Here is a 57,671-nt window from a genome sequence, read left to right as displayed (position 1 = left end):
CGGCCTCAGGCCAGGCGTTGAAGAAGTCGCCGTGCATCGTGAAGCCCTTACCCGAGGCCAGCCGGAAGTTCGCCGGGTTGCCGCTCACCGGGTACCGCAGGACCTGGCGGAGCTTGGGCACCGGGACCGGGTGCGTCGACGGGCAGGTGCCGTTGACCGGGTAGGCCATGTGGCTCTTGTGGTCGGCCGAGTCCAGGTCACGGCCGTTCCAGCACTGCGGGAAGTCCAGGTAGGACTCCAGCATGGTGCCGGACGGGCAGGTGACGAAGTCCTTGCCGGGGTTCACCTCGCCCGCGTGCAGGCACGACCAGCGGGAGATGGTGGTGGCGTCCGGCGCGGTGGCCTTGGCGTTGCCGGCCACGATCCGCAGGCCGAAGGGGATCGGCTGCGTCCGCGCGAGGGTCGCGGCGTCGACGCCCTCGCCCAGGTAGTAGAACGTGGTGATGACCGGTTCCACCGGGACGTCGTTGTTGTAGAAGGTCGGCACCCAGTAGGCCGACTTGTCGATGGCGGGGTTGCAGTTGCTGTTGGCGTTGGTCAGGCTGCCCACGGTGCTGCTGGCGTTGGTCGTGGTGCTGCCGAAGAAGCTGTGCATGTGGGACGCGCCGGGCAGGCCCGGGTAGATGATCGGGTCGTCGGGCAGGCGGTGGCTGAACGGGCAGTCCGCGAGGAACTCGGCGACGTGCACGATGGGACCGGAGGGGGGTGCCGGCGGCGCGGCGCCACCGGTGCCGAACACCTGGAACTCGAAGAGCGAGACGCCCCACTGGGTGGCGCGCTTGGTGCTCTGCAGCCGCACGTAGCGGCCGGTGCCGGAGACGGCGTGGGTCTGGTTGCCGCCGGTGGAGCCGGTCACCGTCTTGATCGTCGTCCAGGCGCTGCCGTTGGCGGAGGTCTGGAGCGTGAAGTCGGTGGCGTAGGCGTTCTCCCACTTCAGCACGATCTGGCTGATCGTGGCGGAGGCGCCGAGGTCGACCTGCAGCCACTGCGGGTCGGCGAAGGCGCTGCCCCAGCGGGTGCCGTCGTTGCCGTCGACGGCCGAGGAGGCGGGGGTCCCGGCGTTCTCGTTCGAGGACGAGGTGGCGGTGTGGCCCTGGGACAGCAGGGAGTCGGCGCTGGCGGGGGACGCGGCGGTCACGATGGACCCGCCGAGCAACGCCACCAGGGCGCCGATCATCATGGCCACGCGTGGGCGTAGTCGCCGGACACGGGGTGGGGGGATGGCCCGATCCATTGGGGGGTCTCCTTCGGTGGAGGGCCCGGTACGGCCGGGGAGTGGCCGTACCGGGCCCGTGCGGCTACTGGTAGACGCGGACGTAGTCCACGAGCAAGCGCTTCGGGAATCCGGTGGACGCGTCCGGCGGACCGGGCCAGTCACCGCCGACGGCGAGGTTCAGGATCAGGTAGAAGGGGTGGTCGTAGACCCATGGGCCGCGCGTGGCCTCGACCTGCGCCTTGTCCAGGGTGAAGACGGTGCGGCCGTCCAGGGTGTAGACGATGCCCTTGCTGTCCCAGGTCATGGCCCAGATGTGGAAGTCGTCGGAGAAGTCCGCGCCACTGGTCAGCGTGTAGGGCGAGCCGATGCCGCCGCCGCCGTTGTAGGCCGGCGCGTGGATCGTGGAGTAGGCCGTCTTGACGTCCTTGCCGAGGATCTCCATGATGTCGACCTCGCCGTTGTACGGCCACGGCCGCCCGGTGAGGAAGTCGGCGCCCATCATCCAGAACGCCGGCCACAGGCCGTTGCCCTTGGGCACCTTGATCCGGGCCTCGACGCGCCCGTAGGTGAAGCTGAACTTGGTGCCGGTGTTGATCCGGCCCGAGGTGTACTGGCACGGCCCGCCCGGGCAGGCCGAGCCCGCCGTGGTCTCCTTGCGTGCCTCGATCACCAGGTTGCCGCCGCCGTCGGTGGAGGCGTTGTTGTTGGGGGTGTAGTACTGCAGCTCGGCGTTCTGGCCGGTGCCGGAGTCGGCGACCCACTTGGACGCGTCGGGCTTGACGCCGGCGCCGGTGTTGAACTCGTCGCTCCAGACCAGCTGCGGGGGGTTGCGGGGGTCGGCGGGCAGGGCCGGCGGGGTGATGGGGGCGCCGCCGGTGCCCCAGACCTGGAACTCCCACAGCGAGTACCCGTAGATCGAGGATCGCTGGGTGCCGTACATGCGCACATAGCGGCCGGTGCCATTGACCGTGAGGGTCTGCTTGAACCCGGTGCCGGTGGTGGTGGAGTAGATCGGCGTCCAGTTCGCCGCGTCGGGCGAGGTCTGGATCTGGAAGGACTTCGCGTACGCCGGGTCCCACTGCAGGATCACCTTGTGGATCTGCGCGGTCGCTCCCAGGTCCACGTAGATCCAGCCCGGATCCACCCATCCGTTCGTCGAACTCGTCGCCCACCGGCTGGCGGGGTCGCGGTCGAACGCCCTGGCCGGGGTGCACTGGAAGCAGTTGCCGTCGTTCTGGGAGGTGGAGGCCACCCCGGGCTTGTTGTACGACAGGAGCTTGTCGGCACCCGGGTCGGTCGGCGGGTCCGTCGGCGGGTCGGTCGGCGGCGTGCCGCCCACGGTGCCGTAGACCTGGAACTCCCACAGCGAGTAGCCGTACTGGGTGGACCGCTGCGTGCCGTACACGCGCACGTAGCGGCCGGACCCGGTGACGGCGAGGGTCTGGTTGCCCCCGGTGCCCGTCGTGGTGGTGTAGATCGGGGTCCAGGCGCTGGCGTCGGACGAGGTCTGGATCTGGAAGGCCCGGCCGTAGGCCGCCTCCCAGTTCAGCACGACCTGGCTGATGGTGGCGGTGGCGCCCAGGTCGACCTGGATCCACTGGGGGTCACTGAAGCCGCTGGACCAGCGGGTGCCGGCGTTGCCGTCGACGGCCGCCGAGGCGGGGAAGGCGGCGTTCTCCGACGACGAGGCCGTCGCCGGCTTGCCCTGGGACAACAGGGCGTCGGCCGCCATCGCGGGCACGACCGTCAGACACGAAGTGATAAGGGCGACCACCACGGCGACGTACAACGCCAGGCGGTTGCGAGGAGGGCATGGGGACGGCAGCATCGCGTCTCCTGAGGATGGGGGGTGCGCACAATCTGCGGGCTCCGGGGAGCGCTCTCTCAACGAGAGAGTGCTCTCGCTCGACAAGACCTGTCAAGGCCCTAATTAACCGGACGGAAACGCAATGCACACGATGCGGCAACCGGGGGTGCGGTCGAGGGAGCGGTCCCTGAAGATCCGAATGTCCCGAAACCATGCCACCTGAGCTGTGACTTCCTGAAAATCCTCCAGGGAGCGGTTTCTCGGCCGCGTCTAGATCAATCGGCCAGAGCGGCGGCTAAAAGATCTTCGGATCTCCGCGGCGCGCGAGCGGCGGCGTGGCGCCCGTAACCGGGGAGCGTGTTCTTCAAGATTTTCTCGGCCGCACGCGTCACGGGCGCGTGGCCGGCGGGCCGCGATCGGTCTCCCGCGGCGGCCCAGGTGGCTCAGGCGGGCGTGGGGCCGAGTGGCCGGGCGCGTGGGCCACGGCCGCGGCGGCCCTGGGCCGTGGAGGAGAACGGCGCGCCCGGAGGTGGCGGGGCGCGCTTCCTCCTGGTCTGTCATGCCCGGGGATCGGGGATCCACACCGGGGCGGGCGCGCGCGGCACGTCCCGCGGGCGGGCGGCGGATTCCCGGGAAAAGCGCGAAAATCCAGGCGTCACCGGCCCGAATGCGAGCGATTCCCGGCACCGGAAGGCCCGCAGAGGGTTTTGCTATCGGACGACCGGCCCGATGAACCGTGAATTCCCGATATAGGTACGCGTATCGGTCAAAGCACCCATTTCACCCGTAATAGGAAGGGGTCACGAGTCGTCTTCGGCGGAAGGGCCGGGGTCGAGGGGGTGGCAGGAGGTGAGCTCCCAGTGGCTGATGGCCGGATCGGTCAGCGCCGCGGTCACCGTGGCCTGGATCTGGTCGCTCGTCGTGTCGTCAGCGGTGTCGACCCGGATGACGATGTCTTTACTGGCCCGCATGAGGTCTTTATGCCATTTTTCGGGCAAAAGTGCCAATATGCGAATGCCGTCGATCGGCGAATTGGCCGACCGCTGAGACGTGTCGGCACGGTGCATCGTCAGCTCGACCAGCATCGTCACGTCCTCATTCAGTCCCAGGTGATGCCCAGGGTCCTCGTGGCGCAGCCGCCCTTACCGATGGTACCGGAGTCGGCGGGGAAGACGATCGCGATGGGCGGATCGGTGCGGACGGCCGAGTTCATCATTTCTCTTTCCCATTTCGCAAAGGCCGGATTTCTCACCGCGCAAAGGACGTCGCGGGATTCACGGCCGCTTACCAGGCGGATCGGCGGAGGCGGGGCTCAGGCGAACAGGCCCTCGGCCCATCGCTGCCAGCCCTGCTCGACGTCCATCAGATCGACCTCGTCGGAGAACAGGTGGTGGGCCACCACCACCGTGTCGCCTGCCCCCTCGGTGAACCGGTACAGCCCCTCGCCGGTGCGCACCCCGAGAAAGCCGGGCGCCACGTAGTCGGCGACCCCCTCGATCGGGCCCATCCCCTCCGGGGTCAGCCGGACCCGGTCCCCCTGCACGACCTCGCCGGTGACGCCCAGGCCCGTCAGGACCGTCGGCCACACTCCGCCGGGACCGGCGGAACCGGGCCGCGCCCCGGACACGACCAGCGCGAACCGGCCGGGGAAGTGCGTCAGATACTGGTCCAACGTGTGCAGGTACATGTCCCAGCCTCGGTGCAACGCGTCCATCCCGGCCTCCCAGCCTCATTCGGCGCCTCGCGCCGCTCGCTCTCCGGGGTCTCGGATCCGGCCGCCGGACCGGTCACCTCGACCATGGCTCAACGGTCTCACCGAACAATTTATTTGTCAAGACTACTAAAGTCTTCGGAGGGAGGGCATGCGTGAGCGCCGCCCGGCCGGTGGGGCGCGGCGGGGCGGGCTCGCGGGTGACCAGGGACGATCGAGCCGCGGCCGGGCGGGGCTGCGGGTGATCAGGACGGCCGCGGGGCGGCGGATCGTCAGGGCGGCTAGGCGGACTCGCGGATGATCAGTTCGGTGGGCAGCACCACGGGGTCGGCGGGCCCGCCCTCCAGCAGGCGGAGCAGCAGCCGCACCATGGCCGCCGCCTGCTCGCGGAAGGGCTGGCGGATCGTCGTCAGCGGCGGGTCGGAGTAGCGGGCCGCCTCGATGTCGTCGAACCCCACCACCGCCACGTCCTCGGGCACCCGCCGGCCCGCCTGCCGCAGGGCCTGCAAAGCCCCGATGGCCATCAGGTCGTTGGCGACGAAGACGGCGTCGAGCCCGGGGTCGTCCTCCAGGAGCTGGCGCATGGCGATCGCCCCTGACTCGCGGGTGAAGTCGCCGATGGCGACGATCGAGCGCCGGTCGGAGCCCTGCAGGACCGAGCGGTACCCGGCCAGCCGGTCCTGGCCGCCGATCATGTCGGGCGGCCCGGCGATGGTGGCGATCCGCCGCCGCCCCCGGTCGAGCAGGTGGCGCACGGCGTCCTCGGCGCCGCCGACGTTGTCGTTGTCGACGTAGGGCAGGTTGATGTTGACGGCGGGGCGGCCGTAGGAGACGACGGGCACGCGCATGCGCGTGATCGCGGCGGGCAGCGGGTCGGCGCCGTGCATCGAGATCAGCATGACGCCGTCGACGTGCCCGCCGGTCAGGTAGCGCTCCACGCGGGCGTGGCTCGTCGGGGTGCCGGCGAGCATCAGTATGACCTGCTTGTCGGCGGCCTCCAGCTCCGCGCTGGCGGAGCGGATGACCGTCGAGAACATCGGGTCGTCGGAGAAGACGCGGGTCGGCGGTTCCGAGACGACCAGGGCGATCGAGTCGGTCCGCTGGGTGACCAGGCTCCGCGCCGCGAGGTTCGGCACGTAGCCCATCTCGTCGACCGCGCGCATGACGGCGTCGCGGATCTCCGGGGTGACGGTCGTCCCCCCGTTGACGACCCGGGAGACCGTGGCGCGGGAGACTCCCGCCCGCGCCGCCACGGCCTCGAGAGTCGGTCGTCTCATACCACTGTCCTCCACGATGATGGATTATGCCGACTCTCTGATGACGAGCCGGTGGGGCATGATGACCGGGTGGCCGGGCTCGCCCTCGAACAGGCCGAGCAGCAGCCTGGCCGTGGCCGCGGCCTGGTCCTCCATGGGGCTGTGGACGGTGGTCAGCGGCGGGGCGGTGTAGAGGGCGGCCTCGATGTCGTCGAAGCCCACCACCGCCACGTCCTCGGGCACCCTGCGGCCCGCCTCGCGCAGGGCGCGCAGGGCTCCGACGGCCATCAGGTCGTTCGCCGCGAACACCGCGTCCAGCGCCGGGTCGTCGTCCAGGAGCTGGCGCATGCACTCGGCGCCGGAGATCCGGGTGAAGTCCCCGATCGCCACGATCGACCGGCGGCCGGTGTCCCGCAGGGTCTCGCGGTAGCCCGCGAGCCGGTCCTGCGAGGCCACCATGTCCAGCGGCCCGGTGATCGTGGCGATCCGGCGCCGCCCCCGGGCCAGCAGGTGGCGCACCGCCACGCGGGCGCCGCCCACGTTGTCGTTGTCCACGTACGGCACCCCGGCGGCGACCCGGCCCAGCGACACCATCGGCACGCCCATGCGGGCCAGCGACGCGGGCAGCGGGTCGGCGCCGTGCATCGAGACGAGCATGACCCCGGCCACGTGCCCGGCCGCGACGAACTGCTCCACCCGGAGCTGGCTCTCCGGCGAGCCGGCGAGCATGAGGGTGACCTGCTTGCCCGCCGCCTCCAGCTCCCGGCTGACCGTGCGGACCACGGCGGAGAACATCGGGTCGTCGGAGACCAGCCCCTTGGGCGGGTCCGAGACGATCACGGCCACCGCGCTGGTGCGCTGGGTCGCGAGACTGCGGGCCGCGCCGTTGGGCACGTATCCGAGCTCCCGCACGGCCTGGATCACCAGGTCGCGGATCTCCGGGGTGACCGTGGTCTCCCCGTTGACCACCCGGGAGACGCTCGACTTCGACACCCCGGCCCGGGCGGCGACCGCCTCCAGGGTGGGCCGTTTCATGCCAGCCCATTCTCCTTGATGACTCCGGCGTACCACTTGCCGCTGTCCTTGAGCAGCCGCCGCTGGCTGGCGAAGTCGACGTGGACGATGCCGAACCTGCGGTGGTACCCCTCGGCCCACTCGAAGTTGTCCAGGAACGACCACACGAGGTAGCCGCGCAGGTCGGCGCCCCCCTCGATGGCGGCGTGCACCGCGCGCAGGTGGGAGTCCAGGTAGGCGGTGCGGTCGGTGTCGTGGACGTGCTCGCCCGTCTCCTCCCTGGTCACGACGTCGTCGAAGGCGGCGCCGTTCTCGGTGACCATCAGGCCGACCTCGGGGTAGTCGTTGGACAGCCGCAGCAGCAGGCGGGACAGCCCGGTGGGGACGATCGGCCACTCCATGACGGTCTTCGGCACGTCGATGCCGGCGAACCGGATGTTCTCGGTCCCGGGCCAGGCGGGGACGGCCGCCTCCCCCGGGCTCGCCTCGACGACGCACGGGTTGTAGTAGTTGATCCCGATGACGTCGGTCGGCTGGTGGATCTCCCGCAGGTCGTCGTCGTGGATGTGCCCGAGGCCCGCGTGCCGCTCGACGATCTCCAGCACCTCGGCGGGGTAGGTCCCGCGCAGCACCGGGTCGAGGATCTGCCGGTTGAGCAGGCAGTCGACGCGGTTCACCGCCTCGGCGTCGGCCTCGGAGGGCTCGGCGGCCGGGTCGTGCGCCTGGGCCGGGGTGAGCACCGGTGAGGAGTTGATGACCAGCATGATCTCCTCGGCGCCCGCCTCGCGCAGGACCTGGGTCGCCAGGCCGTGCCCGAGCACGAAGTGGTGCGAGGCGATCAGCGCGGACGCGGGGTCCTGGCGGCCCGGGGCGTGCACGCCGGAGCCGTACCCGAGGAAGGCCTGGACCCAGGGCTCGTTCAGCGTGGTCCAGTGCCGCACCCGGTCGCCCAGGCGGGCGTGCACGGCCCCCGCGTACTCGGCCAGCCGGTAGGCGGTGTCCCTGGCGGTCCACCCGCCGCGGTCCTCCAGCGTCTGGGGCAGGTCCCAGTGGTACAGGGTGACGTACGGCGTGATGCCGGCGCCGGCGAGCTCGTCCACGAGGCGGTCGTAGAAGTCGAGGCCCCGGGGGTTGATCGGCCCGGTGCCGTCCGGCTGCACGCGCGGCCAGGAGACCGAGAAGCGGTAGGCGCCGAGGCCCAGCTCCGTCATCAGCCGGACGTCGTCGGCGTAACGGTAGTAGTGGTCGCAGGCCACGTCGCCGGTGTGCCCGGACGCGACCTTGCCGGGCGTGCGGGAGAAGGTGTCCCAGACCGAGGGGCCACGGCCGTCGTCCCTGGCCGCCCCCTCGATCTGGTAGGACGCCGTCGCGGCGCCCCAGATGAAGCCTTCGGGGAAGACCGCACGTCCCTCCGTCAGATATGAAGGCAGGGTCCCCCGAGTGGTGACGGTCATGGTCATCCCTTCACAGCTCCTTGCATGATTCCTCCGATGACCTGCTTGCCGAGCAGGGCGAACACGATGACCAGCGGCAGCGTACCCAGTGCGGTGCCGGCCAGGCTGAGCGCGTAGTCGCTGACGTAACCCGCCGCCAGTGTGGACAGCGCGACCTGCACGGTCGGGTTCTCCGGTGTCAGCACGACCAGCGGCCAGAAGTAGTCGTTCCAGGCCGCCATGAAGGTCAGCATGCCGAGAACGGCCGCCGCGGGGCGCGCGACCGGGAGGACCACGTGCCAGAACAGGCCCCAGGTGGTGCACCCGTCGACCCGGCCGGCCTCCAGCAGTTCGGTCGGCAGCGCCCGCGACAGGTACTGCGTCATGAAGAACACGCCGAAGGCGTTGGTGAGCGCCGGGACGACCAGGGCGTACAGCGAGCCGGTCCACTCCAGCTTCACCATCAGCAGGTACAGCGGGATGATGCCGAGCTGGGTCGGCACCATCATGGTCGCCACGGTGACCACCAGCAGGATCTTGCCGCCGCGGAAGCGCAGCTTGGCGAAGGCGAACCCGGCCAGCGTCGAGAAGAACATCACCGAGATCGCGATCGCCCCGGACACCAGCACGGAGTTCAGCAGGGCGAGGGCGAACGGGACGGTGTCGAAGACGCGGGCGATGTTGGCGAACAGGTTGCCGCCCGGGATGAGCGGAGGCGGCACGTCGGCCAGCGCGGAGTTGTCGCGGGAGGCGACCACCACGCTGTAGTAGAGCGGGAGCGCCGAGAAGAACGCCACCGCCATCAGGGTGAGGTAGGTGAGCGTGCGCGCCGTGCTCGTGCCACCGCGGGGGGTCATGACAGCCCTCCTCGCGAGCGGCGGGTGAGCAGGTAGTTGATGCCCGCGATCACGACGATGAAGATGAACATCATCCAGGAGACCGCCGACGCGTAGCCGAAGTCCAGCTTGGTGAAGTACTCGTAGATGAACAGGGAGAGCGTCTGGTACTGCCGGTCGGGGCCGCCGGTGATGCTGTAGATGCCGAACAGCAGCGGCTCGGCCAGGACCTGCATCGCGCCGATCGTGGAGGTGATCACGACGAAGATGATCGTGGGCCGGATCATCGGGATGGTGATCTTCCGGAGCTGGGTCATGCCGCTCGCCCCGTCGATGGTGGCGGCCTCGTACAGCTCACGCGGGACGGCCTGCATCGCGGCCAGGAAGATCAGCGCGTTGTAGCCCGTCCACCGCCACATGATCATGACCGAGATCGCGATGTGGGAGGTGGCGGTCCCGGCGTTCCAGTCGATCGGGGAGACGCCGAACCAGGAGAGCATCCAGTTGATCATGCCGTAGTCGCGGCCGAAGAGCTGGCTGAAGATGACGACGACCGCGACCACGCTGGTCACGTTCGGCAGCAGCAGCGTGACGCGGAACAGCGTCTGGGCCTTCAGCGGCCGGTTCAGCAGGTGCGCCAGCCAGATGGCCAGCAGGAGCTGCGGCACGGTCGACAGCACGCCGATGGACAGCGTGTTGAAGGTGGCGTTCCAGAAGTAGTCGTCCGACAGCAGCGCGACGAAGTTGTCGAGGCCGACGAACTTGTGCACGTCGGACAGCAGGGTCCAGTCATGCAGGCTGACCCAGGCCGTGTAGGCCAGCGGGAACAGGCCGAAGGCGCAGAAGAGCAGGAAGAACGGGGCGACGTAGGCGTAGGGCGAGGCCTTGACGTCGAGCCGGTGCACCAGCAGGCGCCGGTGCACCCCAGGGCTGGGACGCACCGGCGGATGTGGCGGGATCACCGCCAGGTCGCCTGGGGCACGGGTGGCCATGACAGCTCCTTTCGGCAAGCCATCGGGTCGGGCGGGCGGGCCGCCGGGATCCGGCCCGCCCCCGCCGCGTGTCGCGGAGGGGCGGGCCGCCCGGTCGGGCCCGCCGGCCGGCGGATCCGGCAGGGTGCGTGGCCGGCCCGGGGTACGGGCCGGCCACCCCACAGGGGCTACTTGATCCTTTCGAGGTCCTTGAGCGCCTGCGCCCAGGACTCGTCCGGCGTCTGCTTGCCCTGCTCGATGCGCTGGAGGGCGTTGCCGAAGGTCGTCAGGACGTCGCCCGCCTTGGGTCCGACGTGCTGCGGCTTGAGCGCCTTGGCGGCGTCGGTGAAGATCTTGCCGGTCGGCGCGTCACTGAAGAACGGGTTGGTGAACCCAGTGATGGTCGGGTCGTCGTAGAGCGCCGGGATGGAGGGAAGCGCGCCCGCGTCGGTGAACAGCTTGAGCTGGGTGTCCTTGTTGGTCAGCAGGTCGATGAGCTCGGCCGCCTCCTTGGGGTGCTTGCCCTGCTTGGGGGCCATCAGGTGGGTGCCACCCTGGTTGCCGCCGCCACCGCCGGGAACCGCGGCCACGTCCCACTTGCCCGAGGTGGTGGGCGCGGCGTCCTTGATGCTGCCGGTCTTCCAGGACGGGCAGATGATCGTGGCGAAGGAGCCCTTGGTCAGGCCGGTGTTCCACGGCGGGCTGAACGCGGCCAGCTTGGCGGACTCGTCGGCCTGGATCATCTGGGCCGACAGGTCGAAGGCCTTCTTCACGTCGGGGTTGGTGCCCGCGACGAGGGTGTTCTGGTCGTCGTAGAACCCGACGGGGGCCTGGTCGACGATGGCCCGGAAGTTCTCACCGGGGCCGTCGAACCACTTGGCGCCCTTCACGCCGGCGGCGATGAACTTCTTGCCCGCCTCCAGGTAGGCCTCCCAGGTCGGCCAGAGCTGGGACACCTCCGCGCGGTCGGTGGGCAGGCCCGCCTTCTTGAACAGGTCGGTGCGGTAGCACATCGCGAGCCCGCCCACGTCGGTGCCGAGACCGAGAAGCTTGCTGCCGTCGGCCGACAGGCCCTGCTTCCACTTCCAGTCGAGGTAGTCCGCCTGGCGCTTGCCCAGGCCGTAGTCGTTGAGGTTGTAGAACTTGTCGGGCAGCGGGGTGAAGGTGGCGATGTACCCCGCCTCGACGGCCTCGACGTCGGCAGCCCCCGCCCCGGTGGCGAGCTGCGTGGTGAGGTTCTTGTGGTGGTCGTTGAACTGCGCCCGGCGCTCGACGATCTCGACGTTCGGGTGCGTCTTCTTGAATTCCTCGTACAACGGCGCGAAGTGGAAGTCGCTGAACAGCGCGACGGTCAGCTTGATCTTCTCGGCCGGCTGGGTGGCGCCTGACGAGGCACCGGTACCCGTGCTGCCGCCGCTGCCGCAGGCGGTGACGCCAACGGCCAGTACGACGGCGAGCAACGGGGTGACCATCCCGGGGCGAAGCTTGCTCATAGACCCTCCCTGGGGGGCTATTAACGATCATGGAGGGAGCGCTCCCTGAGAAGGGTCATTCCGTTTCCTCCCTCGTGTCAACGGGTTCGCGGGTAACGATCGTCGTGACCTGACCGCCGGATCCGGTCCCCCTCGGGGGAGCGCTCTCCGATTTCCCTCGGCGTTCGCACAGCTCAGCGGGGGGAACAGCGCGTTCCGAGAACGCTTTGAGAGCGCTCTCAGCACCGCATCAATGGTTGCGGAAGGATGTGCGCAACGTTTCCTCCGAGTTAATTAGGCCCTTGACAGTTCCTTACAGGAAAGCGCACGCTCGGTCTCCGGGAGCGCTCCCCGACCCCCCATGCCTCACGAGGAGACGCCGTGAGTCCTTCCCGCAGCCCGAGCGGATTTCGCTTGGGGTTGCTCGTCGCCGCCGCGATCATCCTGATCACGTCCTGCTTCGCGCTCGTCCCCGCCATGGCGGCCGACTCCCTGCTGTCGCAGGGGAGACAGGTGACGGTCTCCTCGTCGGAGAACGCGGCCTTCGGCGGCGGTAACGCCGTGGACGGCAACGCCGGCTCCCGGTGGGCCAGCGCGTTCGCCGATCCGCAATGGATCCAGGTCGACCTCGGCGCGTCCGCCGCCGTCAGCCGCGTGGTGCTCTCCTGGGAGGCGGCCTACGGCCGGGCCTTCCAGATCCAGACCTCCGCCGACGGCGCGAACTGGACCCCGGTCTACTCCACGACCACCGGCACCGGCGGCACACAGGACCTCGCGGTGACCGGCACCGGCCGCTATGTGCGCATGTACGGCACCCAGCGGGCCACGGCGTACGGCTTCTCGCTGTGGGAGTTCCAGGTCTACGGCTCGACCGGGACCGCGCCCGGCTGCGACACGGCCAACGCCGCGCTGGGACGGCCCGCGACCGCCTCCTCCACCGAGAACGCCGCCTTCCCCGCCGCCAACGCGGTCGACGGCAACGCGGGCACCCGGTGGGCCAGCGCGTCCGGCGACCCGCAATGGATCCAGATCGACCTCGGCTCGGTCAAGCGCGTCTGCGGGGTGACCCTCATCTGGGAGGCCGCCTACGCGAGGTCCTTCCAGATCCAGACCTCCACGGACGCGAACTCCTTCACCACGATCTACTCCACGACCACCGGCACCGGCGGCACGCAGGACATCACGGTCGACGGGACCGGCCGGTACGTCCGGGTCTACGCGACGCAGCGGGCCACCCCGTACGGCGACTCGCTGTTCGAGGTGATCGTCCACACCGGCGTCCCCGCGACCCCGACCCCGCCGGTCACCCCCACCGGCGACCCGGTGCCGCCCGACCCGGGCCTCGACCGGCTGCTGTCGTACGGCAAGCCCGGTGTGGCGTCGAGTTCCCAGAGTGACGGTAATTGTTTTGAGTGCACTCCGGCGCGGGCGTTCGATCGTGATCTGGCGAGCCGGTGGGCGACGAGTTCGACGACGGGGTGGGTGGATCCGGGCTGGATCTACGTGGACCTGGGAGCGACCGCGCAGATCCACAAGGTGATCCTGCAGTGGGACCCGGCGTACGCGAAGTCCTTCCAGATCCAGACCTCGCCCGATGCGGCGAACTGGACGCCGATCTACTCCACCACCACCGGCACCGGGTTCAAGCAGACCCTCACGGTCAATGGCACCGGCCGCTATGTGCGCATGTACGGTACCCAGCGATCCTCGATCTACGGGTACTCGCTGTGGGAGTTCCAGGTCTGGGGCACCGGCGGCGCCCCCATCACCCCGCCGGCCCTGCCCGCCGACCCCCGCAACCCCCCGCAGCTGGTCTGGAGCGACGAGTTCAACACCGGCGCCGGCACCAAGCCCGACGCGTCCAAGTGGCGGGCGGAGACCGGGCCCGGTGTCAACAACGAACTGCAGTACTACACCGACAACGCCAACGCGACCACCGACGGGGCGGGCAACCTGGTGATGGAGGCCCGCAAGGAGACCACCGCGGGCTCGGCCTGCCCGGGCGGGCCCTGCCAGTACACCTCGTCCCGCATCAACACCTACGGCAAGTTCAATTTCACCTACGGCCGCGTCGAGGCCCGGATCAAGGTGTCCGGGACCAAGGGACTGTGGCCGGCGTTCTGGCTGCTCGGCGCCGACTTCTTCGACCAGGGCCGGCCGTGGCCCTACGTCGGCGAGATCGACATCATGGAGCACCTGGGCCGCGAACCGCAGACCGTGTACTCCACCATCCACGCCCCGGCGTACTTCGGCGGCGGCGGCTTCGGCTCGCCGTACTCCATCGCCGGTGACTTCGCGAGCGACTTCCACGTCTTCGCCGTCGACTGGAACAGCCAGGGCATGAGGTTCACCGTCGACGGCGCCACCATCCACACCGTCGACCGGGCGTCGCTGGAGACGACGCGCGGGCCGTGGGTGTTCGACCACCCGTTCTTCATCATCCTCAACAACGCCGTGGGCGGTGACTGGCCGGGCCCGCCCGACGCCACCACGGTCTTCCCGCAGAAGATGCTCGTCGACTACGTCCGCGTCTACCAGTGAGCGCCGGGGTCCCGCCACGGCGGGGCCCCGGTCACCCCCCACCCCCTGGATGCCGCCCATGTTCCCGAAGGTCCCCCGATGGATCGCCGCCGCCTCCGTGGCGCTGGTCCTGCTCCTCCAACCCCTGCCGGCGCTCGCGGCGCCGGTCGACCCCGCCCAGTTCCAGCAGGTCACCCTCGCCAAGGGCGTCGCCGAAGTGGGCGAACCCATGTCGATGGCGGTGCTGCCCGACCGCACCGTCGTGCACACCGCACGCGACGGCACGGTCCGCGTGACCGACGCCGCCGGCAACACCAAGGTCTCCGGCAAGCTCGCCGTCTACTTCAACGACGAAGAGGGCCTGCAAGGTGTGGGCGTCGACCCCGGCTTCGCCACCAACCGGTTCATCTACCTGTACTACGCCCCGACGCTCAGCACCCCGCCGAACGGCGCGCCGCTGGACGGGACCGCGGCCGACTTCGCCCGGTACGACGGGGTCAACCGGCTGTCGCGTTTCAAGCTGAACACCGACAACACCCTCGACCTGGCCGGTGAGAAGACCGTCCTCGAGGTCAAGACCAGCCGGGGCTTCTGCTGCCACGTCGGCGGCGACATCGACTTCGACGCCGCGGGCAACCTCTACCTGACCACCGGCGACGACAGCGAGCCCGGCTTCAACGACGGCTACGCCCCGCTGGACGACCGGCCGACCCGCAACCCGGCCCTGGACGCGCAGCGCGGAGCGGCCAACACCAACGACCTGCGCGGCAAGGTGCTGCGGATCAAGGTCAACGCCGACGGCTCGTACTCGATCCCCTCGGGCAACATGTTCGCCCCGGGCACGGCCGGCACCCGGCCGGAGATCTACGCCATGGGCTTCCGCAACCCGTTCCGCATGAGCGTCGACAAGGCGACCGGCGCGGTCTACCTCGGCGACTACGGTCCCGACGCGGGCGCGTCGAGCGCGCGCGGCCCGGGCGGGCAGGTGGAGTTCGACCGGATCACCAGCCCGGGGTTCTACGGCTGGCCGTACTGCACCGGCAACAACACCACCGCCGAGACCTACGCGCACTACGACTACGCGACCGGCGCCATCGGCGCGAAGTACGACTGCGCGGGCGGGCCGACCAACACCTCCCGCAACAACACCGGCCTGGCCAAGCTGCCGCCGGCCAGGGCCGCGTGGATCACCTACGACGGCTGCAACCTGGTGCCGGAGTTCGGCTGCGGCGCCGAGTCGCCGATGGGCGGCACGGTGTACCACTACAACACCGCGCTGAGCTCGCCGATCAAGTTCCCGCAGTCCCTGGACGGCCACTTCTTCGCCGGTGAGCTGCAGCGCCAGTGGATCAAGGACATCGTCGTCAACGCCGACGGCAGCCACGGGGCGATCAACCCGTTCCCGTGGACGGGCAAGCTGGTGATGGACACCGCCTTCGGGCCCGACGGCGCGCTGTACGTGCTGGACTACGGCACCGGGTGGTTCAACGGCAACGCCGACTCCGCCCTGTACCGAATCGAGTACATCGGCAACGGCACCGGCGGGCACGCGCCCCTGGCCACCGCGACCGCCAACCCCGTCACCGGGCGGGCGCCGCTGGCGGTGACGTTCTCCTCGGCCGGCTCCTCCGACCCCGACGGGGACGCCATCACGTTCTCCTGGGCGTTCGGCGACGGCGGCACCTCGACGGCGGCCAACCCCAGCCACACCTACACCGCCAACGGCACCTACGTCGCGACGCTGACCGTGCGCGACAGCACGGGACTGACCGCGACGGCCAACGCCACCATCACCGTGGGCAACACCGCGCCGGCGGTGAGCATCCAGGCGCCGCTGAACGGCCAGGTCTTCGCCTTCGGCGACACGGTCCCCTACAGGATCACCGCGACCGACCCCGAGGACACGACGATCGACTGCTCACGCGTCAAGATGACCTACATCCTGGGCCATGACGACCACGGGCACCCGCTCGCCACCGCGAACGGCTGCACCGGCTCGATCCAGACCCCGCTCAACGGCGACCACGACGGGGCCGCCAACCTGTTCGGCGTCTGGGACGCGCAGTACACCGACGCGGGCGGCCTCACGACGCACGCCCAGGTCGTCACCCAGCCGAAGAACCGGCAGGCCGAGCACTTCACCACCTCACAAGGGGTCGCGCTGTTCGACAAGGCGACCGCGCACGGCGCCAAGACCGTGGGCAACATCGAGAACGGCGACTGGATCTCCTTCGACCCGTACGTGCTGAACGGCATCTCGACGTTCGGCGCCCGGGTCAGCTCCGGCGGCGTCGGCGGGTCCATCCAGGTCAGGGCGGGCTCCCCCACCGGCACGCTCATCGGCACCGCGACCGTCCCGGTGACCGGCGGCTGGGAGACGTTCACCGACGTCTCGGCGTCGCTGTCGGGGGCCCCGGCGGGCACCACCAAGCTCTACCTGGTGTTCACCGGCGGCGCCGGCTCGCTGTTCGACCTCGACGACTTCACCCTCGGCGGCGGGACCACCCAGCCTCCCGCGGGCCTGTTGTCGGCGGGCAAACCGGTCACCGCCTCTTCCGCCGAGAACGCGGGCACCCCCGCCTCCGCGGTCACCGACGGCAATGCCGGAACCCGATGGTCCTCCGCCTTCGCCGACCCCCAGTGGATCACCATCGACCTCGGCGCCAACCGCTCGGTCAACCGGGTCAAGCTCACCTGGGAAGCCGCCTACGGCAAGGCCTACCGCATCGAGACCTCCACCAACAACACCACCTGGACCGCCGCCAGCACCGTCACCGCGTCCGACGGCGCCATCGACGACCTCACCTTCACCGCCACAACAGCACGCTACGTCCGCATGTACGGCACCCAACGCGCCACCGGCTACGGATACTCCCTCTGGGAGATGGAGGTTTACGGTGTCTAAAATCATCACCATGATCCTTACGGGGTTGATCATGGCCGTCATCGCGGTCGGGGCGCCCATGGCCATGGCCGCCGACCCGGCCTACAAGGTGCTCGTGTTCTCCAAGACCGCCGGGTTCCGGCACGACTCCATCCCGGCCGGCATCGCCGCCGTCCGCGACCTCGGCACCGCCAACGGGTTCACCGTCGACGCCACGGAGGACGCCACCGCGTTCACCACGGCCAACCTGGCCAACTACAAGGTCGTCATCTTCCTGAGCACGACCGGCGACGTGCTCAACGCCGCGCAGCAGACGGCGTTCGAGTCCTACATCGCCGCGGGCGGCGGGTACGTCGGCGTGCACGCGGCGGCCGACACCGAGTACGACTGGCCCTACTACGGCGGGCTGGTCGGGGCGTGGTTCGCCTCCCACCCGGCCATCCAGCAGGTCACCGTGCGGGTCGACGACACCACCCACCCCTCGACCGCGCACCTTCCCGCCGCGTGGGTGCGGACCGACGAGCTGTACAACTACCGCACCAACCCGCGCGAGGTCGCGCACGTGCTGGCCAGGCTCGACGAGTCGACCTACACCGGCGGGTCGATGGGCGCCGACCACCCCATCGCGTGGTGCCACCCGTACCAGGGCGGACGCGCCTGGTACACCGGGCTCGGCCACACGCAGGAGTCGTACGCCGAGCCGGCGTTCCGCGCGCACCTGCTCGGCGGGATCCGCTGGGCGGCCGGCGTCGCCGCCGGTGACTGCACGGCGCCGCCGCCCTCGAACGCGACCCAGGCGGAGAGCTTCTCCTCCCAGGCCGGCGTCCAGATCGTCGACAAGGCCAGCGCCAAGGGCGGCAAGGCCGTCGGGTACGTCGAGAACGGCGACTGGCTGGGCTTCTCCTCCACCGACGTCACCGGGGCCACCGGCTTCTCGGCGCGCATCGCGTCGGCGGGGACCGGCGGCACCATCCAGGTGCGGGCCGGCTCGGCCACCGGCACACTGCTCGGCTCGGTCGCCGCACCGGCCACCGGCGGGTGGGAGAACTGGCAGACCGTGACCACCACCCTGACCGGGACGGGCACCGGGCCGCTGTTCCTGGTGTTCACCGGCGGGGCGGGCTCGCTGTTCGACATCGACGAGTTCACCCTGACCAAGGGCACCGTCACCCCGACGCCCACCCCCACCCCCACCCCGACCATCACTCCCACGACGGGCCTGCTGTCGGCCGGTAAGCCGGCGACCGCCTCCTCCGTCGAGAACGCGGGCACCCCCGCCTCCGCGGTCACCGACGGCAACGCCGGAACCCGATGGTCCTCCGCCTTCGCCGACCCCCAATGGATCACCATCGACCTCGGCGCCAACCGCTCGGTCAACCGGGTCAAACTCACCTGGGAAGCCGCCTACGGCAAGGCCTACCGCATCGAAACCTCCACCAACAACACCACCTGGACCGCCGCCAGCACCGTCACCGCATCCGACGGCGGCACCGACGACCTCACCTTCACCGCCACAACAGCACGCTACGTCCGCATGTACGGCACCCAACGCGCCACCGGCTACGGATACTCCCTCTGGGAGATGGAGGTCTACGGCACCTGACCCGGCCCTGACCCGGATCCGATCCGATCCGGCCCGAACCTGACCTGATCCGTATTCCACCCGCGAGACAAGACGCGCCCCCGGCGGCCGGCCATCGGCCACCGGGGGCGCGTCCTTTCGATGGTGGAGTGTGGCCGGGCGCGTGGAATGGAAGGTTAGACGAACGGCCTTGGCGGGCATTTCGGTAAATCACTGCACCTGTGAGAGATGGGATGTTCTCCAATGAAGGCGGCAGTTCTCCTGGCAGGCCTGTTGACCGCGCTCGCCGGAGCCCCGGCGTCCGCGTCCGCCGAGGCGGGCCCCCGAACCGAGGCGTCCACGGCCACGTCCTCCACGACCTCGTCCTCCTCGACCACGGCCACATTCCCCGCGTCCGCTTCCGTGCCCGCGTCCGCTTCCGCGTCCGTGCCCGCTTCCGCGTCCGTGCCCGCTTCCGCTTCCGCGAAGAAGCCGGCCTATCCCGACGAGTTCTCCCTTCCGGACGGGTTCCAGCCGGAGGGGATCGCCATCGGACCGGGCCCGGCCGCGTACTTCGGGTCGCGCGCGACCGGCGCCATCTACCGGGCGGACCTGCGCACCGGCCAGGGCAAGATCATCAGTCCCGGGCCTGGCACCCCCTCGCTCGGCCTCAAGGTCGACGCGCGCGGCCGGTTGTTCGTCGCCGGCGGCACCGGCGGCGACGCCCGCGTGGTCGACACCCGAACCGGGAAGGTGCTCGCGAGCTACCGGCTCGCCACCGGCACCTCGTTCGTCAACGACGTCGTGCTCACCCGCGACGCGGCGTACTTCACCGACTCGGCCAACCCCGTGCTGTACAAGCTGCCGTTCGGGCGGCACGGCAAGCTGCCGGACCAGGCGGTCTCCGTGCCGCTGAGCGGTGACATCGTCTACACCACGGGCAACAACGCCAACGGCATCGCCCCCACGCCCGACCACAAGGCCCTGCTCGTCGTCCAGTCCAACACCGGCAAGCTGTTCCGCGTCGACCCGTCGACCGGGAAGGCCACCCTGGTGGACCTCGGCACCGAATCCCTGGTCAACGGGGACGGCCTGCTGCTGCAGGGCCGCGTCCTGCACGTCGTGCAGAACCGCCTGAACACCGTGACCTCCCTCTCCCTGGACCGCCACGCCACGTCCGGGAAGGTGGTCCGCAAGCTGGCGGACGGGCGCTTCGACGTCCCCACCACGATCGCCCCCTTCCGCGACCGCCTCTACCTCCCCAACGCCCGCTTCACCACACCCCCCACCCCCACGACCCCGTACAACGTGGTGGCCGTCGAGCGCGACTGACCGTCCTCCGGATCGGCGACGTGAAGAACGCGCCCCCAGGCCCACGTGGGTTCACTTAAGGCGGGTGAGGAGGGTTTCGGCGGTGCGGCGGCCGGAGACCAGGGCGCCCTGGATGGAGCCGGTGTCGCGGTGGTCGCCGCAGACGTAGCGGCCGGGGGCGAACTCGACCGGGCGGCGGAGCGGCATCGGCGGCGGCATCGCCGGGAGGGCCGCCTCGATCGGGTAGGTCGCGATGTGCTCCCAGGAGGAGGTGTCGCCGTAGATCTGGGTGAGGCGTTCACGCACGCGCGGCTCGTCCAGGTCACCGGCGACGCCGAGGACCGAGGTGGAGATCAGGGCCCGGCCGTCCGTGGCGTAGTCGGGGGCGGCCTCGGTGAGGACGATCGTGCCGGTGATGGCGCCCCCGGGGTCGACGATCTGCGTGGGCTCGCCGAGCGGTGATCTCGGGGCCGCGTGGTAGAAGGTGGTCGTGGCGCGCATCTCGGGCACCTTCAGGCCGGGGAGCAACCTGGCGGCGGTGGCCGGGTCGGTGGCCACCACGACGGCGGCGGCACCGATCTCGCGGCCGTCCCGGAGCGTCACGCCGTCCTCGGTGACGGCCGCCACCGGCGTCCCGAGGGAGACCGTGCGCTCGGGGAGCCTGGCGGCGAGCTGGGCGGGGATCCGGTACATGCCGAGCGCGGGCAGGCCGATCGTGCCTCTGGCGAACGAGCGCCAGAACAGGTGGAAGACGCGGCTGGAGGTCGACAGCTCCCGTTCCAGCAGCACGCCGGACAGGAAGGGGCGCAGGAGCGTGTCGATCATCTCGTCGGAGATGCCCCAATGGCGCAGCTCGGCGGCCGTCGTGCGCTCGGTCCCGCCGCGCACCGCCGAGGCGGGCAGCAGCAGGTCGCGGCCGGTCATCGCCGCGAGCGCGCCCTTGTCGGAGAGCGAGCCGACCTGGGCCAGCAGGGCGCTGAGGGCGTGCGCCGGGTGCCGCCACGGGAGCATCACGCGCTCGCGCCGGCCGTCGCGGAAGACCAGCAGCCCCGAGCCGAGCGGGCGCAGGTCCAGCGCGCCGATGTCGAGGACCCGGGCGGCCTCGGGGTAGGCGGTGTTGAAGACCTGGAACCCGCGGTCGAGGAGGAAGCCGGCGACCACGTCGGTGCGCACCCGGCCGCCCACGGCGTCGCCCGCCTCCAGCACGCGGACGGGGACCCCGGCCGCGCTCAGCCGCACGGCGCAGGCCAGGCCGGCGAGCCCGGCACCGGCGATCACCACTGTCTCGGGCATGGGCCCACCCTCCCCCGCTCACCGCCCGCGGCCGGCGGCCCGTACGGTCACGACATTGTCTTCGGCGGGACGACCGCTTTTGGACGCACCCCGTCGCCTCGGACGCACCCCCGCCGCCTTGGCCGCCCCCTTTGCCTCGGACACCCCCTTCGCCTCGGACACCCCCTTTGCCCTGGCCCCCCTTCGCCTTGGCCGCCCGGCTTGGCGCGGATTCGGTCACCCACCGCGTTCAGAACGTCGTCGAGGAGTCGGTGATGGCCACGCTGCGGATCTGGTCGGGCGTCAGGCCCTTCACCAGTCGCAGGTCAGCGCCACCCAGGTTCGCACCGACCAGGTCCGCGCCTCTCAGATCCGCGCCGCTCAGGTTCGCACTGACCAGGTCCGCGCGGTTCAGGTTCGCACCGACCAGGTTCGCGCCGCTCAGCTTCACGTAGCGCAGGTTCGCGTAGCCCAGGTCCGCGCCGACCAGGTCCGCGCCGTTCAGTTTCATGCCCCACAGGTTCGCGCCTCCGAGGTCCGCGCCCCGGATGCGGATGTTCTTCAGGTCGAATCCGAAGTCACGGTCGAGCCGGTCTCGGCTGATGACGGTGAGAGCGGCCTGGATGTCGGTGGCGGGTGTGGCGGGCATGGCGGCCTCGGGTTTCGGGTCGTGTTCGCGGATGAACGCGGCCAGGACGTCGCCGATGGTCTGGTGGTCGCGGGGGGAGTCCTGGGCGAGGCGTTCGAGGGCGTAGATGCCGCCCAGCCGGATGTCCACGGACGTGCGGGACCCGAGTTGTTCGACGGCTTTTGTGTAGCGGTCGGTGAGTTGTCCTTGCTCGGTGGTGCGCTGGGCCTCGCGGGAGGCGTCCAGGCTCTGGGCGGTGTACCAGAGGCCTTGGGCGGTGAACACGACGCCGCCGATGACGACCAGCCCGGTGGCGGCCTGGATCAGGGTGTGCCTGGCGGCGTTCACGGCCTCGACGCGTTCGGTGGCGGTCATCTGCCGGCGTTCGGCGGCGGTGAGCGGCTCACGTTCGCCGGCCAGGCGACGGGCGGCGGGTCCGATCAGGACGGCGATCCCCAGGCTGGAGACCACGGCCATCGCGGTGCCGCCCAAGGCCCAGCGGGCCCAGTCCGGAACGTCCAGCACCATCGCCGCGCAGACCAGGGCCACGTTCACCGCGACCGCGATGAGCAGCCAGACCAACCGGCGCAATCGCCGCCGGCCGCCGGTCCGGCGAGGCGGGGCAGGGCTGGCTGGGGCGGGACTGGGTGGAGCGGGACTGGGTGGGGCCGCGAGCCGGGCGGTACGACGGGCCTTGGCCGCTGCCGCCGCTGCGATGACCGCGCGTGCGGGCAGGCGCGGGGATTTGCTGATCATGCCCCAATTGCTAGCATCCGCACCGGTCCGCGCGTCGCGCTTTGTCCTGCCACGAGGTCCAGCGGGTGCCCCCATTCGTCGAACGACCCGTCGCGTGCCGGTTCCTGTCCCTCGGCGGCCATCCCCTTCAGCGGTCCAGCACGGCGCGGCGAAGTTCACCGTGGAGACCTGGTCCATAAGAATCCTGTGACCCGCGGGTAACCTCGCCTGACTCGTGAATCAGGTCCCAGTCGAGGTGCCGGAGAAGTTCGTTGCCGTCTTACCCGCCGACGACCATCAGAAATCCTTTCAAATCCATCCATATCGCTCGCGACCACGAAGCCTAAACAGAATGTAATTCTGGTTGAGTGGCCCTCGAACCTGAGCGGAAAGGACTTCCTCTGGAGGTAACGGTCGGCAGATATTGCGCGAGCCGATGGTTCTCCTCCCGACATGTCACGATGTGGAGGTGTATGCCGGACAGGTATTGATTTATATCTTGCGGCAGGATGCCCGGACAGGGAGACTCTCGGTAAGTCGATGACCTCGCAGGGTGGCGACGGTAATACGGCCGCTGTCCAATCGGGCTCACGGACGTGGACGCTTGGCCTATGCGGAAGATTTTTATCCAGCGGGAGGGGCGCATATGCGACGATTCGCCACAATCGGCCTTACCTGCGGCCTTGTGATGATATTCACGACAACGCCCATCAAAGTAGCTATGGCACGTACCGAAGTGACGGCCGGTACAAGCCAGATCGACACGCAGGTCTCCGATGAACGGCACTCGGCCGGTTGGGTTCCCACTCAGAAGCAACTCAGAGCGGCACTGCTCAGGACCTCGGACCTGCCGCGTGGGTTCAGAGAGGTAGCTGTGGACTCCGGATCCATAGATGGCCTGGAGAAGGGGTGTCCCATTATGGGGGAAGAGCCTGCCGGCCCTGTCACCGGCGAGGCCCATCGAATCCTGGCCGATACACGAAAGACCGTAGTGGTCAGCGAGACACTCGCCCAGATGAGCAATGCGACCGCACGCAAAACCTTCGCACAGTTCTCTCGGATAGCCACGCAGTGTCGCTCGTTCTCCTTCCAGAGCAGCGTCATGGGCATCGTCTCCGTCACCATCACTCCCATCAAGATGCGCAAGTTGGGCGCCGGGACGGCTGCCATGCGCATCAAGGCTGATACGGACGACATCGATCCCATCTACGTGAACTCTGTGCTCGTCCGCCACAACGGTACGTTGATATTCCTGGAGCACGTGGCGCGCCAAGCGGTCAGCAGAAAGATCACGGAGAGGTACGCGGCTCTGGCGTACAAGAAAGTCCGCATTCGCTGGTGACACGCTGCTCCGAATGCCGAGTCACCGCCAGGCCCACATGAGCATATTGCGTCTGGCGGCCAGAGCCGTGACCCGGTTCACCCGAACGGCCGGCCGGGCCGTGCTCGGAATTCGTAGCGGCGCCGGCCGTCTGCCGGGATGGACGCGTCGCCGACTTGACGTCATGCGAGTCGCATGCGCGTCGTTGAAGGAGCGGGTGCGGGCACTGTCGGCCGCGATCGCGGCGTGGGCGGAGCACCGATTTCGGGAGGGCTGGAACAGGGCGAGCGGCGCGGTCACTGCGCTCCGCCGACGGCGGCTGAGCTGGTCCGGTTCGGAAAGGCCGAGGTATTTCATCACCTCGGTCACCCTCGGCGGGGTGTTGGTGGGCATTTCCTACTCCATCTACGTCGCGACGGCCAGCCCACCGAAGCCGCCCATCGTGGAGGGCGCGGGCGAGTTGTACACCGACCGGCCCGAGGTGGCCGCCAGCGTTGCCGTGTCGTTCTCGCCTACCGGTGTGCGGGCGGGACGCTCTCAAGTGCAGATTGACATCATCTTCTTGGAGCAGAAGGCCAAGCCGGTTAAATGGGCACTGGTGCTGTACGGCGATGCGGCGTTCGCCGATCCTCACGACCCTGGGACCACCGTCATACCACCCGGCGCGGAGATAGTCCCAGCGTGGGCTGGGGATCCACCTTTCGCCGCCAATCCGCGCAAGAAGGTGCAAATCATCTCTGGGACGACATATCCGGCTAATCTCAAAGGACAGGTAGGCGTCGCAAGTATCAGCGGCTGGGTGCCGGTCGCGGTCGTGTCCCGATCCAGAGCGATTTTCACGCTCGCCCTGCCCCGCTACGGCCGGGTCCATCTGTCGCCGTTGTTCGATTTCCCGAAGAAACCGGGAGCCATCGACATCGGTATACCCGGTAGGTGGCAGCGTCCCGATCGTTTCCAGGTGAACGTGAACGCGGGGAGGAACCCTGCCGGATACCGTATCGACCTGGCGTCTCCTGATGTGGCGGACCCCACGAAGCTCTCCTGGGAGAGCAGCGAATCCATCCGGGCCGTCCTGCGCAGGACCGACCTGGACGAGGAGGCCAAGCAGCAGACCATCAACTTCCTCCTAGGAGCCGTCGTCGGCGCGGGCGCATCATCAGTGGTCGTCGCGCTGGAAAACCTGGTCAAATCCCTGAGGTGGACCGTCACAACCGGTTGAGCATCGCGAGCATGGCGCGACTCTCCAACGATGACTCCACGGGCTCATTCACGTCCTGAAATGTCGCCTGCACCTCGGCTCGGCCTCGTATGGCGGATATGAGGTCGATGATTTGTGTGATGTCCTGGTCGTTGACGTCGATGACGACAGTGAAGCGGTAAGCCACCACGTCGGGCAGGTCAGTGATCGGGGAGATGGGCACGACATCGATACCGTGCAACTCATAGGACAAGCGGCGTAATTGCTTGATCATGAGATCTTTGAGGCAGGAAATCGCCTTCGCGCCCCGCAGGTCGCGAAGGTCGGCGGCCGCCCTTTCCGCAGTGTCCGCGAAGGTGACGCTCGCCTGGACGCGCCTGCCGTCGTCGCGGACAAACTGGGAGGAGAATGCACGCGCCGTTTCATGCTGTCTGGGTGGTGGGCCGCCAAGGCACGTGCTCAGGGCCTGCTCATCCTGCCCGGCCCTCGGGTTGGTCATATATGGCAACCCCTGGAATCCTTTCCCGAGGTCCTTCAGGCGCAACACCGCGGCCCTGGCCGCTTCCTGGTCGGCCCGCACAGGTAAAGCGTCGCGCGGTGTGGCCAATGGGGAAGCGGTACTGCTATGCGAAGGATTCGGCTGGACCCCTCCGAAAGAGCAAGCCGAACTGGCGACTACAGCGAAGACCGAAATGAGTGCTTTTGTGACCACATCGTATCCAAGCACCATCGTGACATGATATGCCAAATCGGTGATCCAACAGCGATGAAGCGATTATCGGCCTGATACTCCGGACCACGCCCATCTGCTTAGATGTAATGGTGAATTCCATGAGCGGGCTGGCCAAATCAGCGGTCATCACAGGGCCGACCAACGCCACGGCGCCGACGGTGAGCTGATCGACCAGAGGAAGCCGTCCCCCCGCGCACCGCCACGAGCGCCCCATCGGCTGCGTGCGTGGATCGTGCCGGCCCGCGCTGAAGGCGACGGTAGCCGGGCGCTGTGAGTTCATCGCGACACCGTGGGCCGTCGATGGAACCGATTCAGGCCACCCGGCCTGTTGAGGATCTGGCGGGCCCCTGGTTCGCAGTCATACCGGACCGCTCGCTCCTCCAGGCCTGATCCACGTGGAGACGGCCGCGCCGCTGTGCGACGTTCATCAAGGTGACCTGGTCCATAAGAATCCTGTGACCCGCGGGTAACCTCGCCTGACTAGGGTCCCCGGCATGAGTTCCAGATTCAGCCGGGGTCTCCCCGCCGGTGCCGCCGTCGCCGTGGCCCTCGGCCTGCTGGCGCCCGCGGCGTCCGCCTCCGTGACGCCCGACCACACGGTGAAGATCACCGTCATGGCCAGCTCCGACATCCACGGCAACGCCCTTAACTGGGACTACTTCAAGAACACCGAGTTCGACGACAGCACCCACAACGACGTCGGCCTGGCGAAGGTCTCCACCCTGGTCAACCAGATCCGCGCCGACCGGAGCGCCGGGCACACGCTGCTGTTCGACTCGGGCGACACCATCCAGGGCACCCCGCTCGACTACTACTACGCCAAAGTCGAGCCGGTCACCGAGACCGGGAAGACCCACCCGATGGCCAAGGCCATGAACGCCATCGGGTACGACGCGGTGACACTCGGAAACCACGAGTTCAACTACGGCCTGCCGCTGCTCGCCAAGTGGATCAAGCAGATGAAGGCGCCGGTGCTCGGCGCGAACGCCGTGTCGGCCAAAAGCGGCCTGCCCGCGTACCTCCCCTTCATCATCAAGACGATGAAGGTCAAGGGCGAGCGGCCCGTCAAGGTCGGCGTGCTCGGCCTCACCAACCCCGGGATCGCCATCTGGGACAAGGGGAACGTCGAGGGCAAGCTCAAGTTCCTCGACCTGGTCGCGAGCGCCAAGAAGTGGGTGCCGGTCATCCGTGCCCTCGGCGCCGACGTGGTCCTGGTCACCGCGCACGCCGGCGACAACGGCCTGTCGTCCTACGGCTCGGACCTCCCGGTCGAGAACGCCTCCGCACTGGTCGCCGAGCAGGTCCCCGGGATCGACGCCGTCCTGTTCGGCCACGCGCACAACGACGTGCCGCAGCGGTTCGTCACCAACAAGGTGACCGGGCAGCAGGTGCTGCTCACCGAGCCGAGCAAGTGGGGCCAGCGCCTGTCGGTCGTCGACTTCACCTTGGCCAAACAGCGTGGCAGGTGGGCCGTCACGGGCAAGTCCTCGACGACGGTCAACACCAACACGGTCGCCGAAGACCCCAAGATCGTCGCGCTGATGAAGAACCAGCACGACAAGACGGTGGGCTACGTCAACCAGGTCATCGCCCAGTCCAAGGAGCAGTTGTCGGCGGCGGAGTCCCCGTACAAGGACACCCCGATCCTCGACTACATCCAGAAGGTGCAGACCGACCTGGTCACCAAGGCGGTCGCGGGCACGGCCGACGCCTCGCTGCCGGTGCTGTCGATCGCCGCGCCGTTCAGCCGCTCGGCCGTCTTCCCGGCCGGACCGGTGAGCGTCCGCGACATGGCGGGCCTGTACGTGTACGACAACACGCTCCTCGCCGTCAAGCTGACCGGCGCCCAGATCAAGGACTACCTGGAGTACTCCGCCAAGTACTTCGCCCAGGTCGCCCCCGGCGCGCCCATTGACCTCGCCACCCTGACCAACGCGGGCGGCACCCCCGACTACAACTACGACCAGCTTTCCGGCGTCACCTACGACATCGACATCGCCCAGCCGGCCGGGCAGCGCATCACCGGCCTGTCCTACGGCGGGCAGCCGGTCGCCGCCGACCAGCAGTTCGTCGTGGCGATCAACAACTACCGGCAGTCGGGCGGCGGCGGGTTCCCGCACGTCAAGGACGCCCCGGTGGTCTACAACGCCCAGGTGGAGATCCGGCAGGCCCTCATCGAGTACGCCACCGCCTCCGGCACCATCGACCCCGCCACCTTCGCCGACCCCAACTGGAAACTCACCCGCGCCGGCGTCCCCGTCTTCTGACCGCCAACCCCCGAAGGCTCCTCGCGACCACCACGAGGGGCCTTCCATGGTCCTCCGCTTCGCTCCGGTCAATCTCCCCGGGGGCTCCGCCCCCTTCGACCCCCGAATCGACCCTCACCTCCGGCGTCGCCTACGAATGAGCATGACCGCATTCACCAACGCTTCACCGGGGAACTTGGGCAGGTCGTCATGGCCAGACGATGATGCCCGGAGTCGGCGAGGTCACCGGGGTGGGCGGATGTCCGTGATGTAGGCCGCGAGTATCTGGGGGTCGGTGACGAGTTTCTCGAGGGTGCCCGGGAGGTTCCTGGCGACGAATCCGTGGATCAGTCCCTTCGCCGCGTGATCCCGCAGCTCATTGAGACTCAGCCCGAATCCGGTGAGCGCGGGTGCGTCCTCGGGCTTCAGCAGGGACACCCATTCTCGGAACTCCGTCGTCAGCGGCTCCGCGCTTCCTTTCGATGCGCACGTGTCGAACCCCCTGAAACGACACCAGATCGACGGCTCCCAGGCGAGAGGCTTTCCCCCTCGCGCTCCGGAGAGGAAGACCACCTCAGGGTTCCGCCAGATCCTCGTCGCCGACGACTCCGGAACGGGCTTCTTCAGGAAGACGACCACCTGGACGGCGGAGCTCTTGAGCACCGAATCACCGCCGGCCTTGTGAAGGTAGGAGACCGCGTCACCGTATTCGTCGTACACCGGATCCTGCTGGTCGATCTCCGCAAGGATGCCGGTCATCCTCCAGGGTTTGACCAGCGGCACCGACAGCGCCGAAGAGGACTCCTGATGGATGTCGTAGGACCAACCGGGCGGATCGTCCATCGCCATCCTGGCCCGCACCTGAACCTTGACGATGCCCGGAGCGGGCCCGCAGTCCTGCTCGTCGTCGCTTGCCCCCGAGTCCACGGCGTAGTCGGGATTGGTCACGGTGAACGCGTTGAGCGCGACCAGCCGGAGACGCTCGCACCCGAGCGAACGGGGCTGGTCGGCTCGAGTGGCGAGCACGGACACCGACAGGGTGCCGCACAACGCCACGACACCGGCGATCAGTAGCGTCTTGGCCCTCATCAGTCTGCCTGCCCCCGGTGAGTCGTGCGGAACACGGACAGGGCCGGAGTGGCGCACCCTGCGGCACTACTCCGGCCCCTGATATCCATTCCGCCGGCACGTCAGGCGCGGTGCCATCTCCAGCGGATGTCGCCACTGGCGAAGGTACAGCGGTATCTGCGGTTGGTGACCTTGGCGTAACCGTACTTCTTGTGCGCGGCGGCCGGGCAGAAAGCGCCGGGGGTGATGCACACCCAGTGGTTGCCCGACTGGCGGTACTTGCAGGCCGCGACGGCCGTGGACGCCTGGGCCGCCGAGGTGGCGACCGGGGTGAGCAGCAGGCCGCCGGCTAACAGAAATGCGGATGTAGTTGAGCGAAAGCGCACGAGAAGGAACTCCTTGTACAGATGTGCGGATAGGTGCGCAGAGTAGACGGCGACTCCCCGCACACGGTTGACCACCGAACTCACCTGGAGCTCCCTCTCCCGGCCAAACGTGCCGGACGCGGCAGCCGCTCCGCCCACGGGAGCGGGCTACCGAGAGGTCGGTCAGGTAGACACCGCCACGTGCTTGAACCCTCCGCTTGACCTGGGGTTATGTGCGGGCCCGTGGCGTGGGCCGGGACGTCTCGACGAGGTAGGTCGCCACGTCCATTTCATGGGTGGCAGGAAGTGGTCAGGGGCGGGCAGCTTGCTGCCGTCCATTCATCTGGATCGGGGCCCCGGATTCCCGCATTGTTGTAAGTGCGAGAACAAAACAACGGCCCTCTAGAAAAGGAACACGAAAATGACGAACACCGCCACCGCCAAGAACACCGCCACCCGCGCCGCCGGCACCACCTGGGACTCCTTCACCCGCACCGCCGGAACCACCTGGGACACCTTCGGCCGCACCCCCGGCACCACCTGGGACTAACAAACCAAGAAACAATCCGCATCACCACCAATAAATAATCTCGACCCATCAAACAACCTTCACCTAATAAGCAGATCCGACAACCCATACCAACTCCAACACATCGAAACACGCCACTTCCACAGCACCGAAATTCCGTACCACGGCAGCACCAGAACCGCCCGGCAAGCCGACTAAGACCCTCTTGATTCACCCAAGGAATCGACGGCATCGGCGACCATCACCGGGATCCCGGGCAAGAAGCGACACCCCTCCCGCATCGCCTTCCGTCGACCCGTCACGCCCTGACGATGGCCCGCGCCCGCGTGGCGGTCGAGCTTCGTCACCTGGGCGTTCTGTCGGCGGGATCCGCGCGACGCCCACCTGAGGCACGGCCCTGGAGCAGGCGGCCGGGCTGGCGCGTGCCGGCTCGGGACTCGTGGGCCCAGACCGCGTCTTGAAATGACGGGCGCGGCGCCGTGGAGGATGCGCATGCGGGCTGTGTAGACGCCGCGAGGGCGGGCCTCACGGCCCTGAGGAGCCCTCTACCCCTCTGTACGAGCAGATCGGCACCGGAGTGCCGCTTCTACTAGGAGCTCGCCGGTGCGTCGGGCCAGGGTCGGATACCCGCTGGTCGACGTCCTGACCTGGGGCAGCGCGTGAGTCTGATCGGCGGTTCCGCATGTCACGTTCAGCGGTGGCAGGAAGTGGTCAGGGGCGGGCAGCTTGCTGCCGTCCATTCATCTGGATCGAGGCCTCAGATTCCCGCATTGTTGTAAGTGCGAGAACAAAACAACGGCCCTCCAGAAAAGGAACACGAAAATGACGAACACCACCACCGCCAAGAACACCGCCACCCGCGCCGCCGGCACCACCTGGGACTCCTTCACCCGCACCGCCGGCACCACCTGGGACACCTTCGGCCGCACCCCCGGCACCACCTGGGACTAACAAACCAAGAAACCCCGGATAGACACCACCGACCACAAACAATCCTGATACACCGAACAACTTCCACCGCTAACCGAATCCAATAACCCAGACCAGCTCCACAGCACCGAGACGCATCACTTCCACAGCACCGGAATTCCGCACCACCGCGACACCAGAACCGCCCGGCAAGCCGACTAAGACCCTCTTGATTCATCCAAGGAATCGACGGCATCGGCCACCAGGATCCCGGGCAAGAAGCGACACCCCCCTCCCGCACCACCTTCCGCCGGCCCGCCACGCCGGTCGAGCGCCCGCGCCCGCCTGCCGGTGGGTCGACGTCCGCGGCGAGTCCCCCGGGTTAGTCAAGGCGAGCCCGGCCACATGGTCTCTTCCCGTCGTTGTCGGTGTGGGGAACCGGTCACTCGGCCCGACGACGCCACATCAACGGCCACGACGACTCGTCAACCAGTCGCTGGCCGACGCCCTGACCTGGGGCGGTGCGACGGCGTGTCCGGTGGTTCGGTGTGTCTATTTCATGGGTGGCAGGAAGTGGTCAGGGGCGGGCAGCTTGCTGCCGTCCATTCATCTGGATCGGGGCCTCGGATTCCCGCATTGTTGTAAGTGCGAGAACAAAACAACAGCCCTCCAGAAAAGGAGCACGAAAATGACGAACACCGCCACCGCCAAGAACACCGCCACCCGCGCCGCCGGCACCACCTGGGACTCCTTCACCCGCACCGCCGGAACCACCTGGGACACCTTCGGCCGCACCCCCGGCACCACCTGGGACTAACAAAAAAGGAAATCCCGGATAGACACCACCGACCACAAACAATCCCGACCTACCCGATAGCCGCCATCCGATAGTCGAATCCACATCCGAACCCACCGAACCAAACTCCCCAAACCATTTAAACAACACCGACTCCGCAGCATCGAAACACACCAGTCATACGGGATCGAACTTCCGCGTCACAGCAATACCAGAGCAGCCCGGTAAGCCGACTAAGACCCTCTTGATTCACCTACGAATCGACGGCATCGGCCACCACCACCAGAACCCGGGCAAGAAGCGATACACCCCTCCGCATCACTCTTCCGCCGGCCTGTCAGGCCGGATGGTCGCCCACGCCCGCGTGCCGAGCGAGTGCCCTCACCTGGGTGTTCGACCGTCGGGATCCACTCTGTGCCACCTACCGGGTAGCGCCACCACGGTGTTTCCCCGTCGAGCTCCACGTGGTGCCCACCTGAGGGCCAGGTCTTGCATCAGGGGGCCGAGGACCCGGCGCATGCTCGCCTGCGGTTCCGTGCCCTCGACGGCGTCCTGGAAGGACAAGTGCGACGACAAGCTGCGTGGGTCGGACCTGGTGCGTCTGAGGGGCGCTCTTGGCCGCTGTGCGGGCACATCGGCGCCAGAAGGGTGCCTTCGACCGCGGGATCTCCGGTGTGGCGGGACGGGCCGGGTCCTGGCTGGTCGACGTCCTGACCTGGGGCAGCGCGTGGGTCTGATCGGCGGTTTCGCATGTCACGTTCAGCGGTGGCAGGAAGTGGTCAGGGGCGGGCAGCTTGCTGCCGTCCATTCATCTGGATCGGGGCCTCGGATTCCCGCATTGTTGTAAGTGCGAGAACAAAACAACGGCCCTCCAGAAAAGGAACACGAAAATGACGAGCACCGCCACCGCCAAGAACACCGCCACCCGCGCCGCCGGCACCACCTGGGACTCCTTCACCCGCACCGCCGGCACCACCTGGGACACCTTCGGCCGCACCCCCGGCACCACCTGGGACTAACAAACCTAGAAGTCCCAGATAGACACCACCGACCACAAAGAAACCGGCCATTACCCGCCGACCGAATCCGAATCCGAATCCGAATCCGAATCCGACGAGCTAAGCCGAACTTCAGATCTCCAGAACAGACCGACTTCCCACCACTGAAATATCGCAGCGCTACACAGCACCAAGATTCCGCACCACTGCAACACCCAGAACCGCCCGGCAAGCCGACTAAGACCCTCTTGATTCAGCTAAGGAATCGACGGCATCGGCCACCAGAACAATCCGGGTAAGAAAGCGGACACACCCCCTCCCGCACCACCCTTCCGTCGGCCTCGCACGCCGGACGATCGCCTGCGCTCGCCCTGGACGGCAAACCCAGGCCACCGCCCTGAGTGCAGGAGACCACGCCTACGGGAGGCGCCGAGCCCGGTACACGAGGGGTCTGGTCGCCAGCGGCATGGTCTCTCCCCGTCAGTGATGGCTGGAAACGGTCACTCAAGCCTGGTGGGCTTCGGTGGGTGCCCCGTCGCCGGGAAGCCGGGAGGCCAGGAATCGCCCGGCCCGCTCCAGGGCCGCCGTCGCCTCGGCCGAGTCATTGTGCTGGAACACGTGCGGTTCACGCGGAGCGATCTCCAGCGTCACCGCGACCTCGTCGGCACCCGCGCGACCGGCCAGCCGCACGGCGTCGTCCAAAAGGAGCTCACTCGAACCGACCTGGATCAGCAGGGGCGGTAATCCGGCGAGGTCGGCGAAGACCGGGCTTGCTTCGGGCGCCGACCTGTCACCGTCCGGGAGGTACTGATCCGAATACCACTCGAAAGCGGTCGGCGTGAAGATCGGGTCGATCCCGACCTTGGATCGCATGCTCGCACCGCCGAGAGTGAGATCGGCCCATGGCGAGAACAGGACCGCGGCCGCCGGCATCGGCGAGCCCGCGTCGCGGGCGCGGAGCAGTGTGACGACGGCCAGTCCGGCCCCCGCCGAGTCGCCCGCGATCACCACCCGCCGGGGGTCGACACCCGATTCCAGCAGTTCCAGGTACGCCGCCAGGCAGTCGTCCGGCGCCGCAGGAAACGGCTCCTCGGGCGCCAGCCGATAGTCGAGCGAGATCGCCCGGCCGTCGAGGTGCCGGAGCAACGCAACGGTGAGGTGGGCGGTGGCGCGGGGTGACCCGACCACGAAGCCGCCGCCGTGGAAGTACAGCAGCACGTCCTCGCCGCCGCGAGTGGCTCCCTCGGTGCCCGCCGTGCCGGGCGCCTCGATCCGGAGCTCCAGTGCCGGTCGCCCACCGAGGGTCGTCGCCGACAGCTCGACGTCGTCGGGTAGGGGCCGGGTGAGCATTGTCGAGAACTGCGCGCGCTGTTCCGCGACGCTTTGCATCGTGTCCTCCATCGTGTGGTATTTAGTCAGTCTGCCTGACAGTCAAGCGACCTTACCATATGCGATGATACCGTCAAGCCGCCTGACGAAATCGCTCCGCAGAGAGGCCGCCCGGGATGACGACGCGATCCGGAAAGCGAGGAAAGGACGACGAGGGCAACGTGCCGCTTCCGACCCTGCTCACGCAGGCCAAGGACATCGCCGTCGACAAACTCCACCAACGCCTCGCCGACGAGGGGTTCGAGGGGATCCGGTACGTCCATGGCTCCGTCTTCCGGTTCATCGGCCCGGAGGGCTCGCGGCTCACCACGCTCGCCGAACGCTCCGGGCTCACCAAGCAGGCGATCGGCGAGGTCGTCAGCGAGCTTGAGAGACACGGCTACGTCGAGCGGGTGGCCGACTCGGACGACCGTCGCGCGAAGATCATCCGGCTGACCGACCAGGGCACGATGGCGCAGGTCGCCGCCGCCCAGATCCTCACCGACATCGAGTGGCGATGGTCACTGAGCCTCGGCCAGGATCGGGTCACCACGCTGCGGCGAACGCTGGAAGAGCTCATCGGCCTCGAAAGCGACTGATCCTCCGATCGCACGCGGAGATCTCGGCCTGACCGAGTCACACGCGCGGATCGCGGCCTGGTCCAGCCCGGGATCTGAGATGGTCACCGCTGTGATCATGCTCGTCGATACGCCGATGCCGGTACGGGACGCGCCGCGGTGGCGGGGTGACCACGTCCTGACCTGGGGCGACCAGACGACCTGTCCAGCGGTTCGGTGTGTCTATTTCATGGGTGGCAGGAAGTGGTCAGGGGCGGGCAGCTTGCTGCCGTCCATTCATCTGGATCGGGGCCCCGGATTCCCGCATTGTTGTAAGTGCGAGAACAAAACAACGGCCCTCTAGAAAAGGAACATCAAAATGACGAACACCGCCACCGCCAAGAACACCGCCACCCGCGCCGCCGGCACCACCTGGGACTCCTTCACCCGCACCGCCGGAACCACCTGGGACACCTTCGGCCGCACCCCCGGCACCACCTGGGACTAACAAAAACGGAAAAGCCCGGAAGAACGACATCGACGATAATCAACCGATTGACCTCAGTTTCTCCATCAAATAATCGAATCCGACGAGCCACGACAACTCACAGCACTGAAGTTTCGCATCACAGCGGTAGATCAGCCCGGTAAGCCGACTAAGACCCTCTTGATTCACCCAAGGAATCGACGGCATCGGCCACCATCATCAGAATCCGGGCAAGAAAGCGGATGCACCCCCTCCCGCCCCACCCTCCGCCGGCCTGTCAGGCCGGGCGATGGCCCGCGCCCGCGTGACCGCCGGAGGTCGCCACCAGGGTGTTCGGTCGGTGGGGTCCACGCGACGTCCTCCTGAGGGCTTGGCCCTGGAGCAGAGGGCCAAGGCTTGGCGCGTGCTCGCCGAGGATTTGCGACTTCGACCACGTCCTGGAACGACGAGCGCGGCGTCATCGAGCTGCGCGGACGCGGCGAGTGCGGACCTCGCAGGGCCTGGAGAGGGCTCTTGGCGGCTGCGCGAGCAGATCGGCACCGGAATGCCGCCTCGGCCGGGAGCTCTCCGGTGCGTAGAGCCAGTGTCGGATACCCGCTGGTCGACGTCCTGACCTGGGACAGCGTGCGGGTCTGACCGGCGGTTCCGCATGTCACGTTCAACGGTGGCAGGAAGTGGTCACGGGCGGGCAGCTTGCTGCCGTCCATTCATCTGGATCGGGGCCTCGGATTCCCGCATTGTTGTAAGTGCGAGAACAAAACAACAGCCCTCCAGAAAAGGAACACGAAAATGACGAACACCACCACCGCCAAGAACACCGCCACCCGCGCCGCCGGCACCACCTGGGACTCCTTCACCCGCACCCCCGGCACCACCTGGGACACCTTCGGCCGCACCCCCGGCACCACCTGGGACTAACAAACCAAGGAATCCCGGATAGACACCACCGACCACAAACAATCCTTACACACCGATCAAATTCAAACCGACAACCGAATCCAGCAACGCACACCAACTCCACAGCACCGAGACACATCACTTCCACAGCACCCAAATTCCGCGCCACCGCAGCACCAGAACCGCCCGGCGAGCCGACTAAGACCCTCTTGATTCACCCAAGGAATCGACGGCATCGGCCACCACCACCAGAATCCGGGCAAGAAAGCGGACACACCCCCTCCGGGACACTCTGAATGCGATGAGTCGCGCCCACAGGCCGATCCTGCCGTTGGCGATGGGCGACCGGCCGGGCGAGCTACGGGACCGAGCCGGGGCAAGGGCCGCTGGTGACGGTGAAGGTGTGGGTCGCGACCACGCGCGGTGGGAGGGACGAGAAGGACCACTTCCGCTCGAATTCGCGGCTCAGCTTCGCGCTCTCCTTCAGCGGGAGGAGGACGGCGTAGACCGTGACACTCTTGCCGGGACCTTCTACGGGGCCGAGGTAGAGCTCGGGCATCTCCCACGTCGCCGAGGCCCGGTCGACGCGGGCGGCGTTCCAGGCCGGGAAGTACCGGTGACCGCCCTTGGAGTACACGCGGAGGGCGTATCCGGGCGGCACCCACCCGGACCCCGATATGGGCCCGCAGGTCGGCACCGAGCCGGTCCTGTCGAAGATGACGAACGGCGCCTCGATCTCCTCCGGCCCCCGTGACACGGAACCAGGCCGCTCGGACGAGGTCGAATCCCCCGACTCCGATGGCGTAAGGTCCGCGTGGGCTGAGGCGTCTCTGGACGCCTCCCCCGACTCCGATGGCGTAGGGTCCGCGTGGGCTGAGGCGTCTCTGGACGCCGGCATCGGCCCGGGGCCAAGGACGCCCGAGCCGGTCATCTGCCAGGCCGCGAGCGCCAGCACGGCGACCAGAACGGGCACGCCGGCGAACGCCCCGAGCCTCCCCCGTGCCGGACCACCGGCGTCCGGCGGGGACGGTACGGGTGGGACCGCGAGCCAGACGGCGGCCGAGAAGTTCTTGTCGGCGAGCTCGACGTCCACGCGCCGGAAGCCGGCCGCCGCCAGACCGGCGTACCCGTGGACCACCACATCCTGGAAGAGGTCGTCGGTGACGGCCACCACCAGGTCGCGCTCGTCGTGCTCGGTGAGGGCCGCGCGCACCACTCTCGCGTCCACGAGCCGGCAGGCGTCCACGACCGCCTTCCCGACATACCCGGTCGCCGCCTCATGCACGATCCCTTGCGCCAGAGCCAGCCGCAGCCGGATACGACTTCCGGCTTCGGCTCCGGTCATCCCCCCGAGCCCGCTTCCATCCTCGACCCGGATCCCGGTTCCGTTCTTCTCCCGGTTCCCGGTGCCCGGTTCGGGGCTGGGAGGGGGGTTGGTGTCGGCGAGGCCGGTGGCGATCTCGTACAGCAGGACGGCGATGACGCGGGCCTCGTCGACGCCTGCGGGGAGCAGGATGAGCTGTCCGTCGCCCCTGTCCTGGCGGAGGACGGCGGCCGGGGACAGCCCGGCGCGCGACAGGGCGCGGTCCAGGACGCGCTTCAGCCGCTCCTGCACGGCGAGCTGGCCACGGTTGTCGCGGACGCTGTACGACTGCACGTCGACGGCCACGCACAGCCGGCGGATGGCCGCGGGCGCCGGACGGCCGCGGGCCGCGCGGCGGTGACCTGTCCCCTGGTTCGAGTCGTCGCTCACTGCCGCCTCGCCGCATCGGATACCGGTGCCGTGACCGTGATGGCTCGCCAACCAGTGTGACGGACGAGTGATCGGGCTGGACGACAAAGACCCATGAACCACCAGAATCAGCCGCCGTCCCGAAACGGCACCGAACGGCGGACCACCGGCCGAGAGCCGCACACGGAGGGCCGGACACCCGGAGTACGGGCAGCGGGGCACTAGGCAGCCAGACAACGGGCAGCCGGACGGCCCGCGCCCCGAGTGAAGGGGGCGGGCCGTCCGGGTCAGGTGGTCAGGGAGGTCGGGGGGCGAGTTAGCGGTAGATGCCGAATTCCCACAGGGAGTAGCCGTACGGGGTGCCGCGTTGGGCGAGGTTGAGGCGGACGTAGCGGGTGGAGGCGGTCAGGTCGATCTCGTCGAAGCCGCCGTCCGAGGCCGTGGTGGAGTAGGCGTTGGTCCAGGTGGCGCCGTCGGTGGAGGTCTGGACCTGGTAGGACTTGCCGTAGGCGCTCTCCCATCCGAGCTCCACGTGCTTGATCGCGGTGACGGCGCCGAGGTCGACCTGGATCCACTGGGGGTCGCTCCACTCGCTGGCCCACCGCGTGGTGAAGCTGCCGTCGGTCGCCTTGGTGGGCAGGAACGGTGCGCCGTCGCCGGTCGCCTGGTAGGTCGAGGCGGTGGTCGGCTTGCCGATCGCCACGTTGGTGCCGTTGATCGTCGGGGGGACGACGCGGAACGACTTCTGCTCGATCCCGACGTTGCCCTGCCCGTCGAAGGCGTACACGTAGACCTTCCACACGCCCATCTGCTCGGGCGCGGTGACCGAGAACTGGCCCGGGGAGGTCTCGGTGAACCGCAGGTGGGAGAAGCCGGTTCCGCCGGTGATGTGCTTGTTGCTGGCCATCAGGTTGTAGCGGACGGGGTCGCCGTTCGGGTCGGTGACGCTGGTGCCGACGGTGAACTGTCCGCCGGCGGGGACGGCAGTCTGCGAGCCGACCGTCATCGCGGTGATCTCCGGGGGCGTGTTGGCCGAGGCCGTGCCGGTGTACGCCTGCTTGAGCGCGTGGTAGCCGAGCCGCCGCCAGCCGCCGGTGAAGGTGTTGAGCCACACGCCGCCGAAGTCGTTCTCCAGGCCGTAGTGGAACTCGGTGGCGCCGAGCGCGACGCCCGCGTGGCCCTTGATCGTGTTCCAGCTCGTGGTGTACCCGGCGCGCTTCTGCAGGTCGGTGGGCTCGGTGGGGACGCCGTTGACGTCGTTCGGCACCTCCCACTCGCCCGCGGGCCCGGCCTCGGTGACGATGTACGGCTTGGTGTGGCCGCCGTCGATCCAGGCCTGCTTGACGCCGCCGATCGCCCCGTAGGAGTTGACCGCGAGCAGGTCCAGCGCCGGGGCGTAGGTCTTGTAGTACGGCCAGGCGCCGGTCCACGCGTCGGTCGAGGTGACCGGGTGGTTGGGGTCGGCGGCGTGCACGGCCACGGCGACCTCGTTGACGAACTTGGCGTAGGCGACGCGCCGCGCCTCGACCTCGGCCGCGGGCAGTCCGTGGTCCTGCATGGTGAGGATGACCTCGTTGCCGACGTCCCACATCAGCACGCCCTGGCGGTTCTTGAGCGTGTTGACCCTGGCGACGATCTCGTTCTTGACGCTGGTCTTGTAAGCGGTGTCGTTGACGTAGTCGGCGCCCTGGTTGAGCCAGTGCCCGACGATCACCTTGAGGCCCTGCTGGGCGGCCCGGTCGAGCAGGGTGGGGGTGTTGGCGTCGTCGACGCCCCAGGTGCGGATCGTGTTGACGCCCATGGACTTCAGGTCGCGCATGTAGCCGTCGGCGGCGGCCTGCGGCGGGCCGTAGGTGAGGCCCTTGACCTGGTAGGCGGCGCCGTTGACGGTGAGCTGCCAGTTGCCCTGGGTGCCCGTGACCTTGACCACGCTCGGGCCCGCGGGAGTGGCCGGGTCGGTCATCGCGGCCGGCACGGTGCCGGGGCTCCTGGCGACCGAGACCGAGTCCACGCTGAGGACGCCGCCGGAGGTCGTGGCGGCGGTGGGGGTGGTGGAGCCGGCGATGGCGTTGGGCAGCGAGCCGCCGATCGCGAGGTCGAAGCGCAGGTAGAAGCCGTGGTGGACGGCGGCGTTCCAGGCGGTTACCCCGACCTGGCTCTCGCGGACGACCCAGGTCTGCTTGCCGTCGAGGTAGAAGCGGATCTCCTCGTCGGTCTTGGTGCGGTCGATGATCTGCGTGTACTCGTGGTACCCGGTCCGGCAGCCGGTGCAGGAGGCGAATCCGCTGGTGCGGCCGTCGTACTCGTTGCACACTCCGGCGGGGGCGGTGCCGCAGTGCAGGGTGTTGGCGAGCTGGCTGCGGCCGTTGACGTCGGTCATGATGTCGGTCTCGCCGACGCCGGGCCAGTTGTTGTAGTTGCCCCGGTAGGCGGCGCCGGTCGCCCGGAAGCCCGGCCAGTAGCCCGCGGCGTTGGCCACGTCGGGCTGCTTGAGCTTGGCGGTGAACCTCAGCTGCTCGCCGGCCTGCGGGGTGAAGTCGGTGCGCTGGGTCTCGACGCGCCCGGACGTCCAGTTGCCGCCGCCGTCCTTGATCGCCTTGACGGAGAGCCGGCCCGCGCCGTCGAGGGAGACGTTGGCGGTGGAGGCGCTCATGGTCTCGACCTCACCGGTCCCCCAGTTCGCGGCGCCGCCCGGGTAGGAGGTGCCGGTGCGCAGGAGCCAGTTGGTCCCGGAGGGCGAGGTGCCTGCGGCGCCGTCGAAGTCGTCCTTCCAGATCTCGGTCCAGGTGCCGGGGTCGGGCGTGGGGGTCGTGGTGGGCGGCCCGCCGGTGCCGGGGGTGCCGTAGACCTGGAACTCCCACAGCGAGTAGCCGTACCCGGTGCCGCGGACCGTGCCGTACATCCGCACGTACCGGCCGGAGCCCGAGACCGGGATGGTCTGGACGCCGCCGGTGCCGGTCGTGGTCGAGTACACGTCGGTCCAGGCGGAGGCGTCGGCCGAGGTCTGGATCTTGAAGGCCTTGCCGTACGCCGCCTCCCAGGTCAGCACAACCTGGCTGATGGACGCGGTCTCCCCGAGGTCGACCTGGAGCCACTGCGGGTCGCTGAAGACGCTGGCCCAGCGGGTGCCGGTGGCGTTCCCGTCGACGGCGGCCGAGGCGCTCCACGCGGCGCCCTCACTGGACGAGGCCGTCGCCGGCCTCCCCTGGGAGAGCAAGGTGTCGACGGCCATGGCGGTGCCGGTCAAGGCCAGGCCGGACGCGACCAGCGCGACCAGGACGGCGATGAGCAGGCCCAATCGGTACCTGCCCGGGCTTCTGGATGGGTGCACGATCTCTCCTCATTACGGGGGGTGCCCGCCGTGTACGGCAACGGGGTGATAGAGGGAGAGCGCTCTCCGAATGGAGAGTGCACCTACGGATCGAGGCCTGTCAAGGCTCATCGGCAACCAGAACGAAACGTCCTGCTCATGTGCCGGAAACCCGCCCGCCCGCGTGACCTGCGTCGCGCGCTCCCCATTGACATCCGGCCCCGGGACGGTGACTCTATGGCCAGGAGGGAGAGCGCTCTCCAATCCCCGAGAGGAACCAGAGTGACCGAGGACGAGTTCGACGACGTGGTGCGGAAGCTGGATCTGGAGCAGAAGGTGAGGCTGCTCACCGGCGCGACCGCGTGGCGGACCCACGCCCTGCCCGACATCGGCCTGCGCTCGATCGTCACCTCCGACGGGCCGATCGGCGTCCGGGGCATGGGATGGGACGAGCGGAGCACCTCCCTGACCCTCCCCTCCCCCACCGGCGTGGCCGCGAGCTGGGACGAGGACCTGGTGGGACGGCTCGGCGTCCTGCTGGCGGCCGAGGCCCGGCGCAAGGGCGTCGACGTGCTGCTGGCGCCCACGATCAACCTGCACCGCTCGCCGCTCGGCGGCAGGCACTTCGAGTGCTACTCCGAGGACCCGCTGCTCACCGCCCGCATCGGGGCCGCCTACATCAGGGGCGTGCAGTCGCGCGGGGTCGCCGCCACCGCCAAGCACTACGTCGCCAACGACTCCGAGACCGAACGTCTCACCCTGGACGCGCGCGTGGACGACCGGACGCTGCGCGAGCTGTACATGGCCCCGTTCGAGGCCGCCGTCGAGGCCGGGGTGTGGGTGGTCATGGCCGCCTACAACGGCGTCAACGGCGCCACCATGACCGAGAACCCGCTGCTGGCCGAGCCGCTGAAGGGCGAGTGGGGCTTCGACGGCATGGTCGTGTCCGACTGGGGGGCGGTACGCAGCACCGTCCCGGCCGGGCGCGCCGCGCAGGACCTGGCGATGCCCGGCCCCGACGGGCCGTGGGGCGACGCGCTGGTCGCCGCGGTGCGCGCGGGCGAGGTGCCCGAGGAGGCCGTCGACGAGAAGGTCCGCCGCCTGCTGCGCCTGGCCTCCCGCGTGGGCGCGCTCTCCCCCGGCGACGTCCTGGACGACGCGGGCACGGGGGCCTCCGGCGCACTGGACGGCACCGGGCCCGAGGGCACGCCGCACGACCCGACCACGCACATCGCGCCCACCCCGCGCGACGCCGAGAGCCGGGCGCTGCTGCGCGAGGCCGTCGTGGCGAGCACGGTGCTGCTCCGCAATGAGCGCTCGGTCCTCCCCCTGGACCCCGATCGGCTGCGCAGGGTCGCGGTGATCGGCCCCAGCGCCGCCGCGCCGCGCATCCAGGGCGGGGGCAGCGCCGGCGTCTACCCGGTCTCCAGCGTGTCCCCGCTGGACGGCATCCGGGACGCCCTCGCGGGCCGGGCCGAGGTGGTCCACGCGACCGGGGTGCACATCTCGGGCCGTCCCACCCCGTTGGACCTCGAGAACTCGTGCGACCCGCTGACGGGCGAGCCGGGCGTGCTCGTCCGGCTGCTGGACGCCTCCGGGGCGGAGCTGCACGCCGAGCACCGGCTGACCGGGCGCATCCTGGAGCCCGCGCTCGTCGACGGCTCGGCCACGGTGGAGATCGCCGCCCGGCTGTGCGCCCACGCCACCGGGACGTGGAACCTCGCCGTCTCCGGCTGGGGTCACGTCTTCCTGTCCGCCGACGGGGTGACGCTGATCGACGAGGAGGTCGAGCGGGACACCGACGACCCGGCGACCGTGCACCTCACTCCGCCCTACCGGCACGCCACGCTGGCGCTCGCCGCCGGCCAGGAGGTCGAGCTCGTCGCCCGCCGCCGCCTCGACCCCGACAGCGGCCTGGCCTCCGTGCTCGCCGCCGACCCGCCCAGGGGAAGCGACGAGGAGGAGTTCGCCTCGGCGGTCGAGCTGGCGGCCGGCGCCGACGTCGTCGTCCTGGTGGTCGGCACGACCGAGGAGGTCGAGAGCGAGGGCTACGACCGCACGGACCTGTCGCTGCCCGGCGACCAGGACGCCCTGGTCCGCGCGGTGGTGGCGGCCAACCCCGACACCGTCGTGGTGGTCAACGCGGGCGGCCCGGTCGCGATGCCGTGGCGCGAGGAGGTGCCCGCCGTGCTGCTGAGCTGGTTCCCCGGCCAGGAGTACGGCGACGGGCTCGCCGAGGTGCTCTTCGGCGACGCGGAGCCCGGCGGGCGGCTGCCCACCACGTGGGCCGGCCGCGCCCTGGCCGGCACCACGCCGGTGGACGGGGTGCTGGAGTACACCGAGGGCCTGGACATCGGCCACCGTGCGTGGCTGCGGGAGCCGGACGCCCCCGCGTACTGGTTCGGCCACGGCCTCGGGTACACCACCTGGGAGTACGAGGGCCTGACCGCGCCCGGGCACGCCGAGCCCGGTGAGCCGTTCACGGTGCGGGTGCGGCTGCGCAACACCGGGGAGCGTGCGGGGTCGGAGGTCGTGCAGGTCTACCTGTCCCGGCCCGAGAGCGCGCTGCCGCGTCCCGCCCTCTGGCTCGCCGGTTTCGCCAAGGTCCACGCCGGGCCGGGGCAGGCCGTGGAGGCCGAGATCGAGGTCCCGGCGCGTGCCGTCCAGCACTGGTCGGCCGACGCCGGCGCCTGGCAGGGCGAGCCCGGCGCGTTCACCGTGCTGGCCGGCCGGTCCGCCGGGGACCTGCCCTTGCGGGGAACGGTGGGGACCGATACGGTCACGTCCGTGTGACATACGAGGCCACGGCGGGTAAGAGCGTTGGAGAGCGCTCTCCCGCCATGCTATAAAGTCCACATGAGCGAAGGTCGCCCGCCCGTGCCGGCATCCCCCACCCTGGAGGACGTGGCTCGCGCGGCGGGCGTCTCCCGCGCGACCGTCTCCCGCGTCATCAACGGCATCCGCAACGTGGACCCGATGATCCAGGAGACGGTCAGGCAGGCGATCGCCGAGACCGGCTACGTGCCCAACCGTGCCGCCCGCTCCCTGGTCACCCGCCGCACGGGGGCGATCGCCCTGATCGTCTCCGGCGCCGGCGAGGAGAGCGGGGAGAACCCCTTTCACAGCCAGGTCTTCGCCGACCCGTTCTTCGGCCGCGTGGCCAGCGGCGTCGTCGGCTTCCTGCGCCCCCGCGGCATCCACCCGATCCTGATGTTCGCCGAGACCGCCGAGGCGCGCGCCCAGGTCATCGCCTACCTCCGCCAGGGGAACGCCGACGGGGCGGTCCTGGTCTCGACCCAGGCGCAGGACCCGCTCCCCCGCCTGCTGGTCGACGCCTCGCTGCCCGCCGTGCTCTTCGCCCGGCCCGCCGAGCCGATCCCGATCAGCTACGTCGACGTCGCCCACCGCACGGGCGCCAAGCTCGCCGCCGACCATCTGGTGGCCAGGGGCCGCCGCCGCGTGGGAACCATCAGCGGGCCCCTGGACGTGCCGGCCAGCCAGGACCGCCTGTCGGGGTTCCGCGACGCCATGGCCGCCCACGGGTACCCGTACATTCCGTGCGTCGAGGGGAACTTCACCCTCAACAGCGGCGAGGCGGCGATGGAGCGGCTGCTGGCCGAGCATCCCGGCCTCGACGGCGTCTTCATCGCCAACGACCTGATGGCCCAGGGCGCGCTGCCCGTGCTGCGCCACCACGGGCGCAGGGTGCCGGACGACGTGGCCGTGGTCGGGTTCGACGACAGCAGCGCGGCCACCGCCAGCCGGCCGCCGCTCACGACGATCCGCCACCCCGTGGAGGACATGGCGGCCGAGATGGCGCGGCTGCTGCTGGCCCACGTCGACGACCTCGACCAGCCGGTCACCTCGATCATCTTCGAGCCGTCCCTGGTCATCCGCGATTCGGCCTGACCGCGACCGGCCGCGGGCCTGACCGGGATCGTTCCCGGCCCGCCCGCGCCGTCCGGGGCCCCGGCGAATGAAGTAGAAACTTCAAGAAATCTCGTTGAGCCCGGCATACGCGCGTACTGAGGATCGGAGCCGACGGAGCGGGCTCACCTGAGCTGTACCGATGAGCGGGTGGCCCCATGATCGGACCACGGAGGCCGACCTATGGCGCACCTTGACGCAACGCACCCGAAAGAGCCGATCCCCGGCTGGCGCATCTTCCGCAGCGACCAGGGCCGGCTCTGGGCGACCCGTGAGCGCCCCTACAACGAGACCGCCGAGAAGGCCGGCGCGTGGCGGACCGTCGACGCCGACGACGAGCCCGGCCTGTGCCGGGCCATCGCCGAGCAGGAGAGCGTGGCCGAGATGGGCCCGGTCACGGCTACTTGACGGCGCCCGCGGTCAGGCCCTGGACGAGGTAGCGCTGCAGGAGCAGGAAGCCGATGACGACGGGCACGCTGACCACCAGCGAGGCCGCCATGACCTGGTTCCAGTACACGTCGTTCTCCGTGGCGTAGCCCCGCAGGCCGACGGCCAGGGTGCGGGTGGAGTCGTCGGTCATGACCGAGGCGAACAGGACCTCTCCCCACGCCGTCATGAACGCGTAGATGGTGACCGCCACGATGCCGGGGATCGCGGCCGGGATGACCACGCGGAACAACGCGCCCAGCGGCCCGTTGCCGTCCACCTTCGCGGCCTCGTCCAGCGCCTTGGGGATGGAGTCGAAGTAGCCGACCAGCATCCAGATCGAGAACGGCAGCGAGAACGTCAGGTAGGTGATGATCAGGCCGGTGCGGCTCCCGTAGAGCTCCAGGCCGGTGGCGTTGCCGACGTTCACGAAGATCATGAACAGCGGGAGCAGGAACAGGATGCCGGGGAACATCTGGGTGGACAGCACCGTGACGGTGAAGACCCGGCGGCCGGGGAAGCGGTAGCGGCTGACGGCGTAGGCCGCGAAGATCGCCACCGTCACCGACAGCACCGACGCGATGGACGCCACGATCAGGCTGTTGCCGAAGTAGCGCGCCAGCGGGATGGTCTTCCAGATGTCGGCGAACGGCCGCAGGCTGATCGTCGTCGGGATCCAGCTGAATCCGTTCTGCACGTCCTGTAGCGGTTTGATCGACGAGCTCACCATCACGTACAGCGGGATCAGAGTGAACAGGCCGAGGAATCCGAGCCCGATCCAGCGGGCCAGCGGCAGCCAGCGCGGCTCACGCATCGCTCCTCCTCCGTGAGGTCGCCACCAGGTACACCACGGTCACCGCGAGGAGGAACAGCAGCAGCAGGACGGACATCGCCGATCCCGAGCCGAAGTTCCAGGTGATGAACGAGCTCTGGTAGATGTGCACCGAGATGAGGTCCGCCTGTTGTGGCGCGGCCTTCCCGAACAGCACGTAAGGCGTGTTGAAGTCGTTGAAGGTCCAGAGGAACAGCACCAGGACGAGCACCTGGTTCACCGGACGCAGCATGGGCAGGGTGATGGACCGGAACTGGCGCCACCAGCTCGCCCCGTCGATGGCCGAGGCCTCGTAGTAGTCGTTGTCGATGTTCTGCAGGCCGGCCATGAGGATCAGGAAGGCGAACGGCCACGACCGCCACACGCAGACGATGACGACGGCGGCGAAGCTGTTGCCGCCGATCAGCCAGAACGGGCGGTCGCCGAGCAGGTGGAGCTGGTCGACCAGGACGTGGTTGACCATGCCGGTGTCCCGCTGGAACATGAAGCTCCAGGTGATCACGCCGGCGTAGACGGGCAGGGCGTAGGGGACCAGGAAGAAGGTCCGCAGGAACCCCCGCCCGCGGAAGGCGCCCTGCATGAGCACGGCCCCGACGGTGCCGAAGAGCCACGACAGGCCGACCGACAGCGCGGTGAACGCCACCGTGATCGTGAAGGAGTGCAGCAGCGAGCTGCCCACCGCCGAGTCGAAGTCGACCGCGACCTGGTAGTTCGACAGTCCCACGAACGGGGCGGCCGACCAGTTGCGGATGAAGAACTGCGTGAGGCGCAGGAAGCTCATCCCGACGCCGACCAGCATCGGGATCACGTGGATCAGCAGTTCCAGGGCGATCGCCGGGATGATCAGCAGATAGGGAACGCTGAGACGACGCAGGCCGAACGGGATCCGTCCGGCCAGCCTGGACCGCAGCCCCCTCCTTCCCGGCGGGGGCGGACCGCCTCCCGCGAGCGTGGCGTCGCGACGCTCGTCCTGGTGAGGCGTGGTACGGGCGACCATCTAATCCTCTCGATTCGGCTGGGCCGGTCGGTGCGGCGTGGCAGGGTGGATCGTTGTCCGCCTGCCAGGCCGTCTCGTGAACGGCCTGGCAGGACGGGTCTGTGGACGGTGCCGGGGCGGGCGTCGATCGAGGCGATCGGGGGAAGGCGCCCGGCCCGGCACCGAGGGCGGTGCGGCTCAGCTACCCGGCTGCACCTGCTGGTTGGCCTGGGTCAGCTTGGCCTTGACCGACTCGTCGGTGATCGGCTTGCCGCTCGCGGCGTCCGCCCAGAGCTGGTTCATCGCCGTGCCGACCAGGGTCTCGAACTGGCTCTCCTCCGGCACCTGCGGCAGCGGCGCGGCGGTCTTGGCGAGGATGTCCTGGAACGCCTTGATGGTGGGCGTCTGGAACGCCGGGTCGTTGTAGGCGTCCTGGACGGTGGGCAGCGAGCCGTAGGTCTTGTTCAGGATCTGCTGCTCCTCCGCGCTCGTCATGAACTTCACGAACTTCAATGCGCCGTCACGGTTCTTCGTGAAGTTGAAGACGGCGAGGTTGATGCCGGCCACCATACCGTTGACCTGCTTGCCGCCCGAGCCGGGCGCCGGCAGCGGGATGGGCGCGAGGCCGTAGTAGTCGTCGCCGAGGTTCGCTGCCTTGAGCTGGGAGGCGATGGACTGCCACATCAGCATCGCGGCCTTGCCGTTGACGAAGTCGTTCACGGCCTCGGTGCCGTTGGAGTACTCGGCGTTGCTCGGGTTGACGATCTTGTCGACCGCCATCAGGTCGAGGTACTGCTTGATCGCCGCGACCTGCTGGGGCGAGTCGAACTGCGGCTTGCCGCTGGCGTCGAACAGGTCCGACCCGTGCTGCTGGCCGAAGATGAAGGCGTGGTGGGAGTTCTCGCTGACGCTGGCGCCCTCGACGGCGAGGCCCCACTGCTTGCCGTGGGTGAGCTTCTTGCCGTCGGCCACCAGCTCGTCCCAGGTCGCCGGCGGCTTGTCGATGCCGGCCTCCTTGAACATCTTCTTGTTGTAGAACAGCCCGTACGTCATGCCGTAGATCGGGACGGCCGTGGGCGGCTTGCCGGCGGCGCCGGTCGCGGCGAGGCTCGGGCCGAGGAAGCGGTCCTTGCCGCCGAGGTCGGTCAGCAGCTTGTCGTCGAACGGCAGGAAGGCACCGGTGGCCTGGAGCGAGGCGGACCAGGTGTTGCCGATGTTCAGCACGTCAGGGCCCTTGCCCGACGTGGTGGCGGCGAGGATCCGGTTGAGCAGGTCGGCCCACGGGACCACTTCGAGGTTGACCTTGATGCCGGTCTGCTTCTCGAACTTGTCCAGCTCGGGCTGGAGCACCTGCTTGTCGTTGTCGAGGCTGGTGCCCTGGTTCGACGCCCAGTAGGTGAGCGTCTTGGCCGCACCGCTGTCGGTGGTGCCGCCGCCGCTCGCCGTGCCGCCGGTGTCGCCGCCGCCGCACGCCGCGGCCGCCGCCAGAAGCGCGCCCGCGACGGCGACGTATCCGATCTTCCTTATACGCACAAGAAACCCCTCACTTGATCGCGACGACGGCCCGGTGCCGGTGGTGTCGCATTACGCCGGAGCGGCCTCGCCGCCCGATGGCGGGAAGCCCTGCACGACCGTCGAACGGCCAATACAGACCTCCCATCAGGAACTTCCGGCTCGGCCGCCCGGGAGCGTCAGAGCCGAAACTATTTTTTACGGATAATTGGTGAAATTAAGGACTTATGTGCTCGTGTTCGCCGGTCCTCCGGTGGTGTTGGTGACATGGCGGATCGTGCCGACACCGCCGAATGGGGCGATCAGGAGATCGTGGGACGCGGCGCCCGCGTTCTGGGGCACCTCGAACGAACGGTCCGCGACCATGGTGGGTTCGGCGTCGAAGGAGCCGAGGGAGGAGTGGTCCTCCGCTCCCCAGGCCTCGTGGGTGGTGCCCGGGTCCGCGGCCTTGTAGGCAGCGTGACCCTGGAGTGCCGCGTTCATCCGGCTCGCCCGGCCGGGCGGATCGCCTCGGAACTCGTCCTGGAATGAGCGGGTCCGGCCGCAGTCTCCGTTCCACACCGTCTCACACTTCTGGCGGCGCCCGGCTAACGGGCCGTACGTGATCGCGCCGTCACCGCCGAGGGCCGGTCCGGTACCCGCCGTCGCCGTCTTCCCTTGTGAGAGCGCACCGTTCGCAGCCATGGCAGGGCTCGGCGCCGCCGGGCCTGACACGGTCATCGCCAGGGAGGCGGTGAGCGGGCCCATTCGGCGCGGGCCCGGACTGCGAGATGGATGCACAGCCTCTCCTTGATACAAGGGGGTACCCGTCGATCACGGTGATGACAGGGAGGGAGAGCGCTCTCCAGACAGAGATTGTCCGCTGCATCACCTCTTGTCAACACATCGTTGCTCTCGATTTGGAAACCCCCTGCTCACCCCCCTGAAACACGTCCGCCCGGGCACGGTCACCGGGGCCGCCGGCGAGGGCTCCGGCGCACCTCCTCCACGGGAGACGACCACCCCCGTCCCACCACCCGTCTCGGGGGCCGGCCGACTCGCGGACCAGCGGATCCTTCCGAGATGGCCGGGTGGTACCTCACCCTGCGAAGTGACCTCCGAATGTGACTGAACAGCCGTTGACAGGAGCGAAACATACGCGTAACACTTTCGGGGGAGAGCGCTCTCCAATCCTCTCCCCCGACCGCCGGCAGGGCCCGTCCTGGCGCCGCCGGAGCCCGCCCGGCCCCGCCACCGGGGCCCGTCCGGGCGCCATCGGGGGCCTGTCCGCCCACCGCCAGGACCGCCCCTCCACCTGCGGCGACGAAACGCCTGGTGGCGGGAACCGGTGCCCGACGTTGATCGTTCCTGTTCTGTCATGTCACGGACGAGACAGGAGAGGAAACCGTGGTCTTCAAACGGATGCTGGGAGCGCTGGGTATCGGAGGTCCCTCGGTGGACACGGTCCTGGCCACGCCGCGGGTGCTCCCCGGCGGAACCCTGATCGGCGAGGTACGGATCAAGGGCGGCGACGCCGGCTCCGAGATCGAGTACGTCGCCCTGGGCCTGGTCTCCCGGGTGGAGGCGGAGGCCGGCGACGGCGAACACACCGGGATCGCGGAGTTCTTCCACTCACGGGTCTCGGGCGCCTTCCACCTGGGCGCCGGCGAGTCCCGCACCATCCCCTTCCAGATCACCATCCCGTGGGAGACGCCGATCACCGAGTTCGGTGGCCGGCCCGCGCGGGGCGCGGCCGTGGGCGTGCGCACCGAACTGTCGGTCGCCAGGGCCGTGGACAAGGGGGACCTCGACCCGGTGACCGTCGTCCCGCTGCCGGCGCAGGAGCGGGTGCTCCAAGCCTTCGCCCGGCTCGGCTTCGACGTCAAGGGGTCCGACATCGAGGTGGGGCGGCTGCACGGCGTCCAGCAGCACCTGCCGTTCTTCCAGGAGATCGAGTTCCACCCGCCCGGACGGTGGGCCGGCCGGGTCAACGAGGTCGAGCTGACCTTCGTCGCCGACCCCGGCGGGCTGGCGGTCGTCCTCGAGGCCGACAAGCGCGGCGGCCTGTTCACCCCCGGCCACGACTCCTTCGGCCGCTTCCAGGTCACCCACGAGCACGCCATGCGGATGGACTGGGCGGCCGAGATCTCCGGCTGGCTGGACGCCCTGGCCCAGCACGGCCACGCCACCGCCCACGACGCCCACCACCTCGGCGACCACCGCTACGGCCACCGTGATGACCACCATGGCCACTACGGCGGGCACGGCGAATACGACGACGACCACCACCGGCACGGCGGGCCGGGCTGGGGGACGGTCGCGGCGGTGGGCGCGGCCGGGGTCGTCGGAGGCCTGGTCGCCGCCGAGGCGATCGACGAGATCGGCGACTTCTTCGAGGGCGATGAGAGTGAGGAGGGCGGCGGCGACTGGTGACCCCACCCTGACCCGCGAGGCCACGCCGACTCCGGAAGCCGGGCCGCTCCGGCCCGGCTCCTGGGCCGGTACGGGCGAGCCGGGCCGCTCCAGCCGGGCTCCTGGGCCGGCACGGACGAGGGCCTGGTTCGCGTGGTTTCCGGGTGATCCGAGAGCGCCTGGTTCGCGTGGTTTCCAGGTGGTCCGAGAGGGCCTGATTTGTGTGGTTTCCGGGTGGTCTGGGAGCGGGCCCGGCCCGTTCGGGGGGCCGCCCTTGTGCTGGTGCGCCGACCGGTTACAGACTGGGCGAAGGCACGTACCCAGGAACAGGAGGTCGACATGCCGCTGACGGTACGGCGAGATCACCGTCATGAGTTCACCGTCATCTCGATCATCGGCGAGGTCGACACGAACGGTGCCTCACGGCTGGGCGAGAACATCGACGAGGCGCTACGCGACACCCGGCCGCAGCTCCTGTTCGACCTGTCCCGCATGGACTTCATCGACTCGGCCGGGCTACGGCTGCTGGTCAGGGCGTGCGACGACGCCCAGCGGTGCGGCGGCACCTGTGCTTTGTGCTGCCTGCGCCCCTCGCCCAGGAAGATCATGGATCTCACCGGCATCGGGACAGCCTTCGACATCTACCCGACCATGGCCGCCGCCCTGGCCGGCGGCCCCCTGGAAAGCCCGGCATCCCGCAAACTCTCCTGACGGCGCACTCGAAGGCGCGGTGAAACCGGCCGAGCCCGTACACCCGCGGCGGCGATGTCGAAAGTGCCGCGAGCAGCCGAGCCCGTACACCCGCGATGGCGAAGTCGAAGGTCCCGTGACACCGGCCGAGCCCGTCCCGAGCCGTACGCCTACGACGGCGGAAAGCGCCACAGCGCCGTCAGGCGAGCCCCGGCCCCCCGCGCCCCGCTCGTGCGGGACGTTCCAGGACGCGTAGTGGTCGTTTGGTGGCGGCAGGCGGGGTACGGCAAGCGGAGAGACGCCGATCGGGCCTGGGCCGCGCCGCAACACCCCCGGCACCCCGGGGACACGGGGGATGCGGGGACGCGGGGATCCCGGGGGACGCCGGGGGTCCCGGGGGACGCGAGGACGGCGCCCGCTTCCACTCCGTCCTCTCTGCCATCGCCGAGGGCGACAGCGGACGCGGGGACCTGCCCGGGGTCCTGGGGGATGCCGCCTGCCGTGCCCTGTCACCTCGCGCTGCCGTGGGTTCAGGGTGGGGTGTCGCCTCGGGCGGATTCCTGGGCGCGGATGGCGGGGAGGTCGTTGAGGCGGCGCAGGCCGTAGACGCTGCGGGCGGTGCGCGGGTTGTGCGCGAGGAGGTCCTCGTTGCGGGCGACGAACCACCAGTACCCCGAGGTGAACGGGCAGGCGTCGTCGCCGGTCCGCCGGGTGGGGCGGTAGCGGCAGTCCCCGCAGAAGTCGCTCATCCGGTTGACGTACGCCCCGCCGGCCGCGTACGGCTTGGTCGCGAGCATGCCGCCGTCGGCGTGCTGCGACATGCCGATCACGTTGGGCAGCATCACCCAGTCGTACCCGTCGACGAAGCACCGGTGGAACCAGTCGGTGAGCCGCGCCGGGTCGAAGCCGCGCTGGAGGGCGTAGTTGCCCAGCACCATCAGCCGCACGATGTGGTGGGTGAAACCGGTGTCGCGCACCTGCTCCAGCGCCCATGACAGGCAGCGGGCCTCGACGGCGCCCGCGTCCAGCTCCTCGAACCACCTGGGCAGGGGGGTGCGCGCCGACAGGCGGTTGAGCGTGCGGTAGTCCTCGCCGAAGTGCCAGTACAGGTGCCAGATGTAGTCGCGCCACCCGATGAGCTGCCGGACGTACCCCTCGACGCCGGGCAGGGCGGCGCTCCCGTCCCGGTAGGCGGCCTCGGCGGCCCGCACGCACTCCATGGGGTCGAGCAGGCCGAGGTTCAGCGCCGGGGACAGCATGCTGTGGGCCATGACCGGGTCGGCCGACAGCATGGCGTCCTGGTACGGCCCGAACAGCGGCAGCCGGTGGGTGACGAAGTGCCGCATCGCGGCCAGCGCCTCGGCCCGGGTCGCGGGGAAGGTCCTCGGGCCGTCCCTGCCGACGAAGGCGACCTCGCCGTCGGCCTCCCAGCGGTCGAGGTCGTGGCGCACCTCCTCGTCGATCTCGTCCTCCTCGGCACGCCACGCGGACACGTCCAGGCCGCCGGCCGGGGGCGGGAGGCGGTTGTCGGCGTCGAAGTTCCACCGGCCCCCGGCGGGGGCGTCGCCCTCCATCAGCACGTCGAGGCGGCGGCGGGCGTCGCGGTAGAAGTCCTCCATGAGCAGGCGGCGCCCGTCGCCCCTGCCCTCGGCCCATAGGGCGAACTCCTCGGCGGTGGTGGTGAAGCCGCGCGCGGGCAGGACGGTCACCCCGGCGCGGCTCCGGACGAAGGCGTCCGCCGCGCGGCTGGTGGGGTGGCAGACGGAGAGCGGCCCGCCGGCCCGGTCGAGCGCCTCCCCGTAGGTCCCGGTCCGCAGCGACAGCGCCCGGTCGCCGAGCTCGGCCGCCCGGTGGCGCAGCGCCGAGAGCACGAGGTGGGCCTTCTGCCGGTGGAACCGCCGCCGCCGCAACACCGACCGCGCCTCGACCAGCAGCACCGGCTGGTCGCCGGAGTCGAGGAAATGCTCGCCGAGCTGATCGGCGAAGATCCAGCGCCTGCCGTCATCCCCCATCCCCCAATCCTCGTACACCCCCCTTGCCGACCCCCCTCCGCCCCTGGTCAGAGCGTTCGGGGTGGGAGGGGGAGGGGCCGGGGGACGGCGAACGCATCCTCCCGTCCGTGGCCAGCGGAGTCGATGGTGTTCGGGGTGGGAGGAGTCAGTGGACGGCGGCGGTGGGGTGTTGGTCGAACTGGGTTCGGTAGAGCTCTTCGTAGCGGCCGCCCTCGGCGAGCAGGGCGGTGTGGGTGCCGCGCTCGACGACGCGGCCGTCCTCGATCACCAGGATGAGGTCGGCCGCCCTGATGGTGGAGAGGCGGTGGGCGATGACGATGGCGGTCCGGCCGGCCAGCGCCTCACCGAGGGCCTCCTGCACGGCCGCCTCGGAGGTGGAGTCGAGGTGCGCGGTGGCCTCGTCCAGGATGACCACGCGGGGCCGGGCCAGCAGCAGGCGGGCGATCGTGAGCCGCTGGCGCTCGCCGCCCGACAGCCGGTACCCGCGCTCGCCGACGATGGTGTCCAGCCCGTCGGGCAGCGTCAGGATCAGGTCCTCCAGCCGGGCGCGGCGCAGCACGTCCCACAGCTCGTCCTCGGCGGCCTCCGGTCGCGCGAGCAGCAGGTTGGCCCGTACGGACTCGTGGAACAGGTGCCCGTCCTGGGTGACCATGCCGAGGGTGTCGCGGATCGACTCGGAGGTCAGGTCGCGCACGTCGGTGTCCGCCAGCCGCACGGCCCCGGCGTCGACGTCGTAGAGGCGGGTCGCGAGCTGGGCGATGGTCGACTTGCCCGCGCCCGACGAGCCGACCAGGGCCACCATCTGGCCCGGCTCGGCGCGGAAGGAGACGCCGTGCAGCACCTCGACGCCGCCCCGGGTGTCCAGGGTGGCGACCTCCTCCAGCGAGGCGAGCGACACCTTGTCGGCCGAGGGGTAGGCGAAGCGGACGTCGTCGAACTCCACCGACACCGGCCCTTCAGGGACGCTCGTGGCGCGCGGGCGGTCGGCGATGAGCGGCTTCAGGTCCAGGATCTCGAACACCCGCTCGAAGCTCACCAGGGCGCTCATCACCTCGACGCGGGCGCTGGCCAGGGCGGTCAGCGGCGCGTACAGGCGGGTGAGCAGCAGCGCGAGGGCGACCACGGCGCCCGCCTCGAGCTGGCCGCGCAGCGAGTAGAAGCCGCCGAGGCCGTAGACGACCGCGAGCGCGAGCGCCGAGACCAGGGTCAGCGCGGTGACGAACACCGACTGCACCATGGCCGTGCGCACCCCGATGTCACGGACCCGCCGCGCCCGCGCGGCGAACTCTCCCGACTCCTTGGCGGGCCGTCCGAACAGCTTGATCAGCGTCGCGCCGGGCGCGGAGAAGCGCTCGGTCATCTGGGTGCTCATCCGCGCGTTGTGGTCGGCGGCCTCGCGCTCCAGCCGGGCCAGCCGCGAGCCCATCCGGCGCGCGGGCAGCACGAACACCGGCAGCAGCACCAGCGCGATCAGGGTCACCTGCCAGGAGATGCCGATCATCACCACCAGGGTCAGCGCCAGGGTCACCACGTTGCTCACCACCCCCGAGAGGGTGTCGCTGAACGCCCGCTGGGCGCCGATGACGTCGTTGTTCAGCCGGCTGACCAGCGCGCCGGTCCTGGTGCGGGTGAAGAAGGCGATCGGCATGCGCTGGACGTGGTCGAACACCGCCTTGCGCAGGTCGAGGATCAGCCCTTCACCGATGCTCGCCGACAGCCAGCGGGTGACCAGCCCGAGCGCGGCGTCGACCAGGGCGATCGCGGCGATGAGGACGGCGAGCCACACGATGACGTCCAGCGGGGAATGGCGCACGATCGCGTCGACGACCCGGCCCGCGAGCACGGGTGTGGCCACCGCCAGCACCGCCGTCACCACGCTCAGCAGCAGGAACCACACCAGCATCCGGCGGTGCCCCCGGGCGAACCCGGCGATGCGCCGCAAAGTGGCCATGGAGAACGGCCGCCGATCCTCTTGGGCGTGCATCGCGTGGTACAGCGAATGCCACGCCGTCACTTCCATGTCCATCGAGCGACCACCTTCAGGAGAACGACCAGGGTCCGAAGTTATCTGGCGCCACCGACAAATCCGGGGGCACAAGCGCGACCCTAAGACCTCAACTTAAATTGATGTCAAGGATTGTCAGGTCCCCGCAGGTGGCGGGCGCCGTCCATGAACCTCGACCGGCGCGGCCGGTCCGTCACCGGAGGGAGGTGGTCCCGTTCTCCCAGCAGGTCATGACGTGCCGCGAGAACAGCCCGTCGAGCGCGAGGCAGCACGCGGCCCCGTACAGGACGTCGCCCGTCAGCTCCGGGTGCGCGGCCGCGAAGGCCCCGCACATGTCGTGCCCGGCGATCCGCTGGTGGACGGCGTCGGCGTGGACGTGCTCGTCGTAGAAGCGGGTGGTCGTCGCGTCTCCCCCGAGCCGCCGCAGCCCCCGGCCGTACTTGGCGCTCGGCAGCGAGGACGTCATCTCCAGCGCCGCCAGGTGCCCGAGGAGGGCCCCGCGCAACCGGCGGTGCAGCCCGAACAGCGACATCACGTTGTTGACCGCCAGGGTGACCGCCGGGACCCGGTCGAGGTGCGCGCCGTAGGCGTCGTCCAGGCCGAGCCCGCGCATCGTGGCCCGGAACAGCTCGGCGTGCATCCGCTCGGCGCGCCCGCAGCCGTACTCCTCGGACTGGATCTCCACGAGCGCCGCCTTGGCGGGCCCGCTCAGCCGGGGGATCCCCCAGGTGTGCGGGTCGGCCTCCTTGAGGTGGTAGATCGACCGGTGCACGACGAACTCGCGGAACTGCCCGGGGTTCGCGCGGTGGTGCAGGAAGTCCGCGAGCGGCGGTCCACCGGCCGCCGCGAGCGCGCCGAGGGCGTGCGGCAGCTCGGCCGGCGGCACCGGGGCCGGGCGGGGGACGGCCCGCGCCAGGTCACGCTCGAACCGGCGCTCCAGGGCGTCCCTGAGGCGCAGCAGGGAGGGGTGCCACTCCCAGCGCTCGTCGACCTCGCCGAAGCCCTGGTAGTGCAGCTCGTAGCAGGCGAACAGGGCGATCTGCAGGTCCTCGTCCTCGACGGAGCCCGTCGCGGCGGGCAGGGCGACCGGGTCCAGGTCGTGCGGGGGGCGGGTCAGACGGTCGAACAGGAAAGCGCTCACCGGTCCCCGGGCCTCGGGCAGCCGTGTCGCGGGGCTGGCGCCCTCCCAGGGTCGGGCGGGGTCCGTGACGTCCACGGGTTCCATGCGTTCCTCATTCCGGCTTCCGTCCCTGCAGGCTAGGACGCCGGGGAGGTCCGGGACGGCGCGGCGCGTGCGGTCCCGGCGGCTTTGCCCGAACCCATGCCGCGGATTTGCCTCCTCCCGGGTGACCGATTTGCGACCTTGTGGTTAGTCTGTACCTGTATCGCGCCGTTTTGGCGTATCCCGGGAACCCCATCGCGACGCTCCGTCGGCCCAGGGCACATCCCCGAGGGCCTCAGATGAATCTGATACGGAGTGATTCTCAATGCTCAGACGACTCATCGCCACCGGCCTTCTGCTGACGGTGGCCATGCTCGCCGCGGCAGCCCCGTCCCTCCGCCTCGACTGGGACGACGACTGGGACGACGACGACGATTGGGACGACGACTTCTACTACTAGGTCGCCGGCGCCATAGTCACGGGCCACGCGCCCGCCGCGTGCGGGATCGGGCCACGGCACGAAAGGCCGTCGCCCCGCGAGAGATGACTCTCGCGGGGCGACGGCCTTCTCCCGGATCGGGCAGAAGCGGTAACCGC

Annotated in this window: 45 protein-coding genes (1 of these 45 running past the window's edge); 20 read left to right on the top strand and 25 right to left on the bottom strand. The window is 69.4% G+C overall.

The features are described from left to right. From NYZ98_RS28485 to NYZ98_RS28440, 10 genes are all read right to left on the bottom strand, one after another. A protein-coding gene (locus NYZ98_RS28485) for a DUF1996 domain-containing protein (protein WP_262846641.1) crosses the window boundary here: on the bottom strand, positions 1-1,234 show its 5' portion. The gene continues 68 nt to the left of window position 1, outside the view; the window shows 1,234 of its 1,302 coding nt (coding positions 1-1,234); its start codon is at positions 1,232-1,234; the stop codon falls past the left edge of the window. Between the two features lie 64 nt (positions 1,235-1,298). Beyond that, positions 1,299-3,044 carry a discoidin domain-containing protein gene (locus NYZ98_RS28480; RefSeq protein ID WP_262846640.1) on the bottom strand — a complete coding sequence of 582 codons (1,746 nt, stop codon included), beginning with the start codon at positions 3,042-3,044 and terminating at the stop codon, positions 1,299-1,301. Between the two features lie 779 nt (positions 3,045-3,823). Then, positions 3,824-4,108: a hypothetical protein gene (locus NYZ98_RS28475; RefSeq protein ID WP_262846639.1), complete on the bottom strand. Its 285-nt coding sequence runs from the start codon at positions 4,106-4,108 to the stop codon at positions 3,824-3,826. Between the two features lie 227 nt (positions 4,109-4,335). Then, positions 4,336-4,737: a hypothetical protein gene (locus NYZ98_RS28470; RefSeq protein ID WP_262846638.1), complete on the bottom strand. Its 402-nt coding sequence runs from the start codon at positions 4,735-4,737 to the stop codon at positions 4,336-4,338. A gap of 278 nt (positions 4,738-5,015) precedes the next feature. Beyond that, a complete protein-coding gene (locus tag NYZ98_RS28465; protein WP_262846637.1) occupies positions 5,016-6,011 on the bottom strand; it encodes a LacI family DNA-binding transcriptional regulator in 996 nt (331 codons plus the stop codon). A 24-nt stretch (positions 6,012-6,035) separates the two neighbouring features. After that, positions 6,036-7,025: a LacI family DNA-binding transcriptional regulator gene (locus tag NYZ98_RS28460; protein WP_262846636.1), complete on the bottom strand. Its 990-nt coding sequence runs from the start codon at positions 7,023-7,025 to the stop codon at positions 6,036-6,038. Further along, positions 7,022-8,458 (bottom strand): GH1 family beta-glucosidase, encoded by a 1,437-nt coding sequence (locus NYZ98_RS28455; RefSeq protein WP_262846635.1) that lies wholly within the window; start codon positions 8,456-8,458, stop codon positions 7,022-7,024. The genes NYZ98_RS28460 and NYZ98_RS28455 overlap by 4 nt, the downstream gene beginning before the upstream one ends. A 2-nt stretch (positions 8,459-8,460) precedes the next feature. Further along, entirely contained in the window at positions 8,461-9,294 is an 834-nt protein-coding gene (locus NYZ98_RS28450) for a carbohydrate ABC transporter permease (protein WP_262846634.1), read from the bottom strand. Beyond that, on the bottom strand, positions 9,291-10,265 hold the full coding sequence (locus NYZ98_RS28445) for a carbohydrate ABC transporter permease (RefSeq protein ID WP_262846633.1): 975 nt from the start codon (positions 10,263-10,265) through the stop codon (positions 9,291-9,293). The genes NYZ98_RS28450 and NYZ98_RS28445 overlap by 4 nt, the downstream gene beginning before the upstream one ends. Positions 10,266-10,432: 167 nt before the next feature. Then, entirely contained in the window at positions 10,433-11,737 is a 1,305-nt protein-coding gene (locus tag NYZ98_RS28440; RefSeq protein WP_262846632.1) for an ABC transporter substrate-binding protein, read from the bottom strand. Positions 11,738-12,097: 360 nt separating this feature from the next. Here NYZ98_RS28440 and NYZ98_RS28435 point away from each other — a divergent pair, with 360 nt between their 5' ends. The 4 genes from NYZ98_RS28435 (at position 12,098) to NYZ98_RS28420 (ending at position 20,013) form a co-directional block, all read left to right on the top strand. Further along, positions 12,098-14,257 carry a discoidin domain-containing protein gene (locus NYZ98_RS28435; RefSeq protein ID WP_262846631.1) on the top strand — a complete coding sequence of 720 codons (2,160 nt, stop codon included), beginning with the start codon at positions 12,098-12,100 and terminating at the stop codon, positions 14,255-14,257. A 58-nt stretch (positions 14,258-14,315) separates the two neighbouring features. After that, positions 14,316-17,141, top strand: coding sequence for a PQQ-dependent sugar dehydrogenase (locus NYZ98_RS28430; RefSeq protein ID WP_262846630.1), 2,826 nt, complete (start codon positions 14,316-14,318; stop codon positions 17,139-17,141). A gap of 10 nt (positions 17,142-17,151) precedes the next feature. Then, positions 17,152-18,723, top strand: coding sequence for a ThuA domain-containing protein (locus NYZ98_RS28425; protein WP_262846629.1), 1,572 nt, complete (start codon positions 17,152-17,154; stop codon positions 18,721-18,723). Between the two features lie 222 nt (positions 18,724-18,945). Then, positions 18,946-20,013, top strand: a complete 1,068-nt coding sequence (locus NYZ98_RS28420; RefSeq protein WP_262846628.1) for a Vgb family protein — start codon at positions 18,946-18,948, stop codon at positions 20,011-20,013. Between the two features lie 51 nt (positions 20,014-20,064). On the opposite strand, the gene NYZ98_RS28415 is transcribed toward NYZ98_RS28420, so the two are convergent. Together NYZ98_RS28415 and NYZ98_RS28410 are read right to left on the bottom strand one after the other, a co-directional pair. Then, complete coding sequence (locus NYZ98_RS28415; RefSeq protein WP_262846627.1) at positions 20,065-21,285, bottom strand: NAD(P)/FAD-dependent oxidoreductase; 1,221 nt, start codon at positions 21,283-21,285, stop codon at positions 20,065-20,067. Between the two features lie 229 nt (positions 21,286-21,514). Next, positions 21,515-22,474 (bottom strand): pentapeptide repeat-containing protein, encoded by a 960-nt coding sequence (locus NYZ98_RS28410; RefSeq protein ID WP_262846626.1) that lies wholly within the window; start codon positions 22,472-22,474, stop codon positions 21,515-21,517. Between the two features lie 799 nt (positions 22,475-23,273). On the opposite strand from NYZ98_RS28410, the gene NYZ98_RS28405 reads away from it, so the two are divergent. Continuing rightward, complete coding sequence (locus NYZ98_RS28405; protein ID WP_262846625.1) at positions 23,274-23,969, top strand: hypothetical protein; 696 nt, start codon at positions 23,274-23,276, stop codon at positions 23,967-23,969. 184 nt (positions 23,970-24,153) lie between these two features. Next, positions 24,154-25,167 (top strand): hypothetical protein, encoded by a 1,014-nt coding sequence (locus NYZ98_RS28400; RefSeq protein ID WP_262846624.1) that lies wholly within the window; start codon positions 24,154-24,156, stop codon positions 25,165-25,167. Here NYZ98_RS28400 and NYZ98_RS28395 read toward each other — a convergent pair. Next, positions 25,154-25,726, bottom strand: a complete 573-nt coding sequence (locus tag NYZ98_RS28395; protein WP_262846623.1) for a hypothetical protein — start codon at positions 25,724-25,726, stop codon at positions 25,154-25,156. The two genes, NYZ98_RS28400 and NYZ98_RS28395, sit on opposite strands and share 14 nt — an antisense overlap. Positions 25,727-26,373: 647 nt before the next feature. On the opposite strand from NYZ98_RS28395, the gene NYZ98_RS28390 reads away from it, so the two are divergent. Continuing rightward, the gene (locus tag NYZ98_RS28390; RefSeq protein ID WP_262846622.1) at positions 26,374-28,146 is read left to right on the top strand and encodes a bifunctional metallophosphatase/5'-nucleotidase; all 1,773 of its coding nucleotides are present in this window, start codon (positions 26,374-26,376) and stop codon (positions 28,144-28,146) included. Positions 28,147-28,368: 222 nt separating this feature from the next. On the opposite strand, the gene NYZ98_RS28385 is transcribed toward NYZ98_RS28390, so the two are convergent. Together NYZ98_RS28385 and NYZ98_RS28380 are read right to left on the bottom strand one after the other, a co-directional pair. After that, complete coding sequence (locus NYZ98_RS28385; RefSeq protein WP_262846621.1) at positions 28,369-29,157, bottom strand: hypothetical protein; 789 nt, start codon at positions 29,155-29,157, stop codon at positions 28,369-28,371. A gap of 158 nt (positions 29,158-29,315) precedes the next feature. After that, entirely contained in the window at positions 29,316-29,579 is a 264-nt protein-coding gene (locus tag NYZ98_RS28380; protein ID WP_262846620.1) for a hypothetical protein, read from the bottom strand. A gap of 400 nt (positions 29,580-29,979) precedes the next feature. On the opposite strand from NYZ98_RS28380, the gene NYZ98_RS28375 reads away from it, so the two are divergent. From NYZ98_RS28375 to NYZ98_RS28360, 4 genes are all read left to right on the top strand, one after another. Next, positions 29,980-30,108 carry a hypothetical protein gene (locus NYZ98_RS28375; protein ID WP_262846615.1) on the top strand — a complete coding sequence of 43 codons (129 nt, stop codon included), beginning with the start codon at positions 29,980-29,982 and terminating at the stop codon, positions 30,106-30,108. Between the two features lie 801 nt (positions 30,109-30,909). After that, positions 30,910-31,038: a hypothetical protein gene (locus NYZ98_RS28370; protein ID WP_262846619.1), complete on the top strand. Its 129-nt coding sequence runs from the start codon at positions 30,910-30,912 to the stop codon at positions 31,036-31,038. A 646-nt stretch (positions 31,039-31,684) separates the two neighbouring features. Further along, a complete protein-coding gene (locus NYZ98_RS28365; RefSeq protein WP_262846615.1) occupies positions 31,685-31,813 on the top strand; it encodes a hypothetical protein in 129 nt (42 codons plus the stop codon). A gap of 869 nt (positions 31,814-32,682) precedes the next feature. Then, positions 32,683-32,811: a hypothetical protein gene (locus tag NYZ98_RS28360; RefSeq protein WP_262846618.1), complete on the top strand. Its 129-nt coding sequence runs from the start codon at positions 32,683-32,685 to the stop codon at positions 32,809-32,811. Positions 32,812-33,294: 483 nt separating this feature from the next. On the opposite strand, the gene NYZ98_RS28355 is transcribed toward NYZ98_RS28360, so the two are convergent. Next, positions 33,295-34,179, bottom strand: coding sequence for an alpha/beta hydrolase (locus NYZ98_RS28355; protein WP_262846617.1), 885 nt, complete (start codon positions 34,177-34,179; stop codon positions 33,295-33,297). 116 nt (positions 34,180-34,295) lie between these two features. Here NYZ98_RS28355 and NYZ98_RS28350 point away from each other — a divergent pair, with 116 nt between their 5' ends. The 3 genes from NYZ98_RS28350 to NYZ98_RS28340 all read left to right on the top strand — a co-directional run bounded on the left by NYZ98_RS28350 (position 34,296) and on the right by NYZ98_RS28340 (position 36,120). Next, positions 34,296-34,757, top strand: a complete 462-nt coding sequence (locus NYZ98_RS28350) for a MarR family winged helix-turn-helix transcriptional regulator (RefSeq protein WP_262846616.1) — start codon at positions 34,296-34,298, stop codon at positions 34,755-34,757. A gap of 337 nt (positions 34,758-35,094) precedes the next feature. After that, positions 35,095-35,223 (top strand): hypothetical protein, encoded by a 129-nt coding sequence (locus tag NYZ98_RS28345; RefSeq protein WP_262846615.1) that lies wholly within the window; start codon positions 35,095-35,097, stop codon positions 35,221-35,223. A 768-nt stretch (positions 35,224-35,991) separates the two neighbouring features. Beyond that, the gene (locus NYZ98_RS28340) at positions 35,992-36,120 is read left to right on the top strand and encodes a hypothetical protein (RefSeq protein ID WP_262846614.1); all 129 of its coding nucleotides are present in this window, start codon (positions 35,992-35,994) and stop codon (positions 36,118-36,120) included. 337 nt (positions 36,121-36,457) lie between these two features. On the opposite strand, the gene NYZ98_RS28335 is transcribed toward NYZ98_RS28340, so the two are convergent. Then, the gene (locus NYZ98_RS28335; RefSeq protein WP_262846613.1) at positions 36,458-37,852 is read right to left on the bottom strand and encodes a hypothetical protein; all 1,395 of its coding nucleotides are present in this window, start codon (positions 37,850-37,852) and stop codon (positions 36,458-36,460) included. A 295-nt stretch (positions 37,853-38,147) separates the two neighbouring features. Next, complete coding sequence (locus tag NYZ98_RS28330) at positions 38,148-41,162, bottom strand: galactose-binding domain-containing protein (RefSeq protein WP_262846612.1); 3,015 nt, start codon at positions 41,160-41,162, stop codon at positions 38,148-38,150. Between the two features lie 261 nt (positions 41,163-41,423). On the opposite strand from NYZ98_RS28330, the gene NYZ98_RS28325 reads away from it, so the two are divergent. The 3 genes from NYZ98_RS28325 to NYZ98_RS28315 all read left to right on the top strand — a co-directional run bounded on the left by NYZ98_RS28325 (position 41,424) and on the right by NYZ98_RS28315 (position 45,476). Beyond that, the gene (locus NYZ98_RS28325) at positions 41,424-43,934 is read left to right on the top strand and encodes a glycoside hydrolase family 3 C-terminal domain-containing protein (protein ID WP_262846611.1); all 2,511 of its coding nucleotides are present in this window, start codon (positions 41,424-41,426) and stop codon (positions 43,932-43,934) included. A gap of 63 nt (positions 43,935-43,997) precedes the next feature. Continuing rightward, positions 43,998-45,050, top strand: coding sequence for a LacI family DNA-binding transcriptional regulator (locus NYZ98_RS28320; protein ID WP_262846610.1), 1,053 nt, complete (start codon positions 43,998-44,000; stop codon positions 45,048-45,050). A 201-nt stretch (positions 45,051-45,251) separates the two neighbouring features. Beyond that, positions 45,252-45,476, top strand: coding sequence for a hypothetical protein (locus NYZ98_RS28315; RefSeq protein WP_262846609.1), 225 nt, complete (start codon positions 45,252-45,254; stop codon positions 45,474-45,476). Here the strand turns inward: NYZ98_RS28315 and NYZ98_RS28310 are convergent. The 4 genes from NYZ98_RS28310 to NYZ98_RS28295 form a co-directional block, all read right to left on the bottom strand. Next, positions 45,469-46,308 carry a carbohydrate ABC transporter permease gene (locus NYZ98_RS28310; RefSeq protein WP_262846608.1) on the bottom strand — a complete coding sequence of 280 codons (840 nt, stop codon included), beginning with the start codon at positions 46,306-46,308 and terminating at the stop codon, positions 45,469-45,471. The genes NYZ98_RS28315 and NYZ98_RS28310 overlap by 8 nt on opposite strands. Then, positions 46,301-47,323: a carbohydrate ABC transporter permease gene (locus NYZ98_RS28305; protein ID WP_262846607.1), complete on the bottom strand. Its 1,023-nt coding sequence runs from the start codon at positions 47,321-47,323 to the stop codon at positions 46,301-46,303. The genes NYZ98_RS28310 and NYZ98_RS28305 overlap by 8 nt, the downstream gene beginning before the upstream one ends. 177 nt (positions 47,324-47,500) lie before the next feature. Continuing rightward, complete coding sequence (locus NYZ98_RS28300; RefSeq protein ID WP_262846606.1) at positions 47,501-48,835, bottom strand: ABC transporter substrate-binding protein; 1,335 nt, start codon at positions 48,833-48,835, stop codon at positions 47,501-47,503. A gap of 204 nt (positions 48,836-49,039) precedes the next feature. Further along, a complete protein-coding gene (locus NYZ98_RS28295) occupies positions 49,040-49,297 on the bottom strand; it encodes a hypothetical protein (protein WP_262846605.1) in 258 nt (85 codons plus the stop codon). A gap of 918 nt (positions 49,298-50,215) precedes the next feature. Here NYZ98_RS28295 and NYZ98_RS28290 point away from each other — a divergent pair. Both NYZ98_RS28290 and NYZ98_RS28285 read left to right on the top strand, forming a co-directional pair. Continuing rightward, positions 50,216-51,226 (top strand): sporulation protein, encoded by a 1,011-nt coding sequence (locus NYZ98_RS28290; RefSeq protein ID WP_316249610.1) that lies wholly within the window; start codon positions 50,216-50,218, stop codon positions 51,224-51,226. A 318-nt stretch (positions 51,227-51,544) separates the two neighbouring features. After that, a complete protein-coding gene (locus NYZ98_RS28285) occupies positions 51,545-51,916 on the top strand; it encodes an STAS domain-containing protein (protein WP_262846603.1) in 372 nt (123 codons plus the stop codon). Positions 51,917-52,425: 509 nt separating this feature from the next. On the opposite strand, the gene NYZ98_RS28280 is transcribed toward NYZ98_RS28285, so the two are convergent. From NYZ98_RS28280 to NYZ98_RS28270, 3 genes are all read right to left on the bottom strand, one after another. Further along, complete coding sequence (locus NYZ98_RS28280) at positions 52,426-53,907, bottom strand: cryptochrome/photolyase family protein (protein ID WP_262846602.1); 1,482 nt, start codon at positions 53,905-53,907, stop codon at positions 52,426-52,428. A 145-nt stretch (positions 53,908-54,052) separates the two neighbouring features. After that, a complete protein-coding gene (locus tag NYZ98_RS28275; protein ID WP_262846601.1) occupies positions 54,053-55,933 on the bottom strand; it encodes an ABC transporter ATP-binding protein in 1,881 nt (626 codons plus the stop codon). Positions 55,934-56,105: 172 nt separating this feature from the next. Continuing rightward, the gene (locus tag NYZ98_RS28270; RefSeq protein WP_262846600.1) at positions 56,106-57,137 is read right to left on the bottom strand and encodes an iron-containing redox enzyme family protein; all 1,032 of its coding nucleotides are present in this window, start codon (positions 57,135-57,137) and stop codon (positions 56,106-56,108) included. A 262-nt stretch (positions 57,138-57,399) separates the two neighbouring features. Here NYZ98_RS28270 and NYZ98_RS28265 point away from each other — a divergent pair, with 262 nt between their 5' ends. Next, positions 57,400-57,534: a hypothetical protein gene (locus NYZ98_RS28265; protein WP_262846599.1), complete on the top strand. Its 135-nt coding sequence runs from the start codon at positions 57,400-57,402 to the stop codon at positions 57,532-57,534. The last annotated feature ends 137 nt before the right edge of the window (positions 57,535-57,671 follow it).

The organism is Sphaerisporangium corydalis, assembly GCF_025506355.1.
Classification (GTDB): domain Bacteria; phylum Actinomycetota; class Actinomycetes; order Streptosporangiales; family Streptosporangiaceae; genus Sphaerisporangium; species Sphaerisporangium corydalis.
The sequence above is the reverse complement of the archived record's forward strand: the minus strand, read 5'-3'. Positions and strand labels throughout refer to the sequence as shown.

Bases quoted from the DNA above. Each gene is read 5' to 3' on its own strand.
- NYZ98_RS28480 (WP_262846640.1), bottom strand. From the start codon at position 3,044: ATGCTGCCGTCCCCATGCCCTCCTCGCAACCGCCTGGCGTTGTACGTC.
- NYZ98_RS28475 (WP_262846639.1), bottom strand. From the start codon at position 4,108: ATGCTGGTCGAGCTGACGATGCACCGTGCCGACACGTCTCAGCGGTCG.
- NYZ98_RS28470 (WP_262846638.1), bottom strand. From the start codon at position 4,737: ATGGACGCGTTGCACCGAGGCTGGGACATGTACCTGCACACGTTGGAC.
- NYZ98_RS28465 (WP_262846637.1), bottom strand. From the start codon at position 6,011: ATGAGACGACCGACTCTCGAGGCCGTGGCGGCGCGGGCGGGAGTCTCC.
- NYZ98_RS28460 (WP_262846636.1), bottom strand. From the start codon at position 7,025: ATGAAACGGCCCACCCTGGAGGCGGTCGCCGCCCGGGCCGGGGTGTCG.
- NYZ98_RS28455 (WP_262846635.1), bottom strand. From the start codon at position 8,458: ATGACCGTCACCACTCGGGGGACCCTGCCTTCATATCTGACGGAGGGA.
- NYZ98_RS28450 (WP_262846634.1), bottom strand. From the start codon at position 9,294: ATGACCCCCCGCGGTGGCACGAGCACGGCGCGCACGCTCACCTACCTC.
- NYZ98_RS28445 (WP_262846633.1), bottom strand. From the start codon at position 10,265: ATGGCCACCCGTGCCCCAGGCGACCTGGCGGTGATCCCGCCACATCCG.
- NYZ98_RS28440 (WP_262846632.1), bottom strand. From the start codon at position 11,737: ATGAGCAAGCTTCGCCCCGGGATGGTCACCCCGTTGCTCGCCGTCGTA.
- NYZ98_RS28430 (WP_262846630.1), top strand. From the start codon at position 14,316: ATGTTCCCGAAGGTCCCCCGATGGATCGCCGCCGCCTCCGTGGCGCTG.
- NYZ98_RS28425 (WP_262846629.1), top strand. From the start codon at position 17,152: ATGATCCTTACGGGGTTGATCATGGCCGTCATCGCGGTCGGGGCGCCC.
- NYZ98_RS28420 (WP_262846628.1), top strand. From the start codon at position 18,946: ATGAAGGCGGCAGTTCTCCTGGCAGGCCTGTTGACCGCGCTCGCCGGA.
- NYZ98_RS28415 (WP_262846627.1), bottom strand. From the start codon at position 21,285: ATGCCCGAGACAGTGGTGATCGCCGGTGCCGGGCTCGCCGGCCTGGCC.
- NYZ98_RS28405 (WP_262846625.1), top strand. From the start codon at position 23,274: ATGCGACGATTCGCCACAATCGGCCTTACCTGCGGCCTTGTGATGATA.
- NYZ98_RS28390 (WP_262846622.1), top strand. From the start codon at position 26,374: ATGAGTTCCAGATTCAGCCGGGGTCTCCCCGCCGGTGCCGCCGTCGCC.
- NYZ98_RS28375 (WP_262846615.1), top strand. From the start codon at position 29,980: ATGACGAACACCGCCACCGCCAAGAACACCGCCACCCGCGCCGCCGGC.
- NYZ98_RS28370 (WP_262846619.1), top strand. From the start codon at position 30,910: ATGACGAACACCACCACCGCCAAGAACACCGCCACCCGCGCCGCCGGC.
- NYZ98_RS28365 (WP_262846615.1), top strand. From the start codon at position 31,685: ATGACGAACACCGCCACCGCCAAGAACACCGCCACCCGCGCCGCCGGC.
- NYZ98_RS28360 (WP_262846618.1), top strand. From the start codon at position 32,683: ATGACGAGCACCGCCACCGCCAAGAACACCGCCACCCGCGCCGCCGGC.
- NYZ98_RS28355 (WP_262846617.1), bottom strand. From the start codon at position 34,179: ATGCAAAGCGTCGCGGAACAGCGCGCGCAGTTCTCGACAATGCTCACC.
- NYZ98_RS28350 (WP_262846616.1), top strand. From the start codon at position 34,296: ATGACGACGCGATCCGGAAAGCGAGGAAAGGACGACGAGGGCAACGTG.
- NYZ98_RS28345 (WP_262846615.1), top strand. From the start codon at position 35,095: ATGACGAACACCGCCACCGCCAAGAACACCGCCACCCGCGCCGCCGGC.
- NYZ98_RS28340 (WP_262846614.1), top strand. From the start codon at position 35,992: ATGACGAACACCACCACCGCCAAGAACACCGCCACCCGCGCCGCCGGC.
- NYZ98_RS28320 (WP_262846610.1), top strand. From the start codon at position 43,998: ATGAGCGAAGGTCGCCCGCCCGTGCCGGCATCCCCCACCCTGGAGGAC.
- NYZ98_RS28315 (WP_262846609.1), top strand. From the start codon at position 45,252: ATGGCGCACCTTGACGCAACGCACCCGAAAGAGCCGATCCCCGGCTGG.
- NYZ98_RS28310 (WP_262846608.1), bottom strand. From the start codon at position 46,308: ATGCGTGAGCCGCGCTGGCTGCCGCTGGCCCGCTGGATCGGGCTCGGA.
- NYZ98_RS28305 (WP_262846607.1), bottom strand. From the start codon at position 47,323: ATGGTCGCCCGTACCACGCCTCACCAGGACGAGCGTCGCGACGCCACG.
- NYZ98_RS28295 (WP_262846605.1), bottom strand. From the start codon at position 49,297: ATGAACGCGGCACTCCAGGGTCACGCTGCCTACAAGGCCGCGGACCCG.
- NYZ98_RS28290 (WP_316249610.1), top strand. From the start codon at position 50,216: ATGCTGGGAGCGCTGGGTATCGGAGGTCCCTCGGTGGACACGGTCCTG.
- NYZ98_RS28285 (WP_262846603.1), top strand. From the start codon at position 51,545: ATGCCGCTGACGGTACGGCGAGATCACCGTCATGAGTTCACCGTCATC.
- NYZ98_RS28280 (WP_262846602.1), bottom strand. From the start codon at position 53,907: ATGGGGGATGACGGCAGGCGCTGGATCTTCGCCGATCAGCTCGGCGAG.
- NYZ98_RS28275 (WP_262846601.1), bottom strand. From the start codon at position 55,933: ATGGACATGGAAGTGACGGCGTGGCATTCGCTGTACCACGCGATGCAC.
- NYZ98_RS28270 (WP_262846600.1), bottom strand. From the start codon at position 57,137: ATGGAACCCGTGGACGTCACGGACCCCGCCCGACCCTGGGAGGGCGCC.
- NYZ98_RS28265 (WP_262846599.1), top strand. From the start codon at position 57,400: ATGCTCAGACGACTCATCGCCACCGGCCTTCTGCTGACGGTGGCCATG.